Origin of the sequence: Burkholderia sp. ABCPW 11, from assembly GCF_001523445.1 — a bacterium.
Lineage (GTDB): Bacteria > Pseudomonadota > Gammaproteobacteria > Burkholderiales > Burkholderiaceae > Burkholderia.
Map to the genome: position 1 here is coordinate 165,771 of NZ_LOVM01000004.1, position 48,746 is coordinate 214,516.

Sequence of the window (48,746 nt, forward strand, 5' to 3'; positions counted from 1 at the left end):
TTGACGCTGCCCTCGGAGCACCCCATCGCGGCGGCAGTCTCGGCGACATCCATATCTTCCCAATAACGCATCAGGAACGCTTCCCGTTGACGCGTCGGAAGTTTCTGGATTTCCTCGTCGATCAGGGCCAGAACCTGCTCTCTTTCGAGGCGGTGCTCGCTGCTCTCGACGCCGGCGTTGTCGTCCGCGGATTCGAGCGTCTCGAGCGGGTCGAAGTCGTCGTCGTCGGTGTTGTTCAGCGACGAGAAGAGCGTCACCCACGTGTTGCGGACCTTCTGCCGGCGGAACCAGTCGTGGATCGCGTTCTGCAGGATCCGCTGAAAAAGCAGCGGCAGCTCGGCCGCCGGCCGGTCGCCGTACTTTTCAGCGAGCTTGATCATCGCGTCCTGCACGATGTCGAGCGATGCATCGTCGTCACGCACGGCGTACGCGGCCTGCTTGAACGCGCGCCTTTCGACGCCCGCCAGAAAGTCGGCGAGTTCCTTGTCTGATGCCATTCCGTGAAGGTATGCGCTGCGGCCCGCTGCGTGGTGTAAATGGTCGAAAAATTTCGTAAAACCCGCGGATGCTATCAAATTTTCGCGCGGCTTGGCACCGGGTCGGGCGCCGCACGTTGCGCGCGAACCGCGCCGGCGGGGCGCCGGGCGGCGCGCATGATGCGCTGCGGGATATTTTGCTTGACGGCTCAATCGCTACCCGCTATCGTCGGCGATTCGCAACATGAAGTGATGGTCTCATTTGAGGCTGGCCCAAGAAGCCCGCCCTTCAAACTAGACGCGCCGCTTGAACCCGAGCCACAAGCCCGGCAGAGAGCACCCGATCAATTTTTTGCCGAAAATTCGAAAGGTCAACATGAACATGCCCAGCGCGGAATTCTCCACGTCGGAACCCCTTTCCCCTCCCGATAGCGACTCCATCGGCGGTACCGTGCTCATGAAGGCACTGGCCGACGAAAACGTCGAATTCATCTGGGGCTATCCCGGCGGCTCGGTTCTCTACATTTACGACGAGCTGTACAAGCAGGACAAGATTCAGCACGTGCTGGTGCGCCACGAACAGGCGGCCGTGCACGCAGCCGATGCGTATGCGCGCTCCACCGGCAATGTCGGCGTCTGCCTCGTGACGTCGGGCCCCGGTGTCACCAACGCGGTGACCGGCATCGCAACGGCGTACATGGATTCGATCCCGATGGTCGTGATCAGCGGCCAGGTGCCGACGGCCGCGATCGGTCAGGACGCATTCCAGGAGTGCGACACCGTCGGCATCACGCGTCCCTGCGTGAAGCACAACTTCCTCGTGAAGGACGTGCGCGACCTCGCGGAAACCGTCAAGAAGGCGTTCTACATCGCCCGCACCGGCCGTCCGGGCCCGGTGCTGATCGACATCCCGAAGGACATCTCGAAGACGCCGTGCCAGTACGAGCCGATCAAGAGCGTGTCGCTGCGTTCGTACAACCCCGTCACGAAGGGCCATTCGGGCCAGATCCGCAAGGCCGTGTCGCTGTTGCTGACGGCGAAGCGCCCGTACATCTACACGGGTGGCGGCATCATCCTCGCCGACGCGTCGCGTGAACTGAACCAGTTCGCGGACCTGCTCGGCTACCCGGTCACGAACACGCTGATGGGCCTCGGCGGCTATCGCGCGTCGGACAGGAAATTCCTCGGCATGCTCGGCATGCATGGCACCTACGAAGCGAACATGGCGATGCAGCACTGCGACGTGCTGATCGCGATCGGCGCGCGCTTCGACGACCGCGTGATCGGCGATCCGGCCCACTTCGCGTCGCGTCCGCGCAAGATCATCCATATCGACATCGACCCGTCGTCGATCTCGAAGCGCGTGAAGGTCGACATCCCGATCGTCGGCGACGTGAAGGAAGTGCTGAAGGAGCTGATCGAGCAACTGCAGACGGCCGAACACGGCCCCGACACCGAGGCGCTCGCGCAATGGTGGAAGGACATCGAGAGCTGGCGCGCGAAGGACTGCCTGAAGTACGACCGCGAAAGCGAGATCATCAAGCCGCAATACGTGGTCGAGAAGGCGTGGGAGCTGACGGACGGCAACGCGTTCGTGTGCTCGGACGTCGGCCAGCACCAGATGTGGGCCGCGCAGTTCTACCGTTTCAACAAGCCGCGTCGCTGGATCAACTCCGGCGGCCTCGGCACGATGGGCTTCGGCCTGCCGGCGGCGATGGGCGTCAAGATGGCCCATCCGGACGACGACGTGCTGTGCATCACGGGTGAAGGCTCGATCCAGATGTGCATCCAGGAACTGTCGACCTGCCTGCAGTACGACACGCCCGTGAAGATCATTTCGCTGAACAACCGCTACCTCGGCATGGTCCGCCAGTGGCAGCAGATCGAATACAGCAAGCGCTATTCGCATTCGTACATGGATGCGCTGCCCGATTTCGTGAAGCTCGCCGAAGCGTACGGCCATGTCGGCATGCGGATCGAAAAGACTTCGGATGTGGAGCCGGCGCTGAAGGAAGCGCTGCGCCTGAAGGACCGCACCGTGTTTCTCGACTTCCAGACCGATCCGACCGAAAACGTCTGGCCGATGGTACAGGCCGGCAAGGGCATCACCGAGATGCTGCTCGGATCGGAAGATCTGTAACGGCGCGACGCGCGCAGCGCGCGATGCGGCCGCCTTCACGAAGGGCGGCGCGGCACGCGACGGCGCGCGGCGCGAGTGAATCGACACGGACACATTCTGGAAGAAGCGAACATGAGACACATCATTTCCGTCCTGCTGGAAAACGAACCGGGCGCGCTGTCGCGCGTGGTCGGTCTCTTTTCCGCACGCGGCTACAACATCGAAACCTTGACGGTGGCGCCGACCGAAGACCAATCGCTGTCGCGGCTGACCATCGTTTCCATTGGCTCGGACGACGTGATCGAACAGATCACGAAGCATCTGAACCGCCTGATCGAGGTGGTGAAAGTGGTGGACCTGACCGACGGTGCACACATCGAACGCGAGCTGATGCTGATCAAGGTACGTGCAGTGGGCAAGGAGCGCGAAGAAATGAAGCGGATGTCGGACATTTTCCGCGGCCGCATCATCGACGTGACCGAGAAGACCTACACGATCGAATTGACGGGCGCGAGCGACAAGCTCGACGCATTCATCCAGGGGCTGGACGCCACCGCGATCCTCGAGACCGTGCGGACCGGCAGCTCCGGCATCGGACGCGGCGAGCGCATCCTGAAGGTGTGATGCCGATATTGCAAGAAGGCACGCCGGGTGCGCCGTCATGTCCCGGCCCGCAGTACCCCATCCGAACGAATTGTTGAATTTTTGAATTAGCGAAGGAACCATCATGAACGTTTTCTACGACAAAGACGCCGACCTCTCCCTCATCAAGGGCAAGCAAGTCACGATCATCGGCTACGGCTCGCAAGGCCATGCGCACGCACTGAACCTGAAGGACAGCGGCGTGAACGTGACGGTCGGCCTTCGCAAGGGCGGCGCGTCGTGGAGCAAGGCCGAAAACGCCGGTCTCGCAGTGAAGGAAGTCGCGGAAGCGGTGAAGGGCGCGGACGTCGTGATGCTGCTGCTGCCGGACGAGCAGATCGCCGACGTGTACGCGAAGGAAGTGCACGCGAACATCAAGCAGGGCGCGGCGCTGGCATTCGCGCACGGCTTCAACGTCCACTACGGCCAGGTGATCCCGCGCGCCGACCTCGACGTGATCATGATCGCGCCGAAGGCCCCGGGCCACACCGTGCGCGGCACGTATGCACAAGGCGGCGGCGTGCCGCACCTGATCGCGGTTGCGCAGAACAAGTCGGGCGCGGCACGCGACATCGCGCTGTCGTATGCGGCGGCGAACGGCGGCGGCCGTGCCGGCATCATCGAGACGAACTTCCGTGAAGAAACCGAAACCGACCTGTTCGGCGAGCAGGCCGTGCTGTGCGGCGGTACCGTCGAGCTGATCAAGGCGGGTTTCGAGACGCTGGTCGAAGCCGGCTACGCGCCGGAAATGGCGTACTTCGAGTGCCTGCACGAACTGAAGCTGATCGTCGACCTGATCTACGAAGGCGGCATCGCGAACATGAACTACTCGATCTCGAACAACGCCGAGTACGGCGAGTACGTGACCGGCCCGCGCGTCGTCACGGAAGAGACGAAGAAGGCGATGAAGCAGTGCCTGACCGACATCCAGACGGGCGAGTACGCGAAGAGCTTCATTCTCGAAAACAAGGCAGGCGCGCCGACGCTGCAGTCGCGCCGCCGCCTGACGGCCGAGCACCAGATCGAGCAGGTCGGCGCGAAGCTGCGTGCGATGATGCCGTGGATCGCGAAGAACAAGCTGGTCGACCAGACGAAGAACTAAGCACCACGTGCTGTTCCGGCCCTTCGAGCGAAGGGCCGGCATCAAAAAGCCGTCCGAAGGCAGCAGTGCCCCGGGCGGCTTTTGTTATGCTACGGGCTTTGCAATTCACCGAACACAGAACGAATCCATGAACTATCCTCATCCGATCATCGCGCGCGAAGGCTGGCCGTTCATCGCGATTGCAGCCGTCATCGCGCTGTTGATCCATGCCGTCGGGGGCTTCGGCTTCGCGTGGCCGTTCTGGCTGCTGCTCGTCTTCGTCGTCCAGTTCTTCCGCGATCCGCAGCGCCCGATCCCGGCGCAGCCGAACGCGGTGCTGTGCCCGGCAGACGGCCGCATCGTCGCGGTCGAGACCGCGCAGGATCCGTACGCGAACCGCGAAGCGCTGAAGATCAGCGTGTTCATGAATGTCTTCAATGTCCATTCGCAGCGTTCGCCGGTCGATGGCGCGATCAGCAAGGTCGAGTATTTCCCGGGCGCGTTCCTGAACGCGGCGATCGACAAGGCGTCGACCGAGAACGAGCGCAACGCGGTCGTGATCCAGACGGCGAGCGGCAAGACCGTCACGTCCGTGCAGATCGCCGGCCTGATCGCGCGCCGGATCCTCTGCTACGTCCGTGCCGGCGAGCCGCTGTCGCGTGGCCAGCGCTACGGTTTCATCCGCTTCGGTTCGCGCGTCGACGTGTACCTGCCGCTCGGCAGCCGCGCGAAGGTGTCGATCGGCGAGAAGGTCTACGCGTCGTCGACGATCCTCGCCGAGCTCGAGCAGTAACGGGCGGGGCGCACGATGGCCGCATTCAAACCGCGTCGGCCGCGCAATGGCTCCAGCCAGACGCCACGCCCGTTCCGCCGCAACAAGGTGATGGCGCCCGATCAGGCGCCGCTCGAAAGCCGCCGTGCCGCGCGCCAGCGGTTCCTGAAGACGCGCGGCATCTATCTGCTGCCGAACGCATTCACGACCGCCGCGCTGTTCTGCGGCTTCTTCGCGGTCGTGCAGGCGATGAACGTGCGCTTCGAGATCGCCGCGATCGCGATTTTCGTCGCGATGGTGCTCGACGGGATGGACGGGCGCGTGGCGCGCATGACGCATACGCAGAGCGCGTTCGGCGAGCAGTTCGACAGCCTGTCGGACATGGTGTCGTTCGGCGTGGCGCCCGCGCTCGTAATGTACGAGTGGGTACTGAAGGATCTCGGCCGCTGGGGCTGGCTCGCCGCGTTCGTCTATTGCTCGGGCGCTGCGCTGCGTCTCGCGCGCTTCAACACGAACATCGGCGTGGTCGACAAGCGCTTTTTCCAGGGGCTGCCGAGCCCGGCCGCCGCCGCGCTGATCGCGGGCTTCGTGTGGCTCGCGACCGACAACCGCGTGCCGATGAAGCTCGGCTGGCTGCCGTGGGTCGCCTTCGTGCTGACGATCTACGCGGGCGTGACGATGGTGTCGAACGCGCCGTTCTACAGCGGCAAGGCGCTCGACGTACGGCACCGCGTGCCGTTCGCGGCGATCCTGCTCGTCGTCGTCGCGTTCGTGCTCGTGTCGTCCGATCCGCCGCTGATGCTGTTCTGCCTGTTCGTGCTGTACGGGTTGTCCGGCTATGTGTTCTGGGCCTACACGGCCGTCCGCGGGCGCGCGAATCCGGCGCGCTCGTCGCAGCGCGATCACTGACGCCGACGCTGCGATTTGCCCGGAAGCGGCGGCCTCGGGGCCGCCGTTTTCATTTGGCCCTTTTTCGAGCCCGGCCACGTCGATTCCCGGGTGCCGTCCGATTGCGCGGCCAACGGAATGTCGCTATAGTCTTCGGCATGACTGCCTTTTTCCACCTCTCCCTCCTTCTAGCCGGTGCGCCGCTACGCGCGCTAGCTTTGGCGCGCCTGCCGCGCTGACCGTTCTCGCCCTCCGTCTCAAGCCTCGTCTGTTGTTGAACGTCGCCAGCGGTGGCGCGATCTCGTTACGTTTGACTTCCGTATAAAAGAGCCCTGGAGCCCCCATGACAGACAAGCTGATCATTTTCGATACGACGTTGCGTGACGGCGAGCAATCGCCCGGTGCGTCGATGACGAAGGAAGAGAAAATCCGCATCGCGAAGCACCTCGAGCGGATGAAGGTCGACGTGATCGAGGCCGGCTTCGCCGCCAGCTCGAACGGCGATTTCGACGCGATCCACACGATCGCCGGTCTCGTGAAGGACAGCACGATCTGCTCGCTGGCGCGGGCCAACGACAAGGACATCCAGCGCGCGGCCGACGCACTGAAGCCGGCCAACAGCTTCCGGATCCACACGTTCATCGCGACGTCGCCGCTGCACATGGAAAAGAAGCTGCGGATGACGCCCGATCAGGTGTTCGAGCAGGCGCGCCTCGCGGTGCGTTTCGCGCGCAAGTTCACCGACAACGTCGAGTTCTCGCCGGAAGACGGCAGCCGTTCGGACATGGATTTCCTGTGCCGCGTGCTGGAAGCCGTGATCGCCGAAGGCGCGACGACGATCAACATCGCCGACACGGTCGGCTACGGTGTGCCGGAGCTCTACGGCAACCTCGTGAAGACGCTGCGCGAGCGCATTCCGAACTCGGACAAGGCGATCTTCTCGGTGCACTGCCATAACGACCTCGGGATGGCGGTGGCGAATTCGCTCGCCGGCGTGAAGATCGGCGGCGCGCGTCAGGTCGAGTGCACGATCAACGGTCTCGGCGAGCGCGCGGGCAACACGTCGCTCGAAGAAATCGTGATGGCGGTGAAGACGCGCAAGGACTACTTCGGTCTCGACGTCGGTATCGACACGTCGCAGATCGTGCCGACGTCGAAGCTCGTGTCGCAGATCACCGGCTTCGTCGTGCAGCCGAACAAGGCGGTGGTCGGCGCGAATGCATTCGCGCACGCGTCGGGCATTCACCAGGACGGCGTGCTCAAGGCGCGCGACACGTACGAGATCATGCGTGCGGAAGACGTGGGCTGGACCGCGAACAAGATCGTGCTCGGCAAGCTGTCGGGCCGCAACGCGTTCAAGCAGCGCCTGCAGGAGCTTGGCGTATCGCTCGACAGCGAAGCCGAATTGAATGCCGCGTTCATGCGCTTCAAGGATCTGGCCGACCGCAAGGCGGAGATCTTCGACGAGGACATCATCGCGATCGTGTCCGAGGAATCGGCGCTCGCGCAGGAGCAGGAGCACTTCAAGTTCGTGTCGCTGTCGCAGCGTTCGGAAACGGGCGAGCAGCCGCAGGCGAAGGTCGTGTTCGCGGTCGAAGGCAAGGAAGTGACCGGCGAGGCGCGCGGCAACGGTCCGGTCGATGCGACGTTCAATGCGATCGAGGGCGAAGTCGGCAGCGGGTCCGAGCTGCTGCTGTACTCGGTGAACGCGATCACGACCGGCACGCAGGCGCAGGGCGAAGTGACCGTCCGTCTGTCGAAGAGCGGGCGGATCGTCAACGGCGTCGGTACCGATCCGGATATCGTCGCCGCGTCCGCGAAGGCATATATTTCGGCGCTGAACAAGCTGCATTCGAAGGACGACAAGGTCAACCCGCAGCGCTCGTAAGCGCCGCGCGTGACGCGCCCCCGAAACGCCCCGTGCGGCCCTGTGCCGCCGGGGCGTTTTTTTATCGGCCGCTCATTCGGCGGCCGGCGCACGGAACAGCCAGCGGCGCGCAGCCGCGCGTGGCGCGGGATGGCGCCGGCGGAACTCGACCGCGATCCCGCGCCGCGGCGCATCGGCGACGAACGCATCCAGCAGTTCGAGCACGTCGTGATCGATGTAATCGGCGCGCGTCGCGTCGATGATCACCGCCGCCCGGTCCGGAATGTGCCGCAGGTGGTGCTTGACTTGCACCTTGCCGAGAAACGACACGTCCTTGCGGAACGACAGCAGGAAGTGGTCGTCGTGCTGCGCGAGCGTGACGGGGCTCTTCAGGTTCGCGACGGCGACGGCCAGCACGCTGCACGCGAGACCGAGCGCGATACCGAACAGCAGGTCGACCGTCAGCACGCCGGCGATCGTCGCGGCGAACGGCACGAACGCGGCCGGCCCCTGTTTCATCACCGAGCGGAACAGCGCCGGCTTCGCCAGCTTGAAACCCGTATGGATCAGGATCGCGGCCAGGCTCGCGAGCGGGATCAGGTTGATCAGCCCGGTGAGTGCGAACACGCTGGCGAGCAGCAGCACTCCGTGGATGATCGCCGACATCCGGCTTTGCGCGCCCGCGTTGACGTTCACCGAGCTGCGCACGATCACCGACGTGATCGGCAGGCCGCCGACCGCACCCGCGACGAGGTTGCCGACGCCCTGGGCCTTCAGTTCGCGATCGGGCTGCACCGGCCGGCGCTTGGGGTCGAGCTGCTCGACCGCCTCGAGGCTCAGCAGCGTCTCGAGGCTGGCGACGACCGCAAGCGTGATCGCGACGCGCCATACGTCCGGATTGACGAGCTGCGCGAAGTTCTGGCCGAGCTCCGCGTGCTTGAGCGATGCGGCGAAGGCGGCGAACGATCCGAGTTCGGGCAGTGTGACGCGATGGGCGGCGCCCGGCGCGACCGCGGGCGCGACGACGCCCAGCACGAGCGTCGCGCCGATGCCGAGCACGACCACCGCGAGCGGCGCGGGCACCGAGCGCACCAGCGCGAAGCGGCGCAGCGCGGGGGTGTCCCACGCCACGAGCAGCGCGAGCGAAACGAGCGCGATGGCCGTGGCGGCCCATGCGACGGGCAGGCCCGGCCAGTTCGCAAACGATTGCGCGGCCTGGCCGCCAATGCCGAATGCGAACGGAATCTGCTTCACGATCAGCAGCAGGCCGATCGCGGCGAGCATGCCCTTGATGACGGGCGACGGCACATAGGCGGCGAAGCGGCCCGCGCGCAGCATGCCGAAGCCGAACTGGAGCACGCCGGACAGCAGCACCGCGAGCAGGAACGCGGAGAAGCTGCCGAGTTGCGCGATCCCTTCGACGACGATCACGACGAGGCCGGCGGCCGGCCCGCTGACGGACAGCGACGAGCCGCTCAGCAGCGCGACGACGATGCCGCCGACGATGCCCGACACGAGCCCGGCGAACGGCTCGACGCCTGAGGCGTTGGCGATGCCCAGACAGAGCGGCAGCGCGACGAGGAAAACGACGATGCCGGCGACGATGTCGCGCGGCAGGGTGGATAGGCGCTCGTTCAGTTTCATGGTTGGGAGTGGTTTCGTTGGCATGGAGGGCGGGGCGCGGATCAGCCGAGCGCGGCGGCCGCGGCAGGCTCGGCTTCGGCTTCGGCCGGCGGCGCCGTGTAGCCGGAATCGAGCTCCTTCAGGCGCCCGTCGGCGAGCGAAAAGATCCAGCCGTGCACGAGCGGCGGCCGTTCGCGGCCGCGTACGATCGGCGACGCGCGCAGCAGCCGCACCTGTTCGAGCACGTTTAGCTCGGCGAGGCGGTCGGCGGCGGCCAGGTCGTCGAGCCCGTCGAGCGCGTCGCGATGACGCCGCGCGAGCGCGCAGAGCGGCGCGATGCGGCGCGCGACGTGCGGCAGGTCGGCGGGCGGCGGCAGCAGCGACGCGCGGACCCCGCCGCACCCGTAATGGCCGCATACGATCACGTGATCGACCTTCAGCACTCGCACCGCGTACTCGAGCACGCTGGCGGAATTGTCGTCGTCGGGGTGGAACAGGTTCGCGATGTTGCGATGGACGAACAGCTCGCCGGGTGCGCAGTGCGTGATGGTTTCGGCCGGCACGCGGCTGTCGGCGCAGCCGATCCACAGCACGCGCGGGTTCTGGCCGCGCGCGAGCGCGTCGAAGAAGCCGGGCGTGTGTTCGCGCGTCTCGCGGGCCCAGGCAATGTTGGCAACCAGCATGCTCTTGGGGCGATTCATGAGGACTCCTTTCCGATAAAGGCAAATAAATACCGAATGAAATGGCGCAATGGCATTCTTTCTAAATTGAAAGGTTTGGTTTCGGTGATATTAGGGGTATGCCCTAGCAGTCCGGGTGAGTTGAAACAAATTGTTTCAAATTGATTGGGCGTAGTGCATTGCATGCACCAGCCCGACGCATGACATGCACTGCCCATGCCTGTTTACGCGCCACGGCCCGCATGACGGGGCGTTCAGCGTATTGCCATCGCAATGTCATCGATCGGGAAAGTTTTCCGTCTTATTCGTTAAATCAATAAGGCGACGGAAAAAATGAAATGGCCATTCAGCAATAATTCGTGAATGGCCATTGCGATAATTGCGCGTAAATGTGCAATCGGTCAGAACAGGTTGCGGCGATCGGGGTCGTGCAGCGGGTCCGGCGTTTTCTGCGTGGTGCGCAGGATGCCCTGCGGATCGAAGTAGAAGCTGTACATCATGTACCAGACGTTGTCCTCCAGATACCGGTACGTCCAGACCTCGCGCTTCATCAGCGGGAAGTAGGAGGTCTCGACCGGGCGTCCGAAATTGACGAGGACGTCGGTCTTCGTCCACTTGCCGATTTCCGCGCGATAGAACTCGCTCGGCTGCAGCACCTGGCGCACGTTGACGATCCGGTGGGCTGCATCGACGTCGGCCGCGACCGTGATCTCGCCCATCGGCTGAGTCGGCCACATCAGGCGCTTGCCGCCGCCGGGCAGGTCGTAGATCTCGCGCGGCGGCCCCATGCGCGCGACGATCGCCGATTCGTCCTGGCCGGCCTGGTATTGCTGCCACGGTTGCGCGCAACCGGCCAGCAGCGCGGCGGCGCAGGCGGCCAGCACCGGCAGGCGCGCAGGAATGCGAATGCGCATCGGATTTCTCCAGAACACGGAAACAAGCCCCGTTTTATCACGGACGGCGCGCGATCGCGCATCGCGCGGAAAAAAATCGGTGCGGATCGCGCACCGCCGCGCTTGCGGGCGGCGGGTGCGGGAGCCTATGATCCGCGCTTCTCGGGCAGATTGAAGGGCAGGTGGCCGATGCAGGGGTGGAAGCGATGCGCGCTCGCGTGGAGCGCGGGGTGGATGCTGATGTCGTCCGCATTTGCCGGTGGCGAGCCGGTGCGGATCGCGCTGATCGAAGGGATGTCGGGCCCGTTCGCGAACGCGGGCGCCGCGGTCGAGCGCAACCTGCGCTTCGGCGTCGAGCAGGTCAATGCGGCGGGCGGCGTGAAGCTGCGCGACGGCGCGCACCGGCTCGAACTCGTGGTGCTCGACAGCAAGGGCAGCCCGGAGGAGGCGCTCGTGCAATTGCGCGCGGCCGCCGACCGCCGTATCGGCTTCGTCGCGCAGGGCAACAGCTCGGCCGTCGCGGCCGCGCTCGTTGCGGCGCTCGACAAGCTGAACGCGCGCGATCCGGACCGCCGGATGCTGTTCCTGAACTATTCGGCCGACGATCCGGCGCTGACGGGCGCGCGCTGCAGTTTCTGGCATTTCCGCTTCGACGCGCATGCCGGCATGCGGATGGCCGCGCTCGCGGACGTGATGGCGCGCGATCGCGCGCTGCGCAAGGTCTATCTGTTGAACCAGGACTACAGCTTCGGCCACGACGTCAGCGCCCTCGCGCGGCAGGCGCTGGCCGCGCGACGCCCGGACGTGACGATCGCCGGCGACGAATTTCACCCGATCGGCCGGATCAAGGATTTCTCGCCGTATATCGCGAAGATCCGCGCGAGCGGCGCGGACGCCGTCGTGACCGGCAACTGGGGCAACGACCTCACGTTGCTCGTGAAGGCGGCGCGCGAACAGGGGCTCGATGCGAAGTTCTATACGTTCTACGGCAACAGCCTCGGCGCGCCGGCGGCCTTGGGCGACGCGGGCGTAGGCCATGTCGTGGCCGTTGCGGACTGGCACCCGAACGCGGGCGGCGTCAGCTCCGACGCGTTCTACCGTGCGTTCCGGGCCCGTTTCCCGGCCGCGCAGGACGACTATCCGGTGCGGCGGATGAGCCAGATGATCGAAATGCTGGCCGCCGCGATGACCCGCGCGGGTTCGGCCGACCCGGTCGCAGTTGCGCGTGCGCTCGAGGGCCTATCGTTCGACGACGGCTTTCACGCGTCGCGGATGCGCGCGCAGGATCACCAACTGATCCAACCCCTTTACGTGATGGAAATGGATAAGGCCGGTACGCCGGGCGTGCGCTTCGACAACGAAGGGTCGGGCTACGGCTTCCGGACGGTGCTCGCGGTGCCGGCGCTGCGTACGGAGATGCCGTCGACGTGCTCGATGACGCGCCCGTGACAGGAGACGGTAAGAACGGCACCGAGTTGTGCTACAATGCGCGCCGGTTGTAAATCACGGCACGGCCATTCTTCCGTGTCCGCCTGTTCAGTTAGAAAGGAAATCACATGTCTGTTGCAGATATCAAGAAGTCGGAAGTCGTTGCTCAGTTCGCCCGCGGTACCAACGACACGGGGTCGCCCGAAGTCCAGGTCGCACTGCTGACCGCACGTATCGTCGAACTGACGGGTCACTTCAAGACCCATGCGAAGGATCACCACAGCCGCCGCGGCCTGCTGCGCATGGTGAGCCGCCGCCGCAAGCTGCTCGACTACCTCAAGGGCAAGGATGCCGACCGTTACCGCGCACTGATCGAGAAGCTGGGTCTGCGTAAGTAATCGAGGCGATTGCCGCCAGCAAGATGCCTGTGTCAGTCCGCTGATACAGGCATTTTGTTTTTGCGCGGTGCGTAGCGTCACACGCATCGCAGGCTGTCCGGCACGTTCGTGCGGGGCCGCCGCCACGACCGATACCGGGGCGGGATTTGTGTCATTCCAGCGCGTCGCTGCATGAGCGCCGCGCTGGAATGGCATAAAAAACACACCTTGCTCCGGGTGATTCGGTCGGGACGCCGCCGCGCGGGATCGCCGGCGCGGCGAACGAAATGCATGAATACAAAGGAGCAACCATGTCCATGTTCAACAAGGTCGTGAAGGAATTCCAATGGGGCCAGCACAAGGTGCGCCTCGAAACCGGTGAAGTCGCCCGCCAGGCGAGCGGTGCCGTGATCGTCGACGTCGAAGACACCGTCGTGCTGGCAACCGTCGTCGGCGCGAAGTCGGCGAAGCCGGGCCAGGATTTCTTCCCGTTGACCGTCGACTATCTCGAGAAGACCTACTCGGCCGGCAAGATCCCGGGCGGCTTCTTCCGCCGCGAAGGCCGTCCGTCGGAACACGAGACGCTGACGTCGCGCCTGATCGACCGTCCGCTGCGCCCGCTGTTCCCGGAAGGCTTCTACAACGAAGTCCAGGTCGTGATCCACGTGCTGTCCGTGAACCCGGAAATCCCGGCGGACATCCCCGCGCTGATCGGCGCATCGGCTGCGCTCGCCGTGTCGGGCCTGCCGTTCAACGGCCCGGTCGGCGCCGCGCGCGTGGCGTACATCGACAACGCGTACGTGCTGAACCCGACGCGTGAGCAGCTCAAGGCATCGCGCCTCGACCTCGTCGTCGCGGGTACGGAGCGCGCCGTGCTGATGGTCGAATCGGAAGCCGATCAACTGTCGGAAGACGTGATGCTGGGCGCCGTGGTGTTCGGCCACGAGCAGATGCAGGTCGCGATCGACGCGATCCACGACCTGGTCCGCGACGGCGGCAAGCCCGAGTGGGACTGGCAGCCGGCGCCGAAGAACGAGGCGCTGATCGCACGCGTGACCGAGCTGGCGCAGAACGATCTGCTCGCCGCTTACCAGCTCCGCGACAAGCAGGCGCGTTCGGCGAAGCTGAAGGAAGTCTACGCGGCGACGTCGGCGAAGCTCGAGGAAGAGGCGCTGGCGGCCGGTACGGTCGCGGCCGACAAGGCCACGGTCGGCAACGTGCTGTTCGACATCGAAGCGAAGATCGTCCGCTCGCAGATCCTGAACGGCGAGCCGCGCATCGACGGCCGCGACACGCGCACCGTGCGCCCGATCGAGATCCGCACCGGCGTGCTGCCGCGTACCCATGGCTCGGCGCTGTTCACGCGCGGCGAGACGCAGGCGCTGGTCGTCGCGACGCTCGGCACCAAGGGTGACGAGCAGATCATCGACGCGCTCGAAGGCGAATACCGCGAGCGCTTCATGCTTCACTACAACATGCCCCCGTTCGCGACCGGCGAAACGGGCCGCGTCGGCTCGCCGAAGCGCCGCGAAATCGGCCACGGCCGCCTCGCGAAGCGCGCGCTGGTCAAGTGCCTGCCGAGCGCCGACGAATTCGGCTACTCGATCCGCGTCGTGTCGGAAATCACCGAGTCGAACGGTTCGTCGTCGATGGCGTCGGTGTGCGGCGGCTGCCTCGCGCTGATGGACGCCGGCGTGCCGATGAAGGCGCACGTCGCGGGTATCGCGATGGGCCTGATCCTCGAAGGCAACAAGTTCGCGGTGCTGACCGACATCCTCGGCGACGAAGATCACCTCGGCGACATGGACTTCAAGGTGGCCGGCACGGAGCAGGGCGTGACGGCGCTGCAGATGGACATCAAGATCCAGGGCATCACGAAGGAAATCATGCAGGTCGCGCTCGCGCAGGCGAAGGAAGGCCGCATGCACATCCTCGGCAAGATGACCTCGGCGGTGTCGGGTGCGAACACGCAACTGTCGGAATTCGCGCCGCGCATGATCACGATCAAGATCAACCCGGAAAAGATTCGCGACGTGATCGGCAAGGGCGGTTCGGTAATCCGCGCGCTGACGGAAGAAACGGGCACGACCATCGACATCTCGGACGACGGCGTCGTGACGATCGCGAGCACGAGCAGCGACGGCATGGCCGAAGCGAAGAAGCGCATCGAGCAAATCACGGCTGAAATCGAAGTCGGCCAGGTGTACGAAGGCACGGTGCTCAAGCTGCTTGATTTCGGCGCGATCGTGAACCTGCTGCCGGGCAAGGACGGCCTGCTGCACATCTCGGAAATCGTCAACGAGCGCGTGAAGGACATCAACGACTACCTGAAGGAAGGCCAGCAGGTGAAGGTCAAGGTGATCCAGACGGACGAGAAGGGTCGCGTGCGTCTGTCGGCCAAGGCGCTGCTGAATGAAGCAGCGGCGGCAGCGCAGTCGGATACGCCGCCGCAGCAGTAAGCGGACAGGCGGACCAACGGCCGGCAGTGCGAAAGCGTGCCGGCCGTTTTTTCTGTAGCATCGTTGTGCGGCGCAGCAGCGCCGGCCAGGCGCCCGCGCCGTGCGCATGGGCGTGCCATCCGATTCCGATCCTGGAGCGACTCTCACCATGAAAGCCATCGAAATCACCGAATTCGGCGCCCCCGACGTGCTGAAGCTCGCGGAGCGTCCGCGGCCCGAACCGAAGCGCGGCGAGGTGTTGATCAAGGTGGCGGCTTCCGGCGTGAACCGGCCCGACGTGTTCCAGCGCAAGGGCGCCTATGCGCCGCCGCCGGGTGCGTCGGATCTGCCGGGCCTCGAGGTCGCGGGCGAGATCGTCGGCGGCGATTTGTCCGATGCGGCGCTGAATCCGTTCGGCCTGAAGCTCGGCGATCGCGTGTGCGCGCTGCTCGCGGGCGGCGGCTATGCCGAATACGCGGTCGCGCCGCTGCCGCAGTGCCTGCCGGTGCCCGACGGCCTCACCGATATCGAGGCCGCATCGTTGCCCGAAACCTTCTTCACCGTGTGGAGCAACGTGTTCGACCGTGCGCAGCTCGGCGCGGGCGAGGGCGGCGAACAGGAGACGCTGCTCGTGCAGGGCGGCTCGAGCGGCATCGGCGTCACGGCGATCCAGATCGCGCATGCGCTCGGCTTTCGCGTGTTCGCGACGGCAGGCACAGCCGACAAGTGCCGTGCGTGCGAGGCGCTCGGCGCCGAGCGCGCGATCGACTACAAGACGGAAGACTTCGTCGAAGTCGTGAAGTCGCTGACGCACGATCGCGGCGTCGACGTGATCCTCGACATGGTGGCGGGCTCGTACGTGCCGCGCGAGCTGTCCGCGCTCGCGGACGGCGGCCGTCTCGTGCTGATCGCGCTGCTCGGCGGCGCGAAGGCCGAGGTCAACCTGAACGAGATCCTGCGGCGCCGGTTGACGGTGACGGGCTCGACGTTGCGCCCGCGCCCGGTCGAGTTCAAGGCGCGCATCGCCGCGCAGCTGAAGGCGCGCGTGTGGCCGCTGCTGGCCGACGGTCGCATCAAGCCCGTGATCTATCGTGTGCTACCGGCCGGCGAGGCTGCGCAGGCGCATGCGCTGATGGAGAGCGGCGAGCACATCGGCAAGATCGTGCTTGATTGGGGCGCGAACGCATGACGGCCCGCGCGGCGGGCTTGACATACGCGGTTTGACCGGTTCAAGCCGCGCGCAGTAAAATCGCGGGTTTGCTTCGCCAGATCCAACCTGACGGCCGGGTTCCGGCACGTTAATGACAAGATAGTGACGAGACAGACACGATGTCGAAACAACGAACAAAGCGAGTGATCGGCAACTGGAAGATGCATGGCCGGCTGGCCGGCAACCAGGCGCTGCTGAGCGAAGTGGTGCAGGGTGCGGGCGCGGTGGCGGCTGAAACGTCGATCGGCGTGTGCGTGCCGTTCCCGTATCTCGCGCAGGTTCAGGCGCAGCTCGGCGGCGGCCGTGTCGCGTTCGGTGCGCAGGACGTGTCCGCGCACGAGCAAGGCGCGTTCACCGGCGAGGTGGCGGCTGCGATGGTGGCGGAGTTCGGCGCGCAATATGCGATCGTCGGCCATTCGGAGCGTCGCGCGTATCACGGCGAAAGCAGCGAGACGGTCGCGGCGAAGACGCAACGCGCGCTCGCGGCCGGCCTCACGCCCGTCGTGTGTGTCGGCGAGACGCTCGACGAGCGCGAGTCGGGTGCGACCGAGCAGGTCGTCGGTGCGCAGCTCGACGCGGTGCTGGCCGTGCTGACGGCTGACGAAGCAGCCCGCATCGTCGTCGCGTACGAGCCGGTCTGGGCGATCGGCACGGGCAAGAGCGCGACGTCGGCGCAGGCACAGGACGTGCACGCGTTCCTGCGTGCGCGTCTCGCGGCAAAGGGTGCGGAGGGCGTGTCCGTGCTGTACGGCGGCAGCGTGAAGCCGGACAACGCGGAAGAGCTGTTCGCGCAGCCGGACATCGACGGCGGCCTGATCGGCGGCGCGTCGCTGAAGGCGGAAGATTTTCTGGCGATCTGCCGGGCTGCGCGTTGAGCGGTCCGAGATCGAATTGAACCATGACGGCGGCCGGTCGGTCCGGTCGCTTGATCCAATCGGGTGGGTGTGATGCTGTTATTCAAGACGCTGATTATTGTGGTACAGGTGCTGTCTGCACTCGGTGTGATTGGGCTCGTGCTGCTGCAGCACGGCAAGGGCGCCGACATGGGCGCCGCATTCGGCAGCGGCGCGTCGGGCAGCCTGTTCGGTGCGACGGGCTCGGCGAACTTCCTGTCGCGCACGACGGCCATTCTCGCGGCGATTTTCTTCGTCGCAACGCTCGCGCTGACGTACCTCGGTTCGTACAAGTCGACGCCGTCGGCGGGCGTGCTCGGCACGGCGGTGACCGCGCCGGCATCGGCTCCGGCAGCATCGACGCCGGCCGTCGCGGCGTCTGCCGCCGCCGGTTCGGCCGCAAGCGCGCCGGGCCAGGATGTCCCGAAATAAAAAGTTAATTTTTTTGCGGTTGTGCGTTGAACAAATCCGGAACTCGGGTTAGAATTTAATTCTTGAAGCGATTCGCGGGAACAAGCAGCACAACCCGAGTTGCATGCAGTGCCGACGTGGTGAAATTGGTAGACACGCTATCTTGAGGGGGTAGTGGCGAAAGCTGTGCGAGTTCGAGTCTCGCCGTCGGCACCAAAGTTACTCAATGCCAGCCGCTTCTAGTGGCTGGCATTTTTCATTTCTGGGGTGTGCTTGCGGTTGTCTTGCGATCGCCTGCACTCCGAAATGATTCCTTCCGCCGGAAGTGGTATTCTCCGGACGCTCAGAACCAACCGATAGAGGATTGCCTTGAACCTCGCAGCCTATTACCCCGTCTTGTTGTTCCTCCTCGTGGGCACTGGTTTAGGTATAGCGCTGGTCAGCATCGGCAAGCTCCTTGGTCCCAACAAGCCGGACGTCGAGAAGAACGCACCGTACGAGTGCGGCTTCGAAGCCTTTGAAGACGCCCGGATGAAATTCGACGTACGGTATTACCTCGTCGCCATCCTGTTCATCATCTTCGATCTCGAAACCGCATTCCTGTTTCCGTGGGGCGTCGCGCTCCGGGACATCGGCTGGCCGGGTTTCATCGCAATGATGATTTTTCTGCTCGAATTCCTGCTGGGCTTTGCCTATATCTGGAAGAAAGGCGGCCTCGACTGGGAGTGATGGGTTAATCGCCGGTTTGCATGGGCGGCCACGCTCGGTCGCTCGTCTGGAGTGGAAAGCAAATGAGTATCGAAGGGGTCTTGAAGGAAGGGTTTGTCACCACGACGGCTGACAAGCTGATCAACTGGACGCGTACCGGCTCGCTGTGGCCGATGACGTTCGGGCTCGCGTGTTGCGCCGTCGAGATGATGCATGCGGGCGCGGCCCGTTACGATCTGGACCGGTTCGGCGTCGTGTTCCGTCCGAGTCCGCGTCAGTCGGACGTGATGATCGTCGCCGGCACGCTGTGCAACAAGATGGCGCCCGCGCTGCGCCGCGTGTACGACCAGATGGCCGAGCCGCGCTGGGTGATCTCGATGGGGTCGTGTGCGAACGGCGGTGGTTACTACCACTACTCGTACTCGGTGGTCCGCGGCTGCGACCGGATCGTGCCGGTCGACGTCTACGTGCCGGGCTGTCCGCCCACGGCCGAGGCGCTGGTCTACGGCGTGATCCAGCTTCAGGCGAAGATCCGCCGCACCAATACCATCGCCCGTCAATAAAGCCCCGAGCGTCCCCTCAATATGGCAAGCAAAATCGAGACCCTCAAGGCCAACCTCGAAGCCGCGCTCGGCGCGCGCGTGGTGAGCCTCACCGAAGCGATCGGTGAACTGACGCTCGTCGTGAAGGCGAGCGATTACCTCGAAGTCGCAAAGACGCTGCGCGACGATCCGAAGCTCCGTTTCGAGCAACTGATCGACCTCTGCGGCGTCGACTACCAGACCTTCGGCGATGGCGCCTACGACGGCCCGCGCTTCGCGGCCGTGTCGCACCTGCTGTCGGTCACGAACAACTGGCGCCTGCGCCTGCGCGTATTCGCGCCGGACGACGATCTGCCGATCGTGGCGTCGCTGGTCGACATCTGGACCTCGGCGAACTGGTACGAGCGAGAAGCGTTCGACCTGTACGGCATCGTGTTCGAAGGCCACCCCGACCTGCGCCGCATCCTCACCGACTACGGCTTCATCGGTCACCCGTTCCGCAAGGACTTCCCGGTGTCGGGCTACGTCGAAATGCGTTACGACCCGGAAGAGAAGCGCGTTGTGTACCAGCCGGTGACGATCGAGCCGCGCGAAATCACGCCGCGCGTGATCCGCGAGGATCGCTATGGCGGTCTGAAACATTAAGGGGGCGTCATGGCAGAAATCAAGAACTACACGCTCAACTTCGGCCCGCAGCACCCGGCAGCGCACGGCGTGCTGCGCCTCGTGCTCGAGCTCGACGGCGAAGTCATCCAGCGTGCCGATCCACACATCGGCCTGCTGCACCGCGCGACGGAAAAGCTCGCGGAATCCAAGACCTTCATCCAGTCCGTGCCGTACATGGACCGTCTCGACTACGTGTCGATGATGGTCAACGAGCATGGCTACGTGCTCGCGATCGAAAAGCTGCTCGGCATCGACGTGCCGGAGCGCGCGCAGTACATCCGCGTGCTGTTCGACGAAATCACGCGCGTGCTGAACCACCTGATGTGGATCGGCGCGCACGCGCTCGACGTCGGCGCGATGGCCGTGTTCCTGTACGCGTTCCGCGAACGCGAGGACCTGATGGACGTGTACGAAGCGGTGTCCGGCGCCCGGATGCACGCGGCCTACTATCGTCCGGGCGGCGTCTATCGCGATCTGCCTGACGCAATGCCGCAATACAAGGCGTCGAAGATTCGCAACGAGAAGGCGCTCGCGAAGATGAACGAAGCGCGCAGCGGCTCGGTGCTCGACTTCATCGACGATTTCTTCACGCGCTTCCCGAAGTGCGTCGACGAATACGAAACGCTGCTGACCGACAACCGGATCTGGAAACAGCGTCTGGTCGGGATCGGCGTCGTGAGCCCGGAGCGTGCGTTGCAGATGGGCCTGACCGGCCCGATGCTGCGCGGCTCGGGTATCGCATGGGATCTGCGCAAGAAGCAACCGTATGAAGTGTACGATCGCATCGATTTCGACGTGCCGGTCGGTGTGAACGGCGATTGCTACGACCGCTATCTGGTGCGCGTCGAGGAAATGCGCCAGTCGGTCCGTATCGCGAAACAGTGTATTGAGTGGCTCCGCAAGAATCCGGGCCCGGTGATGACGGACAATCACAAGGTTGCCCCACCGTCGCGCGTCGGCATGAAGACCAACATGGAAGACTTGATTCACCACTTCAAGCTCTTCACCGAAGGTTTCCATGTGCCGGAAGGCGAAGCGTACGCGGCGGTCGAGCATCCGAAGGGTGAGTTCGGCATCTACCTCGTGTCCGACGGCGCCAACAAGCCGTATCGCCTCAAGATTCGCGCGCCGGGTTTCGCGCACCTGGCGTCGCTCGACGAAATGGCGCGCGGTCACATGATCGCCGACGCCGTCACGATCATCGGTACGCAGGACATCGTGTTCGGCGAAATCGATCGCTAATGGTTGCGCCGCCCGCGAGCGCGGGCGGCGAGCAGTCAGTCACATGCGAAGTCACATGCGGTATGCGCCGAACCGGCGCGGCTTCGCAAGCTGTCAACAGAGTGAGCGCCAGGTCTGCCGTCCATGCACCCCGATGTGCGGCAGGTTGTTCGTTCGGTAGGAATTGAAAGAGTCGTGTCTGAAAATGATCTCAGCTGAAGGCCTGAAGGAAATCGATCGCGCGTTGACGAAGTATCCCGCCGATCAGAAACAGTCCGCCGTGATGTCGGCGTTGGCCGTTGCTCAGGAAGAGCATGGCTGGCTGTCGCCCGAACTGATGCAGTTCGTCGCGGACTATCTCGGCATGCCGGCCGTTGCCGTGCAGGAAGTCGCGACGTTCTACACGATGTACGAGCTCAAGCCGGTCGGCAAGCACAAGATCACGCTCTGCACGAACCTGCCGTGCCAGCTCGGCCCGCACGGCGGCGCGGAAGCGGCTGCCGACTACCTGAAACAGAAGCTGGGCATCGACTTCGGCGAGACCACGCCCGACGGCAAGTTCACGCTGAAGGAAGGCGAATGCATGGGCTCGTGCGGCGATGCGCCGGTGCTGCTGGTGAACAATCACAGAATGTGCAGCTTCATGAGCCGCGAGAAGATCGACCAGCTGCTTGAGGAGCTCTCGAAATGACGTCCCTCCACGACCGTCACATCAAACCGCTGATCCTCGCTGGTCTGAACGGCGAGAACTGGCATCTCGAAGACTACGTTGCGCGCGGCGGCTACAAGCAGCTGCGCCGCATTCTCGAAGAAAAGATCCCGCCCGAGCAGGTGATCGCCGACGTGAAGGCGTCGGGCCTGCGCGGCCGCGGCGGTGCGGGCTTCCCGACCGGCCTGAAGTGGAGCTTCATGCCGCGCCAGTTCCCGGGGCAGAAGTACCTCGTCTGCAACTCGGACGAAGGCGAGCCGGGCACGTTCAAGGATCGCGACATCCTGCGCTGGAACCCGCACGCGCTGATCGAAGGCATGGCCATCGGCGCGTACGCGATGGGCATCACCGTCGGCTACAACTATATCCACGGCGAAATCTTCGAAGTGTATCGACGCTTCGAAGCCGCGCTCGATGAAGCGCGCGCGGCCGGGTTCCTCGGCGACAACATCATGGGCTCGGAATTCTCGTTCCAGCTGCACGCGCACCACGGTTACGGCGCGTACATCTGCGGCGAAGAGACGGCGCTGCTCGAGTCGCTCGAAGGCAAGAAGGGCCAGCCGCGCTTCAAGCCGCCGTTCCCGGCGAGCTTCGGCGTGTACGGCAAGCCGACCACGATCAACAACACCGAGACGTTCGCGGCGGTGCCGTTCCTGCTGTCCATCGGGCCGCAGAATTATCTCGAGATCGGCAAGCCGAACAACGGCGGCACGAAGATTTTCTCGGTGTCGGGCGACGTCGAACGTCCGGGCAACTACGAGGTGCCGCTCGGCACGCCGTTCGCGACGCTGATGGAGCTCGCCGGCGGGATGCGCGGCGGCAAGAAGATCAAGGCCGTGATTCCGGGCGGGTCGTCGGCGCCGGTGATCCCGGGCGACATCATGATGCAGACGGATCTCGACTACGATTCGATCGCGAAGGCGGGCTCGATGCTCGGCTCCGGCGCGGTGATCGTGATGGACGAGACGCGCTGCATGGTGCGCTCGCTGCTGCGCCTGTCGTACTTCTACTACGAGGAATCGTGCGGCCAGTGCACGCCGTGCCGTGAAGGCACCGGCTGGCTGTATCGCGTCGTGAACCGTATCGAGCACGGCGAAGGACGCCAGGAAGATCTGGACCTGCTGAATTCGGTGGCCGAGAACATCATGGGCCGCACGATCTGTGCGCTCGGCGATGCGGCAGCGATGCCGGTACGCGGGATGCTCAAGCACTACTGGGACGAATTCGCGTACCACGTCGAGCACAAGCACTGCATGGTCGGCGGCCACGCGCACGCGGCGGCAGCCTGAAGCGCACCCGGTTGCGGAATTTGAGCGCACGGTCGGGCCAAGGCGCGAACGGGCGGAAATAGGTTAAGGACCATTCACCATCATGGTTGAACTTGAAATAGACGGCAAGAAGGTCGAGGTGCCCGAAGGCAGCATGGTGATCCAGGCTGCGCACAAGGCGGATACGTACATTCCTCACTTCTGCTATCACAAGAAACTGTCGGTAGCGGCCAACTGCCGGATGTGCCTCGTCGAAGTCGAGAAGATGCCGAAGGCCGTGCCTGCCTGCGCGACCCCCGTGTCGGCCGGCATGATCGTCCGCACGCAGTCCGACAAGGCTGTGAAGGCGCAGCAGTCGGTGATGGAATTTCTCCTCATCAATCACCCGCTCGATTGCCCGATCTGCGATCAGGGCGGCGAATGTCAGCTGCAGGATCTGGCGGTCGGCTACGGCAAGTCGTCGTCGCGCTACTCGGAAGAAAAGCGCGTGGTGTTCCACAAGAACGTGGGCCCGCTGATCTCGATGGAAGAAATGTCGCGCTGCATCCACTGCACGCGCTGCGTCCGCTTCGGCCAGGAAATCGCCGGCGTGATGGAGTTCGGCATGCTGGGCCGCGGCGAGCATTCGGAAATCACGACGTTCGTCGGCAAGACGGTCGACTCCGAAATGTCGGGCAACATGATCGATCTGTGCCCGGTCGGCGCGCTGACCAGCAAGCCGTTCCGCTACAGCGCCCGTACGTGGGAACTGTCGCGCCGCAAGTCGGTGAGCCCGCACGATTCCGTCGGCGCGAACCTCGTCGTGCAGGTGAAGAACAACCGCGTGATGCGCGTGCTGCCGTTCGAGAACGAAGCCATCAACGAATGCTGGATCTCGGACAAGGACCGCTTCTCGTATGAAGGCCTCAACAGCGAAGAGCGTCTGACGAAGCCGATGCTGAAGCAGGGCGGCCAGTGGATCGAAACCGACTGGCAGACCGCGCTCGAATACGTCGCGAAGGGCCTGAAGGGCATCGCCGCGGATCACGGCGCGAACGCACTGGCGATGCTCGCGAGCGCGCACAGCACCGCGGAAGAGCTGTTCCTCGTGAAGCAGCTCGCCAACGAACTGAAGACGCCGAACGTCGACTTCCGTCTGCGTCAGCAGGATTTTTCGGCGCCGGTCCAGGGCGCGCCGTGGCTCGGCATGCCGATCGCCGACCTGTCGAACGTGGACGCCGCGTTCGTCGTCGGTTCGTTCCTGCGCCGCGACCACCCGCTGTTCGCGTCGCGCCTGCGTCAGGCTGCGAAGAACGGCGCGAAGCTGCACTTCCTGCACGCGACCGGTGACGATTCGCTGATCCCGACCGCGCAACGCATCGTCGCCGCGCCGTCCGCCTGGCTCGACGAGCTGGCCGGCATCGCCGCGGCCGTCGCGCAACTGCGCGGCGTCGCGCTGCCCGACGCGCTCGCAGGCGTCGCCGCATCGCCGGCCGCGCAAGCCGTCGCGCAGTCGCTCGCGAACGGCGAACGCCGCGCGGTGCTGCTCGGCAACGTCGCGGTCCGTCATCCGCAATTCGCGAAGCTGCACGCCGTCGCCCAGTGGATCGCCGACAACACCGGCGCCACGTTCGGCTTCCTGACGGAAGCGGCGAACACGGTCGGCGCGCACGTCGTCGGCGCACTGCCGGGCGAAGGCGGCCTGAACGCACGCGAAGCGTTCGCGCAGCCGCGCAAGGGCTACGTGCTGCTGAACGTCGAACCGGAATTCGATACCGCCGATCCGGCACAGGCACTGGCCGCGCTGAACCAGGCGGAGATGGTCGTCGTGATGTCGCCGTTCAAGCACGGCCTCGACTACGCCGACGTGCTGCTGCCGGTCGCGCCGTTCACGGAAACGGCCGGTACGTTCATCAACGCGGAAGGTACCGTGCAGAGCTTCAACGGCGTCGTGCGCCCGCTCGGCGACACGCGTCCGGGCTGGAAGGTGCTGCGCGTGCTCGGCAGCCTGCTCGGCCTGCCGAACTTCGAATACGAGACCGCGGAAGAAGTGCGTGTCGCCGCGCTCGGCGACGCCGGCGTCGCGGGCCGTCTGTCGAACCGCACGTCGGTCGCGCCGGCTCGTGCCGCGGCGAATGCCGCGAACGGCGGGTTCGAGCGCCTGGCCGACGTGCCGATCTATCACGCCGACGCGCTCGTGCGCCGCGCAGGTGCGCTGCACCTGACGGCCGCCGCGAAGGCGGCGAATGCCGCAGCCCTGCCGGCCGCGCTGTTCGACAAGCTGGGCTTGAAGGAAGGCGACGCCGTGCGCGTGCGCCAGGGCGAGCGTGCGGTGCAGTTGCCGGCCGTGCGCGACGCGAATCTTGCGGAGACGGTCGTTCGCGTGTCGGCGGCGACGCCTGCCGGCGCAGCGCTCGGCAGCCTGTCCGGTGAACTGGTGGTGGAGAAGGCGTAAATGAGCTTGTTCGATACGATCAACGCGGGCGGGGCCGAGCTTCTCGGCTTCGCGTGGCCGACGGTGTGGGCAGTCGTGCGCATCCTCGTCGTCTCCGTCGTCATCCTGCTGTGCGTCGCGTACCTGATTCTGTGGGAGCGCAAGCTGATCGGCTGGATGCACGTGCGTCTCGGCCCGAACCGCGTCGGCCCCGGCGGCCTGCTGCAGCCGATCGCCGACGTGCTGAAGCTGCTGCTGAAGGAAGTCATTCAGCCGAGCGCCGCCAGCCGCTGGCTGTACCTGATCGCGCCGGTGATGACCGTCGTGCCGGCGTTCGCCGTATGGGCCGTGATTCCGTTCCAGGCCGAAGCCGTTCTCGCGAACGTGAACGCGGGCCTGCTGTACGCGATGGCGATCTCGTCGATCGGCGTGTACGCGGTGATTCTCGCCGGCTGGGCGTCGAACTCGAAGTACGCGTTCCTCGGCGCGATGCGCGCCGCGGCACAGATGGTGTCGTACGAAATCTCGATGGGCTTCGCGCTGGTGCTCGTGCTGATGACCGCCGGCAGCCTGAACCTGTCGGAAATCGTCGGTTCGCAACAGCACGGCTTCTTCGCCGGCCACGGCGTGAACTTCCTGTCGTGGAACTGGCTGCCGCTCCTGCCGGCGTTCGTCGTCTACTTCATCTCGGGTATCGCCGAAACGAACCGTCACCCGTTCGACGTGGTGGAAGGGGAGTCGGAGATCGTCGCGGGTCACATGATCGATTACTCGGGCATGGCGTTCGCGCTGTTCTTCCTCGCCGAGTACATCAACATGATCGTGATCTCGGCGCTGGCGGCGACGCTGTTCCTCGGCGGCTGGGACGCACCGTTCGAATTCCTGTCGTTCATTCCGGGCATCTTCTGGCTGGTGCTGAAGGTCTTTGCGCTGCTGTCGGTGTTCATCTGGGTGCGCGCGACGTTCCCGCGCTTCCGTTACGACCAGATCATGCGTCTGGGCTGGAAGGTGTTCCTGCCCGTCACGGTGGTCTGGGTGGTCGTGGTCGGCTTCTGGATGATGTCGCCGCTGAACATCTGGGTGAAGTAAAGATCGGACGAAATCATGACGGCTATCCAACACTTCTTTAAGACTTTCTTCCTGACCGAGCTGCTGAAGGGGCTCGCGCTGACCGGTCGTTACACGTTCAAGCGCAAGTTCACCGTGCAGTTCCCGGAAGAGAAGACCCCGATTTCGCCGCGTTTTCGCGGGCTGCACGCACTGCGCCGCTACGAGAACGGCGAAGAGCGCTGCATCGCGTGCAAGCTGTGCGAGGCCGTGTGCCCCGCGCTGGCGATCACGATCGAATCGGAAACGCGCGCGGACAACACGCGCCGCACGACGCGCTACGACATCGACCTGACGAAGTGCATCTTCTGCGGTTTCTGCGAAGAGAGCTGCCCGGTCGATTCGATCGTCGAGACGCAGATTCTCGAGTACCACGGCGAAAAGCGCGGCGACCTGTATTTCACGAAGGAAATGCTGCTCGCGGTGGGCGATCGCTACGAGAAGGACATCGCCGCGGCGAAGGCTGCCGACGCGCCGTATCGTTGATTGTGTTTGCAGTGCCGGCCCGGCATGAACGGGCCGAGCCGCCGCGACGGGTGCGGGCGTCCCGCAAGCCGCGCCTGACTATGGCCTAACGATGAACCGGTAATCATGGAATTCACGACCGTACTGTTCTACATCTTCGCGCTGCTCCTGGTGGTATCAGGGCTGAAGGTGATCACTTCGCGCAACCCGGTGGCGTCTGCGCTTTTCCTTGTGCTGGCGTTCTTCAACGCCGCCGCGATCTGGATGCTGCTGGAGGCGGAATTCCTCGCGATCCTGCTGGTTCTGGTCTACGTGGGCGCGGTGATGGTGCTGTTCCTGTTCGTCGTGATGATGCTGGACATCAACATCGACTACCTGCGCCGCGACTTCAAGCGCTTCGTGCCGATGGCAACCGTGGTCGGCGCGATCATCGTGATCGAAACCGCGCTGATCCTGTGGCGCGGTTACGGCGACACGCACACCGTGCATGCGATGGCGACGGGCGAGATGGCCAACTGGTCGAATACGCGCCTGATCGGCAAGGTGATCTACACCGACTACATCTTCGCGTTCGAAATCGCCGGCCTCGTGCTGCTGGTCGCGATCATCGCCGCGATCGGGCTGACCGAGCGCAAGGGCAAGGACAGCAAGCGCCAGCGCGTGTCGGATCAGGTCAAGGTGCGCCGCGACGACCGTGTGCGCCTCGTGAAGATGGAAGCGGACAAGCCGCAGCCGGAAACGGCGCAAAGCGAAGCCGGTTCGGGCACCAACGGCTAAGCGGAGGAAAAGAAAACCATGCTGACTCTTGCTCACTACCTTGTGCTCGGCGCGATCCTGTTCGCGATCGCGATCGTCGGGATCTTCCTGAACCGCCGCAACGTCATCATCATCCTGATGTCGATCGAACTGATGCTGCTGGCGGTGAACACCAACTTCGTCGCGTTCTCGCATTACCTCGGCGACGTGCACGGCCAGATCTTCGTGTTCTTCGTGCTGACCGTCGCCGCAGCGGAAGCCGCGATCGGTCTCGCGATTCTGGTGACCCTGTTCCGTAAGCTCGACACGATCAATGTCGAGGATCTCGATCAGCTCAAAGGTTAATTTCAGGCAACGCTGTTATGTCAACGACACTCAATGAAAACCTGCTGCTGGCGATTCCGCTCGCTCCGCTGGCCGGCTCGCTGATCGCGGGGCTGTTCGGGAACGCAGTCGGGCGCAAGGGCGCACATCGGATCACGATCCTCGGCGTATTGATCGCGTTCCTCCTGTCGGCGAAAGTCTTCTTCGACGTGATGGGCGGCGCAAGCTTCAACGCGACCGTCTACGAATGGATGAACGTCGGCTCGCTGAAGCTCGAAGTCGGCTTCCTCGTCGATTCGCTGACCGCGATGATGATGGTCGTCGTGACCTTCGTCTCGCTGATGGTGCACGTGTACACGATCGGCTACATGGCGGAAGAAGACGGCTACCAGCGCTTCTTCTCGTACATCTCGCTGTTCACGTTCTCGATGCTGATGCTCGTGATGAGCAACAACTTCCTGCAGCTGTTCTTCGGCTGGGAAGCGGTGGGTCTGGTGTCGTACCTGCTGATCGGCTTCTACTTCACGCGTGAGAGCGCGATCTACGCGAACATGAAGGCGTTCCTCGTGAACCGCGTGGGCGACTTCGGCTTCCTGCTCGGCATCGGCCTGCTGCTCGCGTTCGCCGGCTCGATGAACTATGGCGAAGTGTTCGCGAAGCGCGCGGAGCTCGCGAGCCTGCACTTCCCGGGCACCGACTGGGGCCTGCTGACCGTTGCCTGTATCTGCCTGTTCATCGGCGCGATGGGCAAGTCGGCGCAATTCCCGCTGCACGTGTGGCTGCCGGACTCGATGGAAGGCCCGACCCCGATCTCGGCGCTGATTCACGCGGCGACGATGGTGACGGCCGGCATCTTCATGGTGTCGCGCATGTCGCCGCTGTTCGAACTGTCGGACACCGCGCTGTCGTTCATCACGGTGATCGGCGCGATCACGGCGCTCTTCATGGGCTTCCTCGGCATCGTCCAGAACGACATCAAGCGCGTGGTCGCGTACTCGACGCTGTCGCAGCTCGGCTACATGACCGTCGCGCTCGGCGTGTCCGCTTACCCGGTCGCCGTGTTCCACCTGATGACGCACGCGTTCTTCAAGGCGCTGCTGTTCCTCGGCGCCGGCTCGGTCATCATGGGCATGCACCACGACCAGGACATGCGCAACATGGGCGGCCTGCGCAAGTACATGCCGATCACGTGGATCACGTCGCTCATCGGGTCGCTCGCGCTGATCGGTACGCCGTTCTTCTCGGGCTTCTACTCGAAGGACTCGATCATCGATGCGGTGAAGCTGTCGCACCTGCCGGGTTCGGGCTTCGCGTACTTCGCGGTCGTCGCGAGCGTGTTCGTCACGGCGCTGTACTCGTTCCGCATGTACTTCCTGGTGTTCCACGGCGAAGAGCGCTTCCGCAATCCGAAGCATCCGGAATCGCCGATGGGCATGGCGGCCGCGCACGGCCACGACGATCACGGCCATGGCCACGGTCATGACGACCACGCGCACGAGCCGCACGAGACCCCGTGGGTCGTGTGGGTACCGCTGGTCCTGCTGGCGATCCCGTCGGTGATCATCGGTGCGATCGCGATCAGCCCGATGCTGTTCGGCGACTTCTTCCAGCACGGCGTCGCATTCGACAAGGTGATCTTCATCGGCGAAAACCATCCGGCGCTGGCCGAGATGGCCGAAGAGTTCCACGGCTGGGTCGGCATGGGCCTGCACTCGGTGTCGGGTCTGCCGGTGTGGCTGGCGCTCGCCGGTGTCGTCGTCGCGTGGTTCCTGTATCTGAAGCGTCCGGAGCTGCCGGCGTCGATCCGCCGTGCATTCGGCCCGATCTACACGCTGCTGGACAACAAGTACTACATGGACAAGATCAACGAAGTGGTGTTCGCCCGCGGTTCGGTGGCGATCGGCCGCGGCCTGTGGAAGGAGGGTGACGTCGTGGTGATCGACGGCCTCGTCAACGGCAGCGCCCGGTTCATCGGCTGGTTTGCCGGCGTGATCCGCTTCCTCCAATCCGGTTACATCTATCACTACGCGTTCGCCATGATCATCGGCATGCTGGGGCTCCTGACCCTGTTTGTAACGCTCGGCGGCAAATAAGGCGGGGGGACAACACTAATGCACGCTTTTCCGATTCTCAGTACCGCGATCTGGCTGCCGATCGTTTTCGGCCTCCTCGTGCTTGCGGTGGGTAACGACAAAAATCCGGGGACGGCCCGCTGGGTCGCGCTGATCGGTGCGCTGCTCGGCCTCGCGGTCACGATCCCGCTGATCACCGGCTTCGACTCGAGCACGGCTGCGCTGCAGTTCGTCGAGAAGTCGACCTGGATCGAACGCTTCGATATCGCGTATCACCTCGGCGTCGACGGCATTTCGATGTGGTTCGTCGTGCTGACCGCGCTGATCACGGTGATCGTCGTGATCGCCGCATGGGAAGTGATCACCGAGAACGTCGCGCAGTACCTCGCGGCGTTCCTGATCCTGTCCGGGATCATGATCGGCGTGTTCTCGGCGGCCGACGGCCTGCTGTTCTACGTGTTCTTCGAGGCGACCCTGATCCCGATGTACATCATCATCGGCGTGTGGGGCGGCCCGAATCGCGTGTATGCGGCGTTCAAGTTCTTCCTGTACACGTTGGCCGGTTCGCTGCTGATGCTGGTCGCGCTGATTTACCTGTACACGGAAACGCACTCGTTCGACCTCGCGACGTGGCAGAACGCGAAGATCGCGATGACGCCGCAGATCCTGCTGTTCATTGCGTTCTTCCTCGCGTTCGCGGTGAAGGTGCCGATGTGGCCGGTGCACACGTGGTTGCCGGACGCGCACGTGGAAGCGCCGACGGGCGGCTCGGTCGTGCTGGCGGCGATCATGCTGAAGCTCGGCGCATACGGTTTCCTGCGTTTCTCGCTGCCGATCACGCCTGACGCGAGCCATTTCCTGGCGCCCGTCGTGATCACGCTGTCGCTGATCGCGGTGATCTACATCGGCCTCGTCGCGATGGTGCAGGCCGACATGAAGAAGCTGGTCGCGTATTCGTCGATCGCGCACATGGGCTTCGTCACGCTGGGCTTCTTCATCTTCAACCAGCTCGGCGTCGAAGGCGCGATCATCCAGATGATCTCGCACGGCTTCGTGTCGGGCGCGATGTTCCTCTGCATCGGCGTGCTGTACGACCGCGTGCACTCGCGCCAGATCGCCGATTACGGCGGCGTCGTCAACGTGATGCCGAAGTTCGCGGCATTCGCGATGCTGTTCTCGATGGCCAACTGCGGCCTGCCGGGTACGTCGGGTTTCGTCGGCGAGTTCATGGTGATTCTCGCGGCCGTCCAGTACAACTTCTGGATCGCATTCGGCGCGGCATTCACGCTGATCCTCGGTGCGGCCTACACGCTGTGGATGTACAAGCGCGTGTATTTCGGCGCGGTGGCGAACGATCACGTCGCCAAGCTGACGGACATCGGCCGTCGCGAATTCCTGATGCTGGCCGTGCTCGCCGCGTTCACGCTGCTGATGGGCCTGTATCCGAAGCCTTTCACCGACGTGATGCACGTTTCCGTGGAAAACCTCCTCTCCCACGTCGCGCAGTCGAAGCTGCCGCTGGCCCAGTAATCGCGAGCGGAGGAACTCAAGATCATGCAAAACGCCTCTATGAATGTCCTGTTGCCTGACGCGCTGGTGCTGGCCGCCATCGTCGTCGCATGGCTGAACGACACCTTCACCGGTGCTTCCGGCCGCCGCCTGACCTATCTGATCGCGGTCGTCTCGTCGGTGGTCGCCGGCGTGTGGTTCGCGGTCCAGGCGCTCGACCCGCAGCAGTACTACTTCTTCTCGAAGATGGTCGTCGTCGACTCGTTCGCGAGCATGATGAAGGCTGTCGTGTCGTTCGGGTTCGCGGTCTCGCTCGTCTATTCGCGCAAGTACCTCGAAGACCGCGACATGTTCCGCGGTGACGTGTTCCTGCTCGGCATGTTCTCGCTGCTCGGTCAGCTGGTCATGGTGTCGGGCAACAACTTCCTGACGCTGTATCTCGGCCTCGAACTGATGTCGCTGTCGCTGTATGCGGTGATCGCGCTGCGTCGCGATGCAGCGCAGTCGAGCGAAGCCGCGATGAAGTACTACGTGCTGGGCGCGCTCGCGTCGGGCTTCGTGCTGTACGGCATCTCGATGCTCTACGGCGCGACCGGCTCGCTCGAACTCGGCGAAGTGTACAAGGCGGTCGGCGGCAACACCGACGCGGCCGTGCTGATGTTCGGCGTGATCTTCATCGTCGCCGGTATCGCGTTCAAGCTCGGCGCCGTGCCGTTCCACATGTGGGTGCCGGACGTCTACCAGGGCGCACCGACCGCGATGACGCTGTTCGTCGGCGGCGGCCCGAAGGTTGCCGCGTTCGCGTGGGGCCTGCGCTTCCTGGTGATGGGCCTGCTGCCGCTCGCGCAGAACTGGCAGACCGCGCTCGTGATCCTTGCCGCGCTGTCGCTGATCGTCGGCAACATCACCGGTATCGTCCAGCGCAACATCAAGCGGATGCTCGCGTACTCGGCGATCTCGAACATGGGCTTCGTGCTGCTCGGCCTGCTCGCGGGCATCGTGAAGGGTGACGCGGCGGCGCCGGCGAACGCGTACAGCTCGGCGATGTTCTACGCGATCGTCTACCTGATCACGACGCTCGGCTCGTTCGGTGTGGTGATGCTGCTCGCTCGCCGCGATTTCGAAGCCGAAACGATCGACGACTTCAAGGGCCTCAACAAGCGCAGCCCGGTGTTCGCGTTCGTGATGATGGTCATGATGTTCTCGCTGGCCGGCATCCCGCCGACCGTCGGCTTCTACGCGAAGCTCGCCGTGCTTGAGGCGACCGTCAACGCGGGCCTCACGTGGCTGGCCGTGCTGGCCGTGATCACGTCGCTGTTCGGCGCGTTCTACTACCTGCGCATCGTCAAGGTGATTTACTTCGATGCGCCGCAGGATTCGACGCCGATCTCGGGCGATTTCTGCAAGCGCACGATCCTCGTGCTGAACGGCGTGGCGGTCGTCGTGCTCGGCCTGATCCCGAGCCCGCTGCTGACCGCCTGCCTGCAGGCAATCCGTCACACGCTGCCGCTGTAATGTCGGCAGCCGGCTGGTTCATCGTGCTGTTGGCGCTCGTCTGCGCCAACCTGCCGTTCCTGAACCAACGCCTCTTCGCCGTCGTGCCGTTCGGCGCGACGAAGAAGAATGCGTGGGTGCGGATCGGCGAGCTGATCGTGCTGTACTTCGTCGTCGGCGCGCTCGGCTTCTGGCTCGAGTCGCGTGCCGGCAACCGCTTCGAACAGGGCTGGCAGTTTTACGCGATCACGTTCAGTCTTTTCGTCGTGTTCGCGTTTCCCGGCTTCACGTTCCAGTATCTCGTCAAACGACGCTGACGGCTTCGGCCGTCCGTCGTGCTCATTCAGGAGCCGCCGATGGCCGAACTACCCAATCACGACGCCGCACTGACCGAAACCTGCCTCGAGAGCGAGGCGATCTTCGACGGCGCGTTCCTCAAGCTCAAGCGCGACACCGTCCGTCTGCCGGACGGCAAGAAGGCCACGCGCGAATACGTGCAGCACCCGGGTGCGGTGATGGTGATCCCGCTGTTCGACGACGGCCGCGTGCTGATGGAAAGCCAGTATCGCTACCCGATCGGCAAGGTGATGGCCGAATTCCCGGCCGGCAAGCTCGACCCGAACGAAGGCGCGCTCGCGTGCGCGATGCGCGAGCTGCGCGAGGAAACGGGCTACACGGCGCGCGAATACGTGTTCCTGGCCCGCATTCATCCGATCATTTCCTATTCGACCGAATTCATCGACCTGTATCTCGCGCGCGGGCTGACGGCCGGCGAACGCAAGCTCGACGACGGCGAATTCCTCGAAACCTTCACGGCGACGCCGGCCGACCTGCAGGAATGGGTGCGCACGGGCCAGATCACCGACGTGAAGACGATCATCGGCGCGATGTGGCTCGACAAGGTACTGTCCGGCACGTGGCCGCTCGGGCCGGTCGTCACGCCCTGAGCACGGGCGTCGGCGGCGGCCGGGGCGCCGCGTTACAATTCCGTGACGCGGCGCGCTCGTGCCGCGCGATCCGGATTTAGCACGATCGTTCACAAAACCGCTTTTTGCGCTACACTCGTCACACGCCCTGATTCAGCATGAAGGTCCTCGATTTACAGTGTCCGCACGGTCATCGGTTCGAAGGCTGGTTCGCTTCTGCCGATGAATTCGAAGCGCAGTTGTCCCGCAAGCTGGTCGAATGTCCTGTGTGCGGAACGACGGAGATCAACCGGATGCCGTCGGCGCCGCGCCTGAACCTGTCGGGCGCGACGCAGGCGCAGCCGGTCGATCCGCGTGCGCTGCAGGCGCAGGTGATGCGTGCGCTGCGTGAGGTGCTGGAGAAGACCGAGAACGTGGGCGAGCGCTTCGCCGAGGAAGCGCGGCGCATCCATTACAACGAGGCGCCGGCACGCAGCATTCGCGGCGTCACGACGCCTGAGGATGCGCAGTCCTTGGTCGAAGAAGGCATCGACGTGATGCCGCTGCCGATTCCAGCCGCGCTGAAAGAACCGCTGCAATAACGTACGCAGTGTGTCCTTGCCGGGCCGGACGGTCGCGGCGAGCCTTGCATGGGATCAGAGTAAGCGCTGAAGCGCCGATGCTGATCGACCGCGAAGCATGGGACCGGAGTAAGTGCTGAAGCACTCACTCCGGTCGACAGGAGACACTGCGCATGGATCTGGATTATTCCCCCGCCGACGACGCGTTCCGCGCCGACGTCCGCGCCTGGCTCGAGGCCAACCTGCCTCACGCGCTGCGCGCCAAGGTACTCGATCACAAACGACTCGACCGCGAAGACTTCGCGAGCTGGCACCGGATTCTAGGCCAACGCGGCTGGTCCGCGCCTGCCTGGCCGGTCGAATATGGCGGCCCGGGCTGGAACGCGACGCAGCGACACATCTGGGACGAGGAGTGCGCGCGGATCGGTGCGCCGACCGTGTTGCCGTTCGGGGTGTCGATGGTCGCGCCGGTCCTGATGAAATACGGCAGCGAAGCGCAGAAGCGCCGCTATCTGCCGCGTATTCTCGACGGCTCGGACTGGTGGTGCCAGGGGTATTCGGAGCCGGGTTCCGGGTCCGACCTCGCGTCGCTGCGCACGCGCGCCGAGCGCCACGGCGATCACTACGTCGTCAACGGCCAGAAGACCTGGACCACGCTCGGCCAGTACGCCGACATGATGTTCTGCCTCGTGCGCACCGATCCGGCTGCGAAGAAGCAGGAGGGCATCTCGTTCCTGCTGATCGACATGAAGACGCCCGGCATCACGGTGCGCCCGATCGTGATGCTCGACGAGGATCACGAGGTCAACGAGGTGTTCTTCGAGGACGTGAAGGTGCCGGTCGAGAACCTCGTCGGCGACGAGAACCGCGGCTGGACCTACGCGAAATATCTGCTCGGCCACGAGCGCACTGGCATCGCGCGCGTCGGCGCGTCGAAGCGGGAGCTCGCGTTCCTGAAGCGCGTCGCATCGAATCAGCGCAAGAACGGCAAGCCGTTGCTCGCCGATCCCGTGTTCGCCGCGAAGGTCGCGGCGCTCGAAGTCGAGTTGATGGCGCTGGAAGTGACGGTGCTGCGCGTCGTCAGCCGCGAGACGAGCGGCAAGGGGCCCGGCCCCGAGGCGTCGATGCTGAAGATCAAGGGCACCGAGGTGCAGCAGGCGCTCACCGAGCTGATGGTCGAAGCGATCGGCCCGCTGGCCGCCCCGTTCGACGTGCCGTTCCTCGACGGCGAGCGCGAACACAGCATCGCGGGCGACGACGATGCGGCGCCGCTCGCCGCGTACTACTTCAATTACCGGAAGACGTCGATCTACGGCGGTTCGAACGAGATCCAGAAGAACATCATCGCGCAGATGATTCTGGGGCTGTGATCAGGGAACGGAGACAACCATGGATTTCAGCTTTACCGATGAGCAGCAGCAGTTCGCCGACGCGCTGCGCCGGTATCTCGGCGAGCAATACGGCTTCGAAGCGCGTCAGGCGATCGTGCGCAGCGATGCCGGTGTGTCGGATGCGCAGTGGAGCGCATTCACCGAGCTGGGATTGACCGCGTTGCCCGTGCCGGAGGCACAGGGCGGCTTCGGCGGCGGCCCGGTCGACATGCTGGTCGTGATGCAGGAGCTCGGCCGCGCGCTCGTGATCGAGCCGTACTGGGCGACGGCGGTCGGCGTCGAAGCACTGCGGATCGCCGGCTCGGGCGCAGGCGCCGACGCCGCGCTGCTGGAGGCGATCGCGCAGGGGCAAAAGCGCGTGGCGGTCGCGTTCCACGAACCGCGGGCGCGCTATGACCTGTACGAACTCGACACGCGCGCGCGCGAGCAGGGCGGCACGTACCGGCTGACCGGTACCAAGTCGGTGGTTCAGCACGGCGCCCGGGCGCATGCGTGGATCGTGCCGGCGCGGGTCGACGGCGGCGGCATCGGCCTCTTCGTCGTCGAACGCGATGCGGCCAATGCGAAGGTGATCGATTACCGGACCATCGACGGCCAGCGTGCCGCGACGATCGCGTTCGACGACACGCCGGCCCGACTGCTGACGGGCGGTGCGCGCGACGCGGCGGCACTCGAGCAGATCGCCGATTACGCGACTTTCCTGCTGTGCGCGGAAGCGGTCGGCGCGCTCGACGAACTGAATCACGCGACGGTCGAATACACGAAGACGCGCGAGCAGTTCGGCGTGCCGATCGCGCGTTTTCAGGCGCTGCAGCACCGGATGGTCGACATGCTGATTCATGCCGAGCAGGCGCGTTCGCTGACCTATCTCGCGGCGGTGCGCTACGCGAACGGCGATGCCGATGCGCGGCGCAAGGCCGTGTCGGCCGCGAAGGCGCGGGTGGGCGCGGCCGCGCGCTTCGTCGGCCAGCAGGCCGTCCAGTTGCACGGCGGTATGGGCGTGACCAACGAGGTGGCCGCCGCGCACTTGTTCAAACGGCTGTCGATCATCGAGACGACGCTCGGCGATACCGATCATCACCTCGCCCGCATCGCGGCGCTGCCCGATTTTGCGCAGACCGACGTAGCATGACGGCGACGCGCGAGCGCGCCAGACAAGGAGACTTATCCGTGGGCATCAGTTACGAAGACCTGGTGGTGGGCAGTACGACCGAAGTGGGCCGCTACACGTTCGAGCCCGACGACATCAAGACGTTCGCGAAGCGCTACGATCCGCAGCCGTTCCATGTCGACGAGGAAGCGGGGAAGGCATCGCATTTCGGCGGCCTCGTCGCGAGCGGCTGGCATACGTGCTCGGTGTTCATGAGCCTGCTGGTCCGCAAGCTCGGATCGGATTCAACCAGCATGGGCTCGCCGGGCATCGATTCGATCCGCTGGCTGAAGCCGGTCCGCGCCGGCGATACGATCACGATGTACCAGAAGGTGCACGACAAGCGCGTGTCGGAGAGCAAGCCCGATCGCGGCATCGTGTCGACCGAATGGGTCGGCGTGAACGAAGCCGGCGAGACGGTGATCACCGTCCAGACCAAGGTGATTTTCGGGCTGCGTCATCCGGGGGGCGCGAACCCATGACCGACGTGACCTTGCCGCTGATCGCATCGGCGCAGGCGTTGCGGGCGCGGGTCGGTGCGGAGCCGCTCGCGAGCGGCTGGAGCGAGATCGATCAGGCGCGCGTCGACGGTTTTGCCGACGCGACCGGCGATCATCAGTGGATTCACGTCGACCCCGAGCGCGCGCGGCGCGAGTCGCCGTTCGGCGGGCCGATCGCGCACGGGTTCCTGACGCTGTCGCTGATTCCCGCGTTGATGACCGACGCAATGCGCTTCGAGCAAAAGATGGGCGTGAACTACGGGCTGAACCGCGTGCGGTTCTTGAAGCCGGTGCCGGTCGGGGCGCGCGTGCGTGCGCTGTTCGCGGTGAAGGAAACCGCCGACGCCGCACGCGGCGGCATCCAGGTCACGTGGTCGGTGTCGATGCAGGTCGAGCGCCCCGACGCGCCGCTGCCGGTATGCGCGGCGGAGTTCATCACGCTGCATTACTTCTGACGCACGGAGCGGCATGCACGAATGCCGCTCCGCTCGTCATGCGCTCGTCAGCGTTTCGCGTATTGCGTTGCGCCGAACAGCACTTCGCGCGCCTTGTCGTCCTGCAGCGCCTTGCGCATCGACGCGAGCACCTCGACGCCGCGCTGCACGGCCGGTCGCGCGGCGATCGCCTCGTGCCAGCGCTTCACGTTCGGCAACTCGTCGAGCACGATGCCCTGGTTCTGCCACGAGCGCGTCCACGGGAACGTCGCAATGTCCGCGATCGTGTACGCATCGCCCGCGAGATACTCGGATTCGCCGAGGCGCTTTTCCATCACGTTGTACAGGCGCTTCGCTTCGTTCGTGTAGCGGTTGACCGCATATTCGATCTTCTCCGGCGCATACAGGCGGAAGTGGTGCGCCTGCCCGAGCATCGGACCGACACCGCCCATCTGGAACATCAGCCACTCGAGCGTCGCATAGCGCGCGGCCGGATCGGTCGGCAGAAACTTTCCGGTCTTTTCCGCGAGGTAGATCAGGATCGCGCCCGATTCGAACAGCGAGATCGGTTGGCCGCCGGGGCCGTCCGGATCGACGATCGCGGGGATCTTGTTGTTCGGGCTGATCTTCAGGAACTCGGGCTCGAACTGGTCGCCCGCGCCGATATCGACCGGATGCGCGCGATACGCGAGGCCCGTTTCCTCGAGCATGATGTGCACCTTGTGGCCGTTCGGGGTCGCCCAGCTATAGACGTCGATCATCGTCAACTCCTGTGTGGCATGCGCGAAAACGGCGCCGGCGGCGCCGCGACAGGCGGTCATTAGAGCATGGATCGACACGGGCTGCTGGCGACGGAAACGCGCGCGCCGACGGGCATGCGCGGCCGGGCCGGAGAGCGCCGCGACGTTGCGCGCGGCGACGACGGGCCGCATCGGATGGACGCGGCGGCGTGGCGTCGGTTCGAAGGCCGACGCGGCGGATCAGCGCTTGTAGCGTGGCTGGCGCTTCTCGAGAAAGGCAGTGATGCCTTCGAGGCCGTCCGCATGATGCAGCGACGCGACGAAATGATCGCGCTCGGTGCCGAGGTGCGCATCCAGCGGTTGCGCGGTCGCGTCGTCGAGCAGCGACTTGATGCGCGTGAGCGCATTCGGCGAGATGCCGGCGAGCGCGTCGGCCCATGCCAGTGCGTCGCCAAGTGCCGAGCCGGGCGCGGCAAGCCGGTTGACGACGCCGAGCGCATGCAGCCGTTCGGCGGCCACCGGCTTGCCTTCGAACAGGATCTCGGCCGCGATCGCACGCGGCAGCGCGCGGGCGAGAAACCACGAGCCGCCGCCGTCGGGCGTCAGACCGACGCGCGCATACGACATCACGAATTTCGCGTCGTGTGCCGAGACGATCAGGTCGCACGCGAGCGCCAACGAGAAGCCCGCGCCGGCCGCGGCGCCTTCGACGGCTGCGATCACCGGCTTCGTCGACGCGCGGATCGCCGTGACCCATGCCGCGAGCTGATCGATGCTGTCGGCCTGGAAGGACGGATCCTTCGAGCGATTCTCGAGCAGCCGGTTCAGGTTCCCGCCTGCGCAGAAGAAACGATCGGCACCCGTCAGCACGACGGCGCGAATCGCCGGATCGCGCTCGGCGGTGGCGAGCGCTTCGATGCCGGCCGCGTACATGTCGGGATGCAGCGCGTTGCGCGCGCCGGGATTGGACAGCGTGAGGACGAGCGTCGATTCGCTCTCGGGCGGACGCGAGGCCAGCAGTTCAGCACTCATGCGAGTGTGTCTCCATCGGGTGGCGCGGCGGCGGCGGCGCGTGTGTCGCGCGGACGGGCGGAACTGACGCCGCAGCGGAGGTAATGTTGTCGTGACGAACGCACGACTTGCTTTAGACTAGCACGAACGTGCTTTTCAGCGCGATGAATCCCGATGCGGCCGGCGTCGATGCGGCCGCACTTCAGCAAGGAAGGAGACGCCAATGCTACAGCTGTGCGGTATTCCGTTGTCCAACTACTACAACAAGGTGAAGTTCGTCCTGCTCGAGCACGACATTCCGTTCGAGGAGGCGGCGTGTGGTTTGCCGATCAGCGATCCGGCCCGGCTTGCCGATTCGCCGCTCGGCAAGATTCCGTTCCTGAAGACCGAAGAGGGGGCGCTGTTCGAGTCGCAGGTGATCGTCGAATACCTGGCGGCGCGCTATCCCGAAAAAGGCATTTTCCCCGCGAGCCCGTTCGCGGCGGCGAAGGTGCGTGAACTGGTCGAGACGCTCGAGCTGTATCTCGAATGGACGGCGCGCGAGGTGTACACGGAAGCGTTTTTCGGCGGGAAGGTGAGCGACGGGATGAAGGCGCACGTCGAGAAGCGGCTGCCGCGCGCGATCGATGCATTCAAGCAGATGACGCGGTTTTCGCCGTATGCGCTCGGCGAATCGTTCGGCCTCGCGGACATTGCCGCGTGGGTTCATCTGCCGGTCATCGGGATGGCGACGAAGGCCATATTCGGCCGCGACTTCCTGCTCGAGGCAGGCATCGACTGGAAGGCGCACGCGAAGACGGTGGGTGAACGCCCGGCCGCGCAACGCGTGGCAGCCGAGCGCAAGGCGTATGTCGAAGCGGCGAACGTCGCACGTTCGTAAGCGCGGTTCCCGAAGGGCGGCGCGCGGCCGCCCGTGCGGCGCTTACAGGCGAGCCAGCCGATCGAGCGCGGACGCGAGCGTGCTTTCCTGCTTCGCGAAGCAGAAACGGACGACGCCCGACTCGTGCGGCTCGTGATAGAACGCCGACACCGGAATGGCGGCAACGCCGATCTCCGACGTGAGCCACTTCGAGAATTCCGCTTCGGGCAGGTCGCTGATCGCCGAGTAATCGACGCACTGGAAGTACGTGCCCGTGCACGGCAGCAGCTTGAAGCGCGTGCGCTCGAGGCCGGCCCGGAAGAAGTCGCGCTTCTGTTGATAGAAGCCCGCGAGCGACAGGTACGGCGCCGGGTCGCGCAGATAGTCGGCGAGCCCGATCTGCATCGGCGTGTTCACCGTGAACACGTTGAACTGGTGGACCTTGCGGAATTCCGCGGTCAGCGCGGCAGGCGCCGCGACGTAACCGACCTTCCAGCCCGTCACGTGGTAGGTCTTGCCGAAGCTCGACACGATGAAGCTGCGCGCGGCGAGTTCCGGGTAGCGCGCGACGCTCTCGTGGCGCGCACCGTCGTAGACCATGTGTTCGTAGACTTCGTCGGACAGGATCAGCACGTTGGTGCCGCGCACGATGTCCTCGAGCTTGCGCATGTCCGCCTCGCGCCACACGGTGCCCGTCGGGTTGTGCGGCGTGTTGATCAGGATCATCCGCGTTTTCGGCGTGATCGCTGCCGCGAGGCGATCGAACGGGATCGCGTAGTCGGGCGCTTCCAGCGTGACGAACACGGGCTTGCCGCCGGCGAGCTCGATCGACGGCAGGTAGCTGTCGTAGGTCGGCTCGACGACGATCACCTCGTCGCCCGGATGCACCGCGCACAGGATCGCCGTCAGCAGCGCCTGCGTCGCGCCGGCCGTCACGGTGATTTCGGTGGCCGGATCGTAGCGCCGGCCGTACACCTGCGCGATCTTGTCGGCGATCGCGTCGCGCAGCGGCGCGACGCCGGCCATCGGCGGATACTGGTTGTGCCCGTTGCGCATCGCGGTTGCGACCGCATCGACGATGCGCGGATCGCAATCGAAATCAGGAAAACCCTGGCCGAGGTTCACCGCACCTTTTTCGGCGGCAAGCGCGCTCATGACCGTGAAGATCGTCGTGCCGACGTTCGGCAGGCGCGAGGGGAAAACGGGCGTCGTTGGCATATCTGAAGGAGCGTTCATCGATACGGTCGGATTCGGATGAGGTTGCGTCAGGCGGGCGTCGCCGTGGCGGGCGGCGCGGCGTCGAGTGCGCAGGCTTCCACGAACGGCGCGGGTTGCGCGATCCGGAAACCGAAGTCGCGTGCGGTGCGCTTCGCGAGCTTCAGCAGCGCGCGGTCTTTCGACACGAGCCACTCGGCCTGCGCGGCGCGGGCGAGTTCGAGAAATTTCTGATCGTCGCGGTCCTTGCACTTCGGCAGCGGCGGCGCGTCGGCGTCGACGGGCGGCGGTTCGACGAGGCTCGCGAGCCGGGCGACCGTGGCGAGCGCGTCGGCCTTGTCGATCGCACGCGACTGGAACTGCGGATAGTCGAGCACGTATTCGAGTTCGGTCAGGCAGCGGCCGTCGATCACGGCGGCAAGCATGCCGTGCTCCAGCGCGGCACGGATCGGGCGCGTAGCGGGGTCGTCGAATACGAGGATGTCGATCCAGACGTTCGAGTCGAGCACGACGCGGTGTGCGGCATGCGGGGCGAGAGAGCGGGCCATTCGTTACAATCGGAGGTTTTCGTCTGACCGCAAGGCACGGCGTGCCAGCGAGCCTCTATGATAATCGTTCTCTCTCCCGCCAAATCCCTCGACTACGATACGCCCCCGCACGTCCAGTCTTACACGAAGCCTGCATTCGTCGACGACGCATCGGAGCTGATCGACGGCCTGCGCAAGCTGTCGCCGCAGGACATCGCGACGCTGATGGATATCTCCGATCCGCTCGCGCACCTGAACTTCCAGCGCTACGCCGACTGGTCGCCGACGTTCACGCCGGCCAACGCCAAGCAGGCCGTGCTGGCGTTCAATGGCGACGTCTACGAGGGTTTCGACGCGAAATCGCTGTCGTCCGCCGATCTCGACTATGCGCAGCAGCACGTGCGCGTGTTGTCGGGCCTGTACGGGCTGCTGCGTCCGCTCGATCTGCTGCAGCCATACCGGCTCGAGATGGGCACGCGGTTCGCGAACGCGCGCGGCAAGGATCTGTATGCGTTCTGGGGCGACCGCATCACGCGGGCGCTGAACGAGCAACTCGAGACGCGCAGCGGCGCCGCGCGCGTGTTGATCAACTGCGCGTCGACCGAATACTTCAAGTCGGTCAAGCCGAAGCTGCTGGCCGCACCGGTCATCACGCCGGTATTCGAGGACTGGAAGGGCGGCCGCTACAAGATCATCAGCTTCCATGCGAAACGCGCGCGCGGCCTGATGGCGCGTTTTGTCGTCGAGAACCGTATCGCCGACCCGAAGGCGCTGAAGGCATTCGCGACCGAAGGCTATGCGTTCGATGCGGCCGCATCGAACGATTCGACTTACGTATATCGCCGGCGCGTCGGCGAGTGACCCTGCGGGCCGTTCACGAGACGGCCTGCGCATGCATGAGACTGAATGGGCGGGATACCGTCTGCTTCGGGCTTCGCATGGGACCGGAGGTAAGCGCTGAAGCGCTAACTCCGGTCGACAAAGGAGAGATAGATGGCCCTTTCGATTACCAGTAATTTCGACGCAGGCGCAATCGACGTCGTGTCGTGCGACCGCCCCGATGCAATCCGGCTGCGCGTGCGCGGCGACAATCGTTCGGAATTCGCGCAATGGTTTTACTACCGCTTGACGGGAGCGCGCGGCGAGCGATGCGTGATGACGTTCGAGAACGCAGCCGAATGCGCGTATCCGTCCGGCTGGCGCAACTACCACGCGGTGGCGAGCTACGACCGGGTCGACTGGTTCCGCGTGCCGACGACGTTCGACGGCAAGACGATGACCATCGACCATACGCCGGAGTTCGACAGCATCTACTACGCGTATTTCGAACCGTACTCGGAAGAGCGTCACGCGGCGTTTCTCGGCGCGGTCCAGCAGTTGCCGCAGGCGAGCGTCGTCGAGCTCGGCCGCACGGTCGAAGGCCGTCCGATGTCGCTGCTGACGCTCGGCACGCCGGAAACCGATGGTGCGCCGAAGAAGAAGGTGTGGATCATCGCGCGCCAGCATCCGGGCGAGTCGATGGCCGAGTGGTTCGTCGAAGGCCTGGTCAAGCGGCTGGCCGGCTGGGGCGACTGGGCCGGCGATCCGGTGGCGCGCAAACTCTACGATCGCGCGACGTTCTACATCGTCCCGAACATGAACCCGGACGGCAGTGTGCACGGTAACCTGCGCACCAATGCGGCCGGCGCGAACCTGAACCGCGAGTGGATGGCGCCCGATGCCGAGCGCAGCCCTGAGGTGCTGGCCGTGCGCGACGCGATCCATGCGATCGGCTGCGACATGTTCTTCGATATTCACGGCGATGAGGATCTTCCGTACGTGTTCGTCGCCGGCTCGGAGATGCTGCCGAGCTTTACCGAGCAGCAGGGCAAGGAGCAGGCTGCGTTCATCGACGCGTTCAAGGTCGCAAGCCCCGATTTCCAGACCGAGCATGGCTACGCGGCGAGCAAGTACAAGGAAGATGCGTTGAAGCTCGCGTCGAAGTACATTGGCCACCAGTTCGGCTGTCTGTCGCTGACGCTCGAAATGCCGTTCAAGGACAACGCGAACCTCCCCGACGAGCGCGTCGGCTGGAACGGCGAGCGCAGCGCGGCGCTCGGTGCGGCGATGCTGGCCGCGATCCTGGTGCACGTCGACACGTTCGCGTAAGCGCAGCCGTCGTCGCATGAAAAAAACCGACGCATCTCGCGATGCGCCGGCTTTTCTGCTGCTGTCGTTGCCGCTCCGCCGTATCAGGACTTCTTCGCGGTTTTTTTCTTCACGGCTTTGTGCTGGCCGCTTGATTTCTTCGTTGCGACGGCCTTCTTGCTGCCGGTGCGGCCCGATGCCTTCGCCTTGGCTTTGCCGCGGTGCGACTTGCCCTTGAACTTCTTCGTCGAAGACGACGAACGCTCGACGCGCGGCTTCAGCGGCGGAACCGGATCGTTCCAGCTGAACGCGAGCATTTGCTGGCCGACATAGCCGCAACGGAATTTCAGCGGCGTCGGATCGCTGCCGTCGCTGTGGATGCCGAGCCCGTCGACGGTGACGATATTGTCGACTTTCACGCGCTGCTTGCCTTGGTCGAACGAGTCGTTCCACGGCGTGATCGTCGCGTTGCCGCTGTCGAATGCATTCGGCGCGAAGTCGACTCGGTCGAAGGCCGTCGACGTGCTGGCGATGAAGCTGCCGTGCGCCGCACAATCGGCGGCGAGCGGATCGGCATGCATCTCGTTGACGAATTTGTTGATCAGTTCGGAGCGCTGGTCGAGCAGGTCGGCGAATACCGGAGCGGGAAGCGCAAGCGACAGGCCCGCGATACAGGCTGCCAGCTTGCCGAGCGCCCGGAAAATCCGGAGCGAGGCAGATGAGCTGTCCATCTGGTTATTGGTGAGGAGCGAAGGAGACATCGGGCACGTATAGATGCCCGATGAAGAACAGGAGTTCAATCTTAGCGTAAAAAAGTTGTGCGACAGTAGGTGACGTATTCGGCGCGCGCCGCGGAAGCCCGTCGGTATGCGGGTGCGCCGAGCCGATCCGGAGGAAATTCAGGCGCGCGGGCCGCCGAGGCGGTAGCGCCGGACGTCGAAGGTCGTGACCCACGCAGGGCGATAGACGGCGATGAGTGCCGTTGCCATGCCGGTGAACCATGCTTCGCCGAGCGCGAGCAGCGCGGTGTTCAGCAGATAGCCGGCCGGAATCACGACGGGCACGCCGTCCGCGAGCGCGAGCTGGACACCGGCTGCCGCGGCGGCGACCGCGACGATCGCGATGGCCGGCGACAGGAAGCCCTGCCCGGTGATGAACGACGCGAGGTTGTGCGGCAACCACGCGAGCGCGGCGCGTTGCAGCAACGCCGACACGCCGACAGGCAACGCACCGTAGATCAGATAGGTCAAGCCGATGCCTTGCCACGGTGCATCGAAGATGACCGCGGCAATCGCCGTGACGGCGCCCATGGCGACCAGTGCGAGTGTCCAGTCGAACAGCGTGACGAGCAGCGTTGCGCCAAGCAGATGCATGACGATGCCATCTTCGAGCCATGCGTTCGAGGCCCACAGGACCGTGATCGCAGTGACGAGCGCAAGCCACACGTGCTGAAGCGTGGCGTCTTGCAGACGGACGAAGGGGCGATTCCAGATCGCGAGCGCGAGCAGGGCCACGGCGGCGATCCAGCCACCGATGCCAACCCAGAGCGGAAGCGGTGTGAAAAGAAAACCCATGCGTCCATATTACTCGTTGAGCATCAAAGGTGGGAGCCTGCGCATGCCCGACCGTCGCAATATCGAGACTGTTTGCCTAGCGTCCGCGCCGGAACCGTGCCGGCGGCTCGGCGGCGAGCGGCAGGTCCTGCGTGCCGGTATTCGCGATGGGCAACGGGTACGGATGGTCGTGCCGTTGCGTACGCAGCGGAGCCGGGCCGTGTTCGCCGACGGCCGGCTTGCGGGCGCGGTTGCGGTTCGCCAGCAGCACCTCGAGATGGGGCGACAGCCAGCCGTTGTAGATCGCGACCGCGGCGGCGCGGTTTGCGGCGCCGAGCTGCTGGAAGATGCTCGCGAGGTGGATTTTCACAGTGCCTTCGCTGATGCCGAGCGTACGCGCGATCATCTTGTTCGTGCTGCCCATGTGGACGAACCGCATGATCTGCGCTTGGCGCGGCGACAGGAGGCCGCTCGGCGGGCGCCGGGGCAGCGAGCCGGCGAGCGTCTGGAAATGGGCGTCGTGGCGCGCCGTCGCCGTCGCCGTGGACGGCAGGAGGCTGAGGGCGATCGGCGGAATGTAGTATCCGCCCAGCAGGACGATCTCGAGCGCTCGCACGATCAGGTGCGGCCGCGTGGAGTGCGGGATCACGCCCGCGACGCCGTAATTGAAGAAGCGTTGGATGGCGTCGGGCGAGATGTCGTCGACCAGAACGGCGACCGGTGTCGGCGAGCACGCGTTGCCGAGTGCCTGAAGCTCGCTGAGCCGGCCCACGTCCAGCCAGTCGATCGCGACGAGGTCGAAACGCTGGGTGCGCAGCAGCCGGCGCGCCTGGAAACCGTCAGGCGCATCGTTGATGCTGGCGTGCCGGTCGATCTGCCGCAACAGGGTCTTCAGTCCGTCACGCCGTTCGGCGTCTGAGTTAAGTACCAAGAACCGCATATTCAACCTCCGTAAAGTGAGTCATTCACTGCTGTCGGGTATTAGCTGGCCCCGATAATGACAAAGACCTTACACGATGTCTGCTTGGCTGAAAGGCTTAGGAAAAGTTCGAAATTTTGGACGACCGGCATCGGATAAGAAAAAAGCCGCTTCGGTGGGCACCGGAAGCGGCTTTAAGCAGGGCAGGCCATCGAGGCCTGCGGGGTGGGTCAGTGGAAGTGCGGCTGGGCGGGCGACGCGTCTTCCGGCATTTCCGCATGGACGATTTCGCCGAGCGGATCGGCGTAAAGTGGCACGCCGCAGTCGTCGCAGTATTCGGGTTCGAAGCGACCCGCGTGCCGGCGGATGTCGGTTACGCCGCATTCTTTCAGCAGGCTCACGATTTCCTCGAGCGGCCCTTCGATCGGGGCTTCGCCTTCGAGCGTCGCGTTGTCGATCGATACGTCGCCGTTTTCACGGCCGTAGAGCGGCCACACGACGCCGTAGATCACGTCGTTGCTGGCACGCCGCGTGAAGCCGACGCGATACTCGTCGATACGACGTTCGCCGAAGCCGGCGACCACCGCGCGCAACTCCTGCGGCGCCGCACCAAGTGTGTCGAATAGATAACGAATGGCCGTTCGGACGGTGTGCGGACGCACGCGTTCGTCCGCATCGCGACAGGCCGAGTAGTACGCGTCCGGAAGCAGGCATTCGAACTCGCAGCCGGGCAATGCGATCGACAGGTTCGGGCCGCCTTGAGCCGTCCATTGTTCGAGGCACTGGCCGCGCTCGATCCGGCTGCCGTTTTCTTCCTCCTGCCAGCGGAACAGCGGCGAGCCGGCCGGCGCGGCGACGACCGCCAGCAGGAAGCGCGGATCGGCCAGGATCGGTGAGGTTTCCGGCAGATCGCCGAAGCTCAGCTTCGGGGGCTGCTGGCCGATCGCCGCATGGGCGAGTTGCTGAGCGAGCCGATAGGTTTCCACGTGATGCCGCGGCAACTGGTCGATGCTGTAGAGGAACGGTGCGAGGCCGACGAGGGTGCCGTTCGCGAGCACATGCGCCTGCAGGTGCGTTCGCAGCGCGTCGGCAACGTCGCTCTTGAGCGGGCCCGACGGAATCATGTAGCGCGTCCAGGCGAGAACCGGGACGGCGACCAGCAGCGCATCGTACGGTTGGCCGTCGTGTTCGATCACCATCGACTCGCTGTGCGTCTCGGCCATGTCGGCGAGCGCGCCGTAGGCGTCGGGATGATTCTGCTGAAGATGGTCGAGCGCGGCGTCGAGCGTGGTCTGATTGCCGTTGCGGACAATCTTGGCGAGCAGCGCATCGAGCTTCGCTTCCCAGAAGCGATCCTCGATGCGGCTGCCCGACGCGAAGAGCGCAAGTGACAGACCGACCAGTTTGTCGGCATCGGGGGGGAGGCGTTTGGCGATTCGCTGGCGCATATTAAAGACGTATATAGAAAGAGGCGAAGAACCTCACATTCTAGTCCGTTCTTTGCACCATAAGCGGCATTGTGCCCAGGCATGGCCGGACGGCCGAATTCCGGCGTTTGTAAAAAAAGTTGCTTCAAACCCCTTGCGCTCACGGTGTGGGCTGAATAGAATCACGCCTCTTTCGCGCTAACGGAAACGCGGCGCGGGAGGAAGGGAAGCGGTGCTGTTGAGGTTCGGAAGTAGCGAGCCCGACGGCGCAGGAAGAGGACCCCGCAGTCGCAACGATGTCGTGCAGAAAGTTGTTGACGCGCTGCGAAACACGGTTCATAATCTCGCTTCTCTG

General features: G+C 64.7%; 48 protein-coding genes and 1 tRNA gene (1 of these 49 only partly in view). 37 read left to right on the forward strand and 12 right to left on the reverse strand.

Annotated elements, in window-relative coordinates:
• On the reverse strand, positions 1-497 hold the 5' portion of the coding sequence (locus tag WS61_RS03370; protein ID WP_027784998.1) for an RNA polymerase sigma factor. Its footprint begins 67 nt before the window's first position; the window shows 497 of its 564 coding nt (coding positions 1-497); the start codon lies at positions 495-497; the stop codon falls past the left edge of the window.
• Positions 498-852: 355 nt separating this feature from the next.
• Here WS61_RS03370 and WS61_RS03375 point away from each other — a divergent pair, with 355 nt between their 5' ends.
• From WS61_RS03375 to WS61_RS03400, 6 genes are all read left to right on the forward strand, one after another.
• Positions 853-2,616 carry an acetolactate synthase 3 catalytic subunit gene (locus tag WS61_RS03375; RefSeq protein WP_059499233.1) on the forward strand — a complete coding sequence of 588 codons (1,764 nt, stop codon included), beginning with the start codon at positions 853-855 and terminating at the stop codon, positions 2,614-2,616.
• A 111-nt stretch (positions 2,617-2,727) separates the two neighbouring features.
• A complete protein-coding gene (gene ilvN, locus WS61_RS03380; RefSeq protein ID WP_034207977.1) occupies positions 2,728-3,219 on the forward strand; it encodes an acetolactate synthase small subunit in 492 nt (163 codons plus the stop codon).
• Between the two features lie 103 nt (positions 3,220-3,322).
• A complete protein-coding gene (ilvC, locus tag WS61_RS03385) occupies positions 3,323-4,339 on the forward strand; it encodes a ketol-acid reductoisomerase (RefSeq protein WP_059499234.1) in 1,017 nt (338 codons plus the stop codon).
• 127 nt (positions 4,340-4,466) lie between these two features.
• A complete protein-coding gene (locus tag WS61_RS03390; RefSeq protein WP_006491035.1) occupies positions 4,467-5,111 on the forward strand; it encodes a phosphatidylserine decarboxylase in 645 nt (214 codons plus the stop codon).
• A gap of 15 nt (positions 5,112-5,126) precedes the next feature.
• Positions 5,127-5,999: a CDP-diacylglycerol--serine O-phosphatidyltransferase gene (pssA, locus tag WS61_RS03395; RefSeq protein ID WP_059499235.1), complete on the forward strand. Its 873-nt coding sequence runs from the start codon at positions 5,127-5,129 to the stop codon at positions 5,997-5,999.
• 322 nt (positions 6,000-6,321) lie between these two features.
• Positions 6,322-7,866 carry a 2-isopropylmalate synthase gene (locus tag WS61_RS03400; RefSeq protein ID WP_034207975.1) on the forward strand — a complete coding sequence of 515 codons (1,545 nt, stop codon included), beginning with the start codon at positions 6,322-6,324 and terminating at the stop codon, positions 7,864-7,866.
• A gap of 72 nt (positions 7,867-7,938) precedes the next feature.
• Here the strand turns inward: WS61_RS03400 and WS61_RS03405 are convergent, their stop codons facing one another.
• The 3 genes from WS61_RS03405 to WS61_RS03415 all read right to left on the reverse strand — a co-directional run bounded on the left by WS61_RS03405 (position 7,939) and on the right by WS61_RS03415 (position 11,062).
• On the reverse strand, positions 7,939-9,489 hold the full coding sequence (locus WS61_RS03405; protein ID WP_059499236.1) for a SulP family inorganic anion transporter: 1,551 nt from the start codon (positions 9,487-9,489) through the stop codon (positions 7,939-7,941).
• Positions 9,490-9,530: 41 nt separating this feature from the next.
• Positions 9,531-10,169 carry a carbonic anhydrase gene (locus WS61_RS03410; RefSeq protein WP_059499237.1) on the reverse strand — a complete coding sequence of 213 codons (639 nt, stop codon included), beginning with the start codon at positions 10,167-10,169 and terminating at the stop codon, positions 9,531-9,533.
• Positions 10,170-10,549: 380 nt separating this feature from the next.
• The gene (locus tag WS61_RS03415; RefSeq protein ID WP_027784990.1) at positions 10,550-11,062 is read right to left on the reverse strand and encodes a hypothetical protein; all 513 of its coding nucleotides are present in this window, start codon (positions 11,060-11,062) and stop codon (positions 10,550-10,552) included.
• Positions 11,063-11,230: 168 nt separating this feature from the next.
• Here WS61_RS03415 and WS61_RS03420 point away from each other — a divergent pair, with 168 nt between their 5' ends.
• The 28 genes from WS61_RS03420 (at position 11,231) to WS61_RS03555 (ending at position 38,034) form a co-directional block, all read left to right on the forward strand.
• Positions 11,231-12,490, forward strand: coding sequence for a branched-chain amino acid ABC transporter substrate-binding protein (locus WS61_RS03420; protein ID WP_059499238.1), 1,260 nt, complete (start codon positions 11,231-11,233; stop codon positions 12,488-12,490).
• Positions 12,491-12,597: 107 nt separating this feature from the next.
• The gene (rpsO, locus tag WS61_RS03425) at positions 12,598-12,867 is read left to right on the forward strand and encodes a 30S ribosomal protein S15 (RefSeq protein WP_006398792.1); all 270 of its coding nucleotides are present in this window, start codon (positions 12,598-12,600) and stop codon (positions 12,865-12,867) included.
• A 290-nt stretch (positions 12,868-13,157) separates the two neighbouring features.
• Complete coding sequence (gene pnp, locus WS61_RS03430; RefSeq protein ID WP_059499239.1) at positions 13,158-15,305, forward strand: polyribonucleotide nucleotidyltransferase; 2,148 nt, start codon at positions 13,158-13,160, stop codon at positions 15,303-15,305.
• A 148-nt stretch (positions 15,306-15,453) separates the two neighbouring features.
• Positions 15,454-16,473 carry an NAD(P)H-quinone oxidoreductase gene (locus WS61_RS03435; protein WP_059499240.1) on the forward strand — a complete coding sequence of 340 codons (1,020 nt, stop codon included), beginning with the start codon at positions 15,454-15,456 and terminating at the stop codon, positions 16,471-16,473.
• Positions 16,474-16,613: 140 nt separating this feature from the next.
• Positions 16,614-17,369 (forward strand): triose-phosphate isomerase, encoded by a 756-nt coding sequence (tpiA, locus tag WS61_RS03440; protein ID WP_059499241.1) that lies wholly within the window; start codon positions 16,614-16,616, stop codon positions 17,367-17,369.
• Between the two features lie 72 nt (positions 17,370-17,441).
• Positions 17,442-17,819, forward strand: coding sequence for a preprotein translocase subunit SecG (gene secG, locus WS61_RS03445; protein ID WP_059499242.1), 378 nt, complete (start codon positions 17,442-17,444; stop codon positions 17,817-17,819).
• A gap of 110 nt (positions 17,820-17,929) precedes the next feature.
• Positions 17,930-18,014, forward strand: a tRNA-Leu gene (locus WS61_RS03450).
• Positions 18,015-18,167: 153 nt separating this feature from the next.
• A complete protein-coding gene (locus WS61_RS03455; RefSeq protein WP_006398798.1) occupies positions 18,168-18,527 on the forward strand; it encodes an NADH-quinone oxidoreductase subunit A in 360 nt (119 codons plus the stop codon).
• A gap of 62 nt (positions 18,528-18,589) precedes the next feature.
• Positions 18,590-19,069: an NADH-quinone oxidoreductase subunit B family protein gene (locus WS61_RS03460; protein ID WP_006398799.1), complete on the forward strand. Its 480-nt coding sequence runs from the start codon at positions 18,590-18,592 to the stop codon at positions 19,067-19,069.
• A 21-nt stretch (positions 19,070-19,090) separates the two neighbouring features.
• The gene (locus WS61_RS03465; RefSeq protein ID WP_034207966.1) at positions 19,091-19,693 is read left to right on the forward strand and encodes an NADH-quinone oxidoreductase subunit C; all 603 of its coding nucleotides are present in this window, start codon (positions 19,091-19,093) and stop codon (positions 19,691-19,693) included.
• Positions 19,694-19,702: 9 nt separating this feature from the next.
• Complete coding sequence (locus WS61_RS03470) at positions 19,703-20,956, forward strand: NADH-quinone oxidoreductase subunit D (RefSeq protein WP_059499243.1); 1,254 nt, start codon at positions 19,703-19,705, stop codon at positions 20,954-20,956.
• Between the two features lie 184 nt (positions 20,957-21,140).
• Complete coding sequence (gene nuoE / locus WS61_RS03475) at positions 21,141-21,626, forward strand: NADH-quinone oxidoreductase subunit NuoE (RefSeq protein WP_059499244.1); 486 nt, start codon at positions 21,141-21,143, stop codon at positions 21,624-21,626.
• Positions 21,623-22,933: an NADH-quinone oxidoreductase subunit NuoF gene (gene nuoF / locus WS61_RS03480; RefSeq protein ID WP_006478267.1), complete on the forward strand. Its 1,311-nt coding sequence runs from the start codon at positions 21,623-21,625 to the stop codon at positions 22,931-22,933. Before nuoE ends, nuoF begins: the two co-directional genes overlap by 4 nt.
• A gap of 82 nt (positions 22,934-23,015) precedes the next feature.
• Positions 23,016-25,346, forward strand: coding sequence for an NADH-quinone oxidoreductase subunit NuoG (gene nuoG, locus WS61_RS03485; protein WP_059499245.1), 2,331 nt, complete (start codon positions 23,016-23,018; stop codon positions 25,344-25,346).
• Entirely contained in the window at positions 25,347-26,414 is a 1,068-nt protein-coding gene (gene nuoH / locus WS61_RS03490) for an NADH-quinone oxidoreductase subunit NuoH (RefSeq protein ID WP_059499246.1), read from the forward strand. It begins immediately after the preceding gene.
• A gap of 15 nt (positions 26,415-26,429) precedes the next feature.
• Entirely contained in the window at positions 26,430-26,918 is a 489-nt protein-coding gene (gene nuoI, locus WS61_RS03495; RefSeq protein ID WP_006478270.1) for an NADH-quinone oxidoreductase subunit NuoI, read from the forward strand.
• A gap of 105 nt (positions 26,919-27,023) precedes the next feature.
• On the forward strand, positions 27,024-27,674 hold the full coding sequence (locus tag WS61_RS03500; protein WP_059499247.1) for an NADH-quinone oxidoreductase subunit J: 651 nt from the start codon (positions 27,024-27,026) through the stop codon (positions 27,672-27,674).
• 18 nt (positions 27,675-27,692) lie between these two features.
• Positions 27,693-27,998, forward strand: a complete 306-nt coding sequence (gene nuoK, locus WS61_RS03505; RefSeq protein ID WP_006478272.1) for an NADH-quinone oxidoreductase subunit NuoK — start codon at positions 27,693-27,695, stop codon at positions 27,996-27,998.
• 17 nt (positions 27,999-28,015) lie between these two features.
• Entirely contained in the window at positions 28,016-30,070 is a 2,055-nt protein-coding gene (gene nuoL, locus WS61_RS03510; protein ID WP_034207962.1) for an NADH-quinone oxidoreductase subunit L, read from the forward strand.
• Between the two features lie 18 nt (positions 30,071-30,088).
• Positions 30,089-31,579, forward strand: a complete 1,491-nt coding sequence (locus WS61_RS03515; RefSeq protein ID WP_059499248.1) for an NADH-quinone oxidoreductase subunit M — start codon at positions 30,089-30,091, stop codon at positions 31,577-31,579.
• Positions 31,580-31,618: 39 nt separating this feature from the next.
• Positions 31,619-33,073 (forward strand): NADH-quinone oxidoreductase subunit NuoN, encoded by a 1,455-nt coding sequence (gene nuoN / locus WS61_RS03520; protein ID WP_059499249.1) that lies wholly within the window; start codon positions 31,619-31,621, stop codon positions 33,071-33,073.
• Entirely contained in the window at positions 33,073-33,369 is a 297-nt protein-coding gene (locus WS61_RS03525) for a DUF2818 family protein (protein WP_006478276.1), read from the forward strand. The genes nuoN and WS61_RS03525 overlap by 1 nt, the downstream gene beginning before the upstream one ends.
• Positions 33,370-33,408: 39 nt before the next feature.
• Positions 33,409-33,999, forward strand: a complete 591-nt coding sequence (locus WS61_RS03530; protein ID WP_059499250.1) for an NUDIX domain-containing protein — start codon at positions 33,409-33,411, stop codon at positions 33,997-33,999.
• A 137-nt stretch (positions 34,000-34,136) separates the two neighbouring features.
• On the forward strand, positions 34,137-34,559 hold the full coding sequence (locus WS61_RS03535; protein WP_059499251.1) for a DUF1178 family protein: 423 nt from the start codon (positions 34,137-34,139) through the stop codon (positions 34,557-34,559).
• 152 nt (positions 34,560-34,711) lie between these two features.
• Positions 34,712-35,908: an acyl-CoA dehydrogenase family protein gene (locus tag WS61_RS03540; RefSeq protein WP_059499252.1), complete on the forward strand. Its 1,197-nt coding sequence runs from the start codon at positions 34,712-34,714 to the stop codon at positions 35,906-35,908.
• Between the two features lie 19 nt (positions 35,909-35,927).
• A complete protein-coding gene (locus tag WS61_RS03545) occupies positions 35,928-37,061 on the forward strand; it encodes an acyl-CoA dehydrogenase family protein (RefSeq protein ID WP_059499253.1) in 1,134 nt (377 codons plus the stop codon).
• 38 nt (positions 37,062-37,099) lie between these two features.
• Positions 37,100-37,561, forward strand: a complete 462-nt coding sequence (locus WS61_RS03550; protein ID WP_059499254.1) for a MaoC family dehydratase — start codon at positions 37,100-37,102, stop codon at positions 37,559-37,561.
• Complete coding sequence (locus tag WS61_RS03555) at positions 37,558-38,034, forward strand: MaoC family dehydratase (RefSeq protein ID WP_059499255.1); 477 nt, start codon at positions 37,558-37,560, stop codon at positions 38,032-38,034. Before WS61_RS03550 ends, WS61_RS03555 begins: the two co-directional genes overlap by 4 nt.
• Before the next feature lie 47 nt (positions 38,035-38,081).
• Here WS61_RS03555 and WS61_RS03560 read toward each other — a convergent pair whose 3' ends face one another.
• On the reverse strand, positions 38,082-38,774 hold the full coding sequence (locus tag WS61_RS03560; protein ID WP_059499275.1) for a glutathione binding-like protein: 693 nt from the start codon (positions 38,772-38,774) through the stop codon (positions 38,082-38,084).
• A 219-nt stretch (positions 38,775-38,993) separates the two neighbouring features.
• Complete coding sequence (locus WS61_RS03565; protein ID WP_059499256.1) at positions 38,994-39,785, reverse strand: oxepin-CoA hydrolase, alternative type; 792 nt, start codon at positions 39,783-39,785, stop codon at positions 38,994-38,996.
• 202 nt (positions 39,786-39,987) lie between these two features.
• Here WS61_RS03565 and WS61_RS03570 point away from each other — a divergent pair, with 202 nt between their 5' ends.
• A complete protein-coding gene (locus tag WS61_RS03570; protein WP_059499257.1) occupies positions 39,988-40,644 on the forward strand; it encodes a glutathione S-transferase in 657 nt (218 codons plus the stop codon).
• Between the two features lie 42 nt (positions 40,645-40,686).
• On the opposite strand, the gene WS61_RS03575 is transcribed toward WS61_RS03570, so the two are convergent.
• Entirely contained in the window at positions 40,687-41,811 is a 1,125-nt protein-coding gene (locus WS61_RS03575; protein WP_257126842.1) for a pyridoxal phosphate-dependent aminotransferase, read from the reverse strand.
• Between the two features lie 77 nt (positions 41,812-41,888).
• Entirely contained in the window at positions 41,889-42,386 is a 498-nt protein-coding gene (locus WS61_RS03580; RefSeq protein WP_059499259.1) for a putative toxin-antitoxin system toxin component, PIN family, read from the reverse strand.
• Positions 42,387-42,443: 57 nt separating this feature from the next.
• Here WS61_RS03580 and yaaA point away from each other — a divergent pair, with 57 nt between their 5' ends.
• Positions 42,444-43,226 carry a peroxide stress protein YaaA gene (gene yaaA / locus WS61_RS03585; RefSeq protein ID WP_059499260.1) on the forward strand — a complete coding sequence of 261 codons (783 nt, stop codon included), beginning with the start codon at positions 42,444-42,446 and terminating at the stop codon, positions 43,224-43,226.
• A gap of 132 nt (positions 43,227-43,358) precedes the next feature.
• The gene (locus WS61_RS03590; RefSeq protein ID WP_059499261.1) at positions 43,359-44,513 is read left to right on the forward strand and encodes a M14-type cytosolic carboxypeptidase; all 1,155 of its coding nucleotides are present in this window, start codon (positions 43,359-43,361) and stop codon (positions 44,511-44,513) included.
• 83 nt (positions 44,514-44,596) lie between these two features.
• Here the strand turns inward: WS61_RS03590 and WS61_RS03595 are convergent, their stop codons facing one another.
• The 4 genes from WS61_RS03595 to WS61_RS03610 all read right to left on the reverse strand — a co-directional run bounded on the left by WS61_RS03595 (position 44,597) and on the right by WS61_RS03610 (position 48,412).
• Complete coding sequence (locus WS61_RS03595) at positions 44,597-45,253, reverse strand: BspC domain-containing protein (protein WP_059499262.1); 657 nt, start codon at positions 45,251-45,253, stop codon at positions 44,597-44,599.
• 138 nt (positions 45,254-45,391) lie between these two features.
• Positions 45,392-46,066 (reverse strand): energy-coupling factor ABC transporter permease, encoded by a 675-nt coding sequence (locus WS61_RS03600; protein ID WP_011545801.1) that lies wholly within the window; start codon positions 46,064-46,066, stop codon positions 45,392-45,394.
• 76 nt (positions 46,067-46,142) lie between these two features.
• Positions 46,143-46,985, reverse strand: coding sequence for a response regulator transcription factor (locus WS61_RS03605; protein ID WP_059499263.1), 843 nt, complete (start codon positions 46,983-46,985; stop codon positions 46,143-46,145).
• Positions 46,986-47,194: 209 nt separating this feature from the next.
• Positions 47,195-48,412: a DUF2863 family protein gene (locus tag WS61_RS03610; protein ID WP_059499264.1), complete on the reverse strand. Its 1,218-nt coding sequence runs from the start codon at positions 48,410-48,412 to the stop codon at positions 47,195-47,197.
• Positions 48,413-48,746: the final 334 nt, after the last annotated feature.

Excerpts from the sequence above, each read along its gene's own strand:
- WS61_RS03375 (WP_059499233.1), top strand. The coding sequence starts at position 853 with ATGAACATGCCCAGCGCGGAATTCTCCACGTCGGAACCCCTTTCCCCT.
- ilvN (WP_034207977.1), top strand. The coding sequence starts at position 2,728 with ATGAGACACATCATTTCCGTCCTGCTGGAAAACGAACCGGGCGCGCTG.
- ilvC (WP_059499234.1), top strand. The coding sequence starts at position 3,323 with ATGAACGTTTTCTACGACAAAGACGCCGACCTCTCCCTCATCAAGGGC.
- WS61_RS03390 (WP_006491035.1), top strand. The coding sequence starts at position 4,467 with ATGAACTATCCTCATCCGATCATCGCGCGCGAAGGCTGGCCGTTCATC.
- pssA (WP_059499235.1), top strand. The coding sequence starts at position 5,127 with ATGGCCGCATTCAAACCGCGTCGGCCGCGCAATGGCTCCAGCCAGACG.
- WS61_RS03400 (WP_034207975.1), top strand. The coding sequence starts at position 6,322 with ATGACAGACAAGCTGATCATTTTCGATACGACGTTGCGTGACGGCGAG.
- WS61_RS03405 (WP_059499236.1), bottom strand. The coding sequence starts at position 9,489 with ATGAAACTGAACGAGCGCCTATCCACCCTGCCGCGCGACATCGTCGCC.
- WS61_RS03410 (WP_059499237.1), bottom strand. The coding sequence starts at position 10,169 with ATGAATCGCCCCAAGAGCATGCTGGTTGCCAACATTGCCTGGGCCCGC.
- WS61_RS03415 (WP_027784990.1), bottom strand. The coding sequence starts at position 11,062 with ATGCGCATTCGCATTCCTGCGCGCCTGCCGGTGCTGGCCGCCTGCGCC.
- WS61_RS03420 (WP_059499238.1), top strand. The coding sequence starts at position 11,231 with ATGCAGGGGTGGAAGCGATGCGCGCTCGCGTGGAGCGCGGGGTGGATG.
- rpsO (WP_006398792.1), top strand. The coding sequence starts at position 12,598 with ATGTCTGTTGCAGATATCAAGAAGTCGGAAGTCGTTGCTCAGTTCGCC.
- pnp (WP_059499239.1), top strand. The coding sequence starts at position 13,158 with ATGTCCATGTTCAACAAGGTCGTGAAGGAATTCCAATGGGGCCAGCAC.
- WS61_RS03435 (WP_059499240.1), top strand. The coding sequence starts at position 15,454 with ATGAAAGCCATCGAAATCACCGAATTCGGCGCCCCCGACGTGCTGAAG.
- tpiA (WP_059499241.1), top strand. The coding sequence starts at position 16,614 with ATGTCGAAACAACGAACAAAGCGAGTGATCGGCAACTGGAAGATGCAT.
- secG (WP_059499242.1), top strand. The coding sequence starts at position 17,442 with ATGCTGTTATTCAAGACGCTGATTATTGTGGTACAGGTGCTGTCTGCA.
- WS61_RS03460 (WP_006398799.1), top strand. The coding sequence starts at position 18,590 with ATGAGTATCGAAGGGGTCTTGAAGGAAGGGTTTGTCACCACGACGGCT.
- WS61_RS03465 (WP_034207966.1), top strand. The coding sequence starts at position 19,091 with ATGGCAAGCAAAATCGAGACCCTCAAGGCCAACCTCGAAGCCGCGCTC.
- WS61_RS03470 (WP_059499243.1), top strand. The coding sequence starts at position 19,703 with ATGGCAGAAATCAAGAACTACACGCTCAACTTCGGCCCGCAGCACCCG.
- nuoE (WP_059499244.1), top strand. The coding sequence starts at position 21,141 with ATGATCTCAGCTGAAGGCCTGAAGGAAATCGATCGCGCGTTGACGAAG.
- nuoF (WP_006478267.1), top strand. The coding sequence starts at position 21,623 with ATGACGTCCCTCCACGACCGTCACATCAAACCGCTGATCCTCGCTGGT.
- nuoG (WP_059499245.1), top strand. The coding sequence starts at position 23,016 with ATGGTTGAACTTGAAATAGACGGCAAGAAGGTCGAGGTGCCCGAAGGC.
- nuoH (WP_059499246.1), top strand. The coding sequence starts at position 25,347 with ATGAGCTTGTTCGATACGATCAACGCGGGCGGGGCCGAGCTTCTCGGC.
- nuoI (WP_006478270.1), top strand. The coding sequence starts at position 26,430 with ATGACGGCTATCCAACACTTCTTTAAGACTTTCTTCCTGACCGAGCTG.
- WS61_RS03500 (WP_059499247.1), top strand. The coding sequence starts at position 27,024 with ATGGAATTCACGACCGTACTGTTCTACATCTTCGCGCTGCTCCTGGTG.
- nuoK (WP_006478272.1), top strand. The coding sequence starts at position 27,693 with ATGCTGACTCTTGCTCACTACCTTGTGCTCGGCGCGATCCTGTTCGCG.
- nuoL (WP_034207962.1), top strand. The coding sequence starts at position 28,016 with ATGTCAACGACACTCAATGAAAACCTGCTGCTGGCGATTCCGCTCGCT.
- WS61_RS03515 (WP_059499248.1), top strand. The coding sequence starts at position 30,089 with ATGCACGCTTTTCCGATTCTCAGTACCGCGATCTGGCTGCCGATCGTT.
- nuoN (WP_059499249.1), top strand. The coding sequence starts at position 31,619 with ATGAATGTCCTGTTGCCTGACGCGCTGGTGCTGGCCGCCATCGTCGTC.
- WS61_RS03525 (WP_006478276.1), top strand. The coding sequence starts at position 33,073 with ATGTCGGCAGCCGGCTGGTTCATCGTGCTGTTGGCGCTCGTCTGCGCC.
- WS61_RS03530 (WP_059499250.1), top strand. The coding sequence starts at position 33,409 with ATGGCCGAACTACCCAATCACGACGCCGCACTGACCGAAACCTGCCTC.
- WS61_RS03535 (WP_059499251.1), top strand. The coding sequence starts at position 34,137 with ATGAAGGTCCTCGATTTACAGTGTCCGCACGGTCATCGGTTCGAAGGC.
- WS61_RS03540 (WP_059499252.1), top strand. The coding sequence starts at position 34,712 with ATGGATCTGGATTATTCCCCCGCCGACGACGCGTTCCGCGCCGACGTC.
- WS61_RS03545 (WP_059499253.1), top strand. The coding sequence starts at position 35,928 with ATGGATTTCAGCTTTACCGATGAGCAGCAGCAGTTCGCCGACGCGCTG.
- WS61_RS03555 (WP_059499255.1), top strand. The coding sequence starts at position 37,558 with ATGACCGACGTGACCTTGCCGCTGATCGCATCGGCGCAGGCGTTGCGG.
- WS61_RS03560 (WP_059499275.1), bottom strand. The coding sequence starts at position 38,774 with ATGATCGACGTCTATAGCTGGGCGACCCCGAACGGCCACAAGGTGCAC.
- WS61_RS03565 (WP_059499256.1), bottom strand. The coding sequence starts at position 39,785 with ATGAGTGCTGAACTGCTGGCCTCGCGTCCGCCCGAGAGCGAATCGACG.
- WS61_RS03570 (WP_059499257.1), top strand. The coding sequence starts at position 39,988 with ATGCTACAGCTGTGCGGTATTCCGTTGTCCAACTACTACAACAAGGTG.
- WS61_RS03580 (WP_059499259.1), bottom strand. The coding sequence starts at position 42,386 with ATGGCCCGCTCTCTCGCCCCGCATGCCGCACACCGCGTCGTGCTCGAC.
- yaaA (WP_059499260.1), top strand. The coding sequence starts at position 42,444 with ATGATAATCGTTCTCTCTCCCGCCAAATCCCTCGACTACGATACGCCC.
- WS61_RS03590 (WP_059499261.1), top strand. The coding sequence starts at position 43,359 with ATGGCCCTTTCGATTACCAGTAATTTCGACGCAGGCGCAATCGACGTC.
- WS61_RS03595 (WP_059499262.1), bottom strand. The coding sequence starts at position 45,253 with ATGTCTCCTTCGCTCCTCACCAATAACCAGATGGACAGCTCATCTGCC.
- WS61_RS03600 (WP_011545801.1), bottom strand. The coding sequence starts at position 46,066 with ATGGGTTTTCTTTTCACACCGCTTCCGCTCTGGGTTGGCATCGGTGGC.
- WS61_RS03605 (WP_059499263.1), bottom strand. The coding sequence starts at position 46,985 with ATGCGGTTCTTGGTACTTAACTCAGACGCCGAACGGCGTGACGGACTG.
- WS61_RS03610 (WP_059499264.1), bottom strand. The coding sequence starts at position 48,412 with ATGCGCCAGCGAATCGCCAAACGCCTCCCCCCCGATGCCGACAAACTG.